At 60.8% G+C, this 51212-nt stretch carries 49 protein-coding genes (1 of these 49 cut by a window edge); 22 read left to right on the forward strand and 27 right to left on the reverse strand.

The annotated features are described in order from the left end of the window. Nucleotides 1-710 carry the 3' portion of a TIGR03862 family flavoprotein gene (locus AC1D2Q_RS19950; protein WP_477814315.1) on the forward strand. It extends 532 nt beyond the left edge of the window, so the window shows 710 of its 1242 coding nt (coding positions 533-1242); its start codon lies beyond the left edge, outside the window; it ends in the stop codon at nucleotides 708-710. A 36-nt stretch (nucleotides 711-746) separates the two neighbouring features. Here AC1D2Q_RS19950 and AC1D2Q_RS19955 read toward each other — a convergent pair whose 3' ends face one another. Both AC1D2Q_RS19955 and yedA read right to left on the reverse strand, forming a co-directional pair. After that, nucleotides 747-2081 (reverse strand): DEAD/DEAH box helicase, encoded by a 1335-nt coding sequence (locus AC1D2Q_RS19955; RefSeq protein ID WP_477814291.1) that lies wholly within the window; start codon nucleotides 2079-2081, stop codon nucleotides 747-749. Nucleotides 2082-2146: 65 nt separating this feature from the next. After that, on the reverse strand, nucleotides 2147-3079 hold the full coding sequence (yedA, locus tag AC1D2Q_RS19960; protein WP_477814292.1) for a drug/metabolite exporter YedA: 933 nt from the start codon (nucleotides 3077-3079) through the stop codon (nucleotides 2147-2149). A gap of 164 nt (nucleotides 3080-3243) precedes the next feature. On the opposite strand from yedA, the gene AC1D2Q_RS19965 reads away from it, so the two are divergent. After that, nucleotides 3244-3696 carry an Lrp/AsnC family transcriptional regulator gene (locus AC1D2Q_RS19965; protein WP_019650907.1) on the forward strand — a complete coding sequence of 151 codons (453 nt, stop codon included), beginning with the start codon at nucleotides 3244-3246 and terminating at the stop codon, nucleotides 3694-3696. A gap of 19 nt (nucleotides 3697-3715) precedes the next feature. On the opposite strand, the gene AC1D2Q_RS19970 is transcribed toward AC1D2Q_RS19965, so the two are convergent. The 3 genes from AC1D2Q_RS19970 to AC1D2Q_RS19980 all read right to left on the reverse strand — a co-directional run bounded on the left by AC1D2Q_RS19970 (nucleotide 3716) and on the right by AC1D2Q_RS19980 (nucleotide 5762). After that, entirely contained in the window at nucleotides 3716-4327 is a 612-nt protein-coding gene (locus tag AC1D2Q_RS19970) for a 3'-5' exonuclease (protein WP_205886581.1), read from the reverse strand. A gap of 22 nt (nucleotides 4328-4349) precedes the next feature. Continuing rightward, complete coding sequence (locus AC1D2Q_RS19975; protein WP_018925783.1) at nucleotides 4350-4829, reverse strand: LabA-like NYN domain-containing protein; 480 nt, start codon at nucleotides 4827-4829, stop codon at nucleotides 4350-4352. 159 nt (nucleotides 4830-4988) lie between these two features. Further along, entirely contained in the window at nucleotides 4989-5762 is a 774-nt protein-coding gene (locus AC1D2Q_RS19980) for a DUF2076 domain-containing protein (RefSeq protein ID WP_477814293.1), read from the reverse strand. A 177-nt stretch (nucleotides 5763-5939) separates the two neighbouring features. Here AC1D2Q_RS19980 and AC1D2Q_RS19985 point away from each other — a divergent pair, with 177 nt between their 5' ends. Then, nucleotides 5940-6614: a YciC family protein gene (locus tag AC1D2Q_RS19985; protein WP_477814294.1), complete on the forward strand. Its 675-nt coding sequence runs from the start codon at nucleotides 5940-5942 to the stop codon at nucleotides 6612-6614. A 74-nt stretch (nucleotides 6615-6688) separates the two neighbouring features. Continuing rightward, a complete protein-coding gene (locus AC1D2Q_RS19990; protein WP_477814295.1) occupies nucleotides 6689-7768 on the forward strand; it encodes an endonuclease/exonuclease/phosphatase family protein in 1080 nt (359 codons plus the stop codon). Nucleotides 7769-7882: 114 nt separating this feature from the next. Here AC1D2Q_RS19990 and hrpB read toward each other — a convergent pair whose 3' ends face one another. Continuing rightward, nucleotides 7883-10402 carry an ATP-dependent helicase HrpB gene (hrpB, locus tag AC1D2Q_RS19995; protein WP_477814296.1) on the reverse strand — a complete coding sequence of 840 codons (2520 nt, stop codon included), beginning with the start codon at nucleotides 10400-10402 and terminating at the stop codon, nucleotides 7883-7885. 109 nt (nucleotides 10403-10511) lie between these two features. Here hrpB and AC1D2Q_RS20000 point away from each other — a divergent pair, with 109 nt between their 5' ends. Continuing rightward, nucleotides 10512-10931 carry a polyribonucleotide nucleotidyltransferase gene (locus AC1D2Q_RS20000; RefSeq protein ID WP_253418394.1) on the forward strand — a complete coding sequence of 140 codons (420 nt, stop codon included), beginning with the start codon at nucleotides 10512-10514 and terminating at the stop codon, nucleotides 10929-10931. A 29-nt stretch (nucleotides 10932-10960) separates the two neighbouring features. Continuing rightward, on the forward strand, nucleotides 10961-11857 hold the full coding sequence (locus AC1D2Q_RS20005) for a cation diffusion facilitator family transporter (RefSeq protein ID WP_477814297.1): 897 nt from the start codon (nucleotides 10961-10963) through the stop codon (nucleotides 11855-11857). Here the strand turns inward: AC1D2Q_RS20005 and AC1D2Q_RS20010 are convergent. Beyond that, a complete protein-coding gene (locus AC1D2Q_RS20010) occupies nucleotides 11851-12933 on the reverse strand; it encodes a DUF6515 family protein (RefSeq protein WP_477814298.1) in 1083 nt (360 codons plus the stop codon). The genes AC1D2Q_RS20005 and AC1D2Q_RS20010 overlap by 7 nt on opposite strands. A gap of 435 nt (nucleotides 12934-13368) precedes the next feature. Here AC1D2Q_RS20010 and AC1D2Q_RS20015 point away from each other — a divergent pair, with 435 nt between their 5' ends. Together AC1D2Q_RS20015 and AC1D2Q_RS20020 are read left to right on the forward strand one after the other, a co-directional pair. Further along, a complete protein-coding gene (locus AC1D2Q_RS20015) occupies nucleotides 13369-13848 on the forward strand; it encodes an Lrp/AsnC family transcriptional regulator (RefSeq protein WP_007937367.1) in 480 nt (159 codons plus the stop codon). Nucleotides 13849-14090: 242 nt separating this feature from the next. Next, nucleotides 14091-14300 carry a DUF2788 domain-containing protein gene (locus tag AC1D2Q_RS20020; RefSeq protein WP_007937369.1) on the forward strand — a complete coding sequence of 70 codons (210 nt, stop codon included), beginning with the start codon at nucleotides 14091-14093 and terminating at the stop codon, nucleotides 14298-14300. Here the strand turns inward: AC1D2Q_RS20020 and AC1D2Q_RS20025 are convergent. The 4 genes from AC1D2Q_RS20025 to AC1D2Q_RS20040 all read right to left on the reverse strand — a co-directional run bounded on the left by AC1D2Q_RS20025 (nucleotide 14295) and on the right by AC1D2Q_RS20040 (nucleotide 20719). Next, nucleotides 14295-14936: a pseudouridine synthase gene (locus AC1D2Q_RS20025; RefSeq protein ID WP_477814299.1), complete on the reverse strand. Its 642-nt coding sequence runs from the start codon at nucleotides 14934-14936 to the stop codon at nucleotides 14295-14297. The genes AC1D2Q_RS20020 and AC1D2Q_RS20025 overlap by 6 nt on opposite strands. Before the next feature lie 75 nt (nucleotides 14937-15011). Continuing rightward, complete coding sequence (gene amn, locus AC1D2Q_RS20030; protein ID WP_019650901.1) at nucleotides 15012-16511, reverse strand: AMP nucleosidase; 1500 nt, start codon at nucleotides 16509-16511, stop codon at nucleotides 15012-15014. Nucleotides 16512-16615: 104 nt separating this feature from the next. Continuing rightward, a complete protein-coding gene (locus tag AC1D2Q_RS20035; protein ID WP_428635862.1) occupies nucleotides 16616-18265 on the reverse strand; it encodes an acyl-CoA dehydrogenase family protein in 1650 nt (549 codons plus the stop codon). A gap of 75 nt (nucleotides 18266-18340) precedes the next feature. Beyond that, complete coding sequence (locus AC1D2Q_RS20040; RefSeq protein WP_477814300.1) at nucleotides 18341-20719, reverse strand: hybrid sensor histidine kinase/response regulator; 2379 nt, start codon at nucleotides 20717-20719, stop codon at nucleotides 18341-18343. Between the two features lie 313 nt (nucleotides 20720-21032). Between AC1D2Q_RS20040 and AC1D2Q_RS20045 the strand changes: the two genes are divergently transcribed. From AC1D2Q_RS20045 to AC1D2Q_RS20060, 4 genes are all read left to right on the forward strand, one after another. After that, nucleotides 21033-21830 carry a hydroxymethylpyrimidine/phosphomethylpyrimidine kinase gene (locus AC1D2Q_RS20045; protein ID WP_019581334.1) on the forward strand — a complete coding sequence of 266 codons (798 nt, stop codon included), beginning with the start codon at nucleotides 21033-21035 and terminating at the stop codon, nucleotides 21828-21830. 32 nt (nucleotides 21831-21862) lie between these two features. Beyond that, entirely contained in the window at nucleotides 21863-22486 is a 624-nt protein-coding gene (gene thiE, locus AC1D2Q_RS20050) for a thiamine phosphate synthase (RefSeq protein ID WP_018925770.1), read from the forward strand. Nucleotides 22487-22502: 16 nt separating this feature from the next. Then, complete coding sequence (gene hemL, locus AC1D2Q_RS20055) at nucleotides 22503-23786, forward strand: glutamate-1-semialdehyde 2,1-aminomutase (protein WP_018925769.1); 1284 nt, start codon at nucleotides 22503-22505, stop codon at nucleotides 23784-23786. Nucleotides 23787-24010: 224 nt separating this feature from the next. Continuing rightward, nucleotides 24011-24565: a tetratricopeptide repeat protein gene (locus AC1D2Q_RS20060; protein ID WP_019650898.1), complete on the forward strand. Its 555-nt coding sequence runs from the start codon at nucleotides 24011-24013 to the stop codon at nucleotides 24563-24565. Nucleotides 24566-24705: 140 nt separating this feature from the next. Here AC1D2Q_RS20060 and AC1D2Q_RS20065 read toward each other — a convergent pair whose 3' ends face one another. Continuing rightward, nucleotides 24706-25035 (reverse strand): DUF1820 family protein, encoded by a 330-nt coding sequence (locus tag AC1D2Q_RS20065; RefSeq protein WP_003185742.1) that lies wholly within the window; start codon nucleotides 25033-25035, stop codon nucleotides 24706-24708. A gap of 134 nt (nucleotides 25036-25169) precedes the next feature. Here AC1D2Q_RS20065 and miaB point away from each other — a divergent pair, with 134 nt between their 5' ends. The 5 genes from miaB (at nucleotide 25170) to lnt (ending at nucleotide 30538) form a co-directional block, all read left to right on the forward strand. Further along, nucleotides 25170-26498: a tRNA (N6-isopentenyl adenosine(37)-C2)-methylthiotransferase MiaB gene (gene miaB / locus AC1D2Q_RS20070; RefSeq protein WP_018925767.1), complete on the forward strand. Its 1329-nt coding sequence runs from the start codon at nucleotides 25170-25172 to the stop codon at nucleotides 26496-26498. A gap of 164 nt (nucleotides 26499-26662) precedes the next feature. Then, the gene (locus AC1D2Q_RS20075) at nucleotides 26663-27667 is read left to right on the forward strand and encodes a PhoH family protein (protein ID WP_019020889.1); all 1005 of its coding nucleotides are present in this window, start codon (nucleotides 26663-26665) and stop codon (nucleotides 27665-27667) included. Next, nucleotides 27660-28154 (forward strand): rRNA maturation RNase YbeY, encoded by a 495-nt coding sequence (gene ybeY / locus AC1D2Q_RS20080; RefSeq protein ID WP_018925765.1) that lies wholly within the window; start codon nucleotides 27660-27662, stop codon nucleotides 28152-28154. The genes AC1D2Q_RS20075 and ybeY overlap by 8 nt, the downstream gene beginning before the upstream one ends. A 5-nt stretch (nucleotides 28155-28159) precedes the next feature. Then, nucleotides 28160-28999, forward strand: coding sequence for an HlyC/CorC family transporter (locus tag AC1D2Q_RS20085; protein WP_477814301.1), 840 nt, complete (start codon nucleotides 28160-28162; stop codon nucleotides 28997-28999). Nucleotides 29000-29014: 15 nt separating this feature from the next. Further along, nucleotides 29015-30538: an apolipoprotein N-acyltransferase gene (lnt, locus tag AC1D2Q_RS20090; RefSeq protein WP_477814302.1), complete on the forward strand. Its 1524-nt coding sequence runs from the start codon at nucleotides 29015-29017 to the stop codon at nucleotides 30536-30538. Nucleotides 30539-30576: 38 nt separating this feature from the next. On the opposite strand, the gene AC1D2Q_RS20095 is transcribed toward lnt, so the two are convergent. Beyond that, complete coding sequence (locus tag AC1D2Q_RS20095) at nucleotides 30577-31356, reverse strand: YdcF family protein (RefSeq protein WP_477814303.1); 780 nt, start codon at nucleotides 31354-31356, stop codon at nucleotides 30577-30579. A 106-nt stretch (nucleotides 31357-31462) separates the two neighbouring features. Next, complete coding sequence (locus AC1D2Q_RS20100) at nucleotides 31463-31783, reverse strand: hypothetical protein (protein ID WP_477814304.1); 321 nt, start codon at nucleotides 31781-31783, stop codon at nucleotides 31463-31465. 280 nt (nucleotides 31784-32063) lie between these two features. On the opposite strand from AC1D2Q_RS20100, the gene leuS reads away from it, so the two are divergent. The 5 genes from leuS to AC1D2Q_RS20125 all read left to right on the forward strand — a co-directional run bounded on the left by leuS (nucleotide 32064) and on the right by AC1D2Q_RS20125 (nucleotide 38181). Beyond that, complete coding sequence (gene leuS / locus AC1D2Q_RS20105; protein WP_477814305.1) at nucleotides 32064-34670, forward strand: leucine--tRNA ligase; 2607 nt, start codon at nucleotides 32064-32066, stop codon at nucleotides 34668-34670. 90 nt (nucleotides 34671-34760) lie between these two features. Continuing rightward, complete coding sequence (locus AC1D2Q_RS20110; protein ID WP_305410247.1) at nucleotides 34761-35366, forward strand: LPS-assembly lipoprotein LptE; 606 nt, start codon at nucleotides 34761-34763, stop codon at nucleotides 35364-35366. A gap of 39 nt (nucleotides 35367-35405) precedes the next feature. Then, nucleotides 35406-36443, forward strand: a complete 1038-nt coding sequence (holA, locus tag AC1D2Q_RS20115; protein WP_007937416.1) for a DNA polymerase III subunit delta — start codon at nucleotides 35406-35408, stop codon at nucleotides 36441-36443. Between the two features lie 188 nt (nucleotides 36444-36631). Then, nucleotides 36632-36796 (forward strand): alternative ribosome rescue factor ArfA, encoded by a 165-nt coding sequence (gene arfA, locus AC1D2Q_RS20120; protein WP_003176285.1) that lies wholly within the window; start codon nucleotides 36632-36634, stop codon nucleotides 36794-36796. A 62-nt stretch (nucleotides 36797-36858) separates the two neighbouring features. Then, the gene (locus AC1D2Q_RS20125; RefSeq protein ID WP_477814306.1) at nucleotides 36859-38181 is read left to right on the forward strand and encodes a lytic murein transglycosylase; all 1323 of its coding nucleotides are present in this window, start codon (nucleotides 36859-36861) and stop codon (nucleotides 38179-38181) included. A gap of 94 nt (nucleotides 38182-38275) precedes the next feature. Here the strand turns inward: AC1D2Q_RS20125 and AC1D2Q_RS20130 are convergent, their stop codons facing one another. The 13 genes from AC1D2Q_RS20130 to AC1D2Q_RS20190 form a co-directional block, all read right to left on the reverse strand. Further along, nucleotides 38276-39223 (reverse strand): S66 peptidase family protein, encoded by a 948-nt coding sequence (locus AC1D2Q_RS20130; protein ID WP_477814307.1) that lies wholly within the window; start codon nucleotides 39221-39223, stop codon nucleotides 38276-38278. Between the two features lie 174 nt (nucleotides 39224-39397). Next, a complete protein-coding gene (gene lipA / locus AC1D2Q_RS20135) occupies nucleotides 39398-40420 on the reverse strand; it encodes a lipoyl synthase (protein ID WP_007937422.1) in 1023 nt (340 codons plus the stop codon). 1 nt (nucleotide 40421) lies between these two features. Beyond that, entirely contained in the window at nucleotides 40422-41069 is a 648-nt protein-coding gene (gene lipB, locus AC1D2Q_RS20140) for a lipoyl(octanoyl) transferase LipB (RefSeq protein ID WP_007937425.1), read from the reverse strand. Next, nucleotides 41069-41344, reverse strand: a complete 276-nt coding sequence (locus tag AC1D2Q_RS20145) for a DUF493 domain-containing protein (RefSeq protein WP_477814308.1) — start codon at nucleotides 41342-41344, stop codon at nucleotides 41069-41071. Before AC1D2Q_RS20145 ends, lipB begins: the two co-directional genes overlap by 1 nt. A gap of 83 nt (nucleotides 41345-41427) precedes the next feature. Continuing rightward, nucleotides 41428-42585, reverse strand: coding sequence for a D-alanyl-D-alanine carboxypeptidase family protein (locus AC1D2Q_RS20150; RefSeq protein ID WP_018925757.1), 1158 nt, complete (start codon nucleotides 42583-42585; stop codon nucleotides 41428-41430). 182 nt (nucleotides 42586-42767) lie between these two features. Beyond that, nucleotides 42768-43778, reverse strand: a complete 1011-nt coding sequence (locus tag AC1D2Q_RS20155; RefSeq protein ID WP_026345997.1) for a septal ring lytic transglycosylase RlpA family protein — start codon at nucleotides 43776-43778, stop codon at nucleotides 42768-42770. Further along, on the reverse strand, nucleotides 43778-44788 hold the full coding sequence (gene mltB / locus AC1D2Q_RS20160; protein WP_305410249.1) for a lytic murein transglycosylase B: 1011 nt from the start codon (nucleotides 44786-44788) through the stop codon (nucleotides 43778-43780). Before mltB ends, AC1D2Q_RS20155 begins: the two co-directional genes overlap by 1 nt. Before the next feature lie 17 nt (nucleotides 44789-44805). Continuing rightward, entirely contained in the window at nucleotides 44806-45909 is a 1104-nt protein-coding gene (rodA, locus tag AC1D2Q_RS20165) for a rod shape-determining protein RodA (protein ID WP_019650887.1), read from the reverse strand. Between the two features lie 31 nt (nucleotides 45910-45940). Then, entirely contained in the window at nucleotides 45941-47836 is a 1896-nt protein-coding gene (gene mrdA / locus AC1D2Q_RS20170) for a penicillin-binding protein 2 (protein WP_477814309.1), read from the reverse strand. Between the two features lie 10 nt (nucleotides 47837-47846). Beyond that, nucleotides 47847-48314 (reverse strand): 23S rRNA (pseudouridine(1915)-N(3))-methyltransferase RlmH, encoded by a 468-nt coding sequence (gene rlmH / locus AC1D2Q_RS20175; RefSeq protein ID WP_007937439.1) that lies wholly within the window; start codon nucleotides 48312-48314, stop codon nucleotides 47847-47849. 9 nt (nucleotides 48315-48323) lie between these two features. Then, entirely contained in the window at nucleotides 48324-48818 is a 495-nt protein-coding gene (rsfS, locus tag AC1D2Q_RS20180) for a ribosome silencing factor (RefSeq protein ID WP_019581345.1), read from the reverse strand. A 72-nt stretch (nucleotides 48819-48890) separates the two neighbouring features. Then, nucleotides 48891-49580, reverse strand: coding sequence for a nicotinate-nucleotide adenylyltransferase (gene nadD, locus AC1D2Q_RS20185; RefSeq protein ID WP_018925751.1), 690 nt, complete (start codon nucleotides 49578-49580; stop codon nucleotides 48891-48893). Nucleotide 49581: 1 nt separating this feature from the next. Next, nucleotides 49582-50853 (reverse strand): glutamate-5-semialdehyde dehydrogenase, encoded by a 1272-nt coding sequence (locus tag AC1D2Q_RS20190; protein WP_477814310.1) that lies wholly within the window; start codon nucleotides 50851-50853, stop codon nucleotides 49582-49584. Nucleotides 50854-51212: the final 359 nt, after the last annotated feature.

Consider the following 51212-nt stretch of genomic DNA (forward strand, 5'->3'; position numbering starts at 1 on the left):
GGTCGGACGGTGCCTGGATGCTGCCGCTGGAACAGCGCGGTGTAGGGCTGGCGCCATTGCAACCGAGCAATTGCGGCTTCGAGGTGCAGGCCTGGAGCGAATTGATGGTCAGCAAGTTCGCCGGCAGCCCGCTGAAAAACATCGCCATCGGCCTCAATGACGACGTGCCGCGACTCGGCGAGTGTGTGATCACTGCCACGGGGATTGAAGGCAGTTTGATCTACGCCCTGTCGGCAGCGATCCGCGAAGCGATCAATCAACACGGCTCGGCAACCCTTCACCTAGATCTTTTACCAGGCAAGCCTGTGGATAAAGTTCAGGCGGCGCTGAGCAAACCGCGCGGCTCACGTTCCATGGCCAAGCACCTGCACAGTCAACTTGGGCTTGATGGCGTGAAAGCAGCATTGTTGCGGGAACTGACACCGGCCGACTGTTTTGCCGATCCGGCCCTGCTGGCCAAAGCAATCAAGGCATTGCCGCTGACGCTGGTGAAAACCCGGCCATTGGACGAAGCCATCAGCAGTGCCGGTGGCGTGATGTTCGAGGCGATGGATGAACGTTTGATGCTCAAGCAACTACCCGGCGTGTTCTGCGCCGGGGAAATGCTCGATTGGGAAGCGCCGACCGGCGGCTATCTACTGACCGCGTGTTTCGCCAGTGGGCGAGCGGCTGGGTTGGGGATGGTGGAGTGGTTGAAGCACCGACATTGATCGTTCCCACACTGCGTGGGAACGATCTTCAGAGGATCAAGGCTTACGCTTACGCGGCCCGGTGTTGAACACCGGCACTTTTCGCACCGGCTTGATCGAAGGCTCCGGCGCCGACGCCTCACCGCTCTCGACCCATTTACCCAAGTTGCGCTTGCCGCCACCGGAGGTTTTGGGCTTCTTCGGTTTTTTCGGCTTCTTGATCACCTGACCGCTGGCATCGGTATCCGGCACACGGTGTTCAGGTTCGAAGTCCGGCTCCATCTGCCGAGGCAACGTCTGACGGGTCAGCATCTCGATGGCCGACAGCTGATTCACTTCATCGGCGCAAACCAGCGAAATCGCCTGCCCGGTTGCACCCGCGCGACCGGTACGACCGATGCGGTGGATGTAGTCCTCGGCCACGATCGGCAGGTCGAAGTTGACCACCAATGGCAGATCTTCGATATCCAGACCTCGGGCAGCGACATCGGTGGCCACAAGGATCTGCACTTCGCTAGCCTTGAAGCGATCCAGTGCCCGCTGACGGGTCGCCTGGGGTTTGTCGCCGTGGATACCGTCGGCATTGACGCCCAGGCCCTGGAGTTTTTCCACCAACGCGTCTACGCCGTTACGGGTCTTGGCGAACACCAGCACCTGCTTCCACTTGCCCTTGCGCATCAAGTGAATGAACAGCTCCGGCTTGCGCTTCTTGTCCACCGTCACCACCCATTGCTTGACGGTATTGGCGGCCACGTTGCGCGGGCTGACTTCGATGCTCAGCGGGTCGTTGAGCATTTGCCCGGCCAGCATGCGGATGGCATCGGAGAAGGTCGCGGAGAACAGCAACGTCTGACGTTTCTTCGGCAGGGCTTTATAGATATTCCCCAGCTCCTCGGAAAAGCCCAGATCGAGCATGCGATCAGCTTCGTCCAGCACCAGGGTTTGCAGCTGGTTGAACTTGAGCGCGTTCTGGCGGAACAGGTCGAGCAAACGGCCCGGGGTCGCCACCAACAGGTCGACGCCTTTACGCAGTTTCATCATTTGCGGGTTGATGCTTACACCGCCGTACACCGCGTAGGTGCTCAACGGCAGGTTCTCGGCGTACTGGCGCACGGCTTCGTGAACCTGTTCGGCCAGTTCACGGGTCGGCACCAGAATCAGCGCACGCACGGAGTTGGCGCTGACTTTCGGCCCTTCCATGGCCAGCAATTGCAGCAGCGGCAAGGCGAAACCGGCGGTTTTGCCGGTGCCGGTCTGGGCCGCGGCCATCAGATCGCGACCGGCCAGCACCGCCGGAATCGCTTGCGCCTGAACCGGCGTCGGGGTCTGGTAGCCAAGCGTCTCGAGGGCGCGCAGCAAGGGTTCGATCAGGCCAAGGGTGGCGAAAGTCATGGGAGTACCGTAGGAAAATTCAGCGCGATTGTGCGAAACAAGTGTGCAATGGCGCGCAGTTTACCCTAATTCGCGCGGGATTCTGTCGGCACCGCTACGGCAGGGGCAGGCCGATCTGTGCCACGACGCCACTGTGGCAACCCGATCAACACCACCGCACTGATGATCACCGCCATCGCCAGCGTTTCTTCGATACCGATGGTCTCGCCGACAAACACAATCCCCAGCAACACCGCCACCGCCGGATTGACGTAGGCATAACTGGTGGYCGCGGCCGGACGCACGTGTTTCAACAGGTACATGTAGGCGTTGAAGGCGATGATCGAACCGAAGAGGGTCAGGTACGCCAGCGCCGCCCAGCCTTCGATCGGCGGCAGACTTTCCAGACGCTCACCACTCACCGCACTGCCGATCAGCAACACCACGCCACCCACCAGCATCTCCACAGCACTGGCCATCGCGCCCTGAGGCAACGGCAAATGTTTGCTCCACACCGAGCCGAAGGCCCAGGACGCCGCCGCGAACACCAGCAACGCCGCGCCCAACGGGCTCGACTGCAGGTTGGAACCGAGGTTGAGCATGGCAATGCCGATCAGCCCGAGCGCAATCCCGGCCCATTCGAGACGGGTATTACGCGCGCCCCAGAAATATCCGCACAACAAGGTAAACAGCGGCACCGTCGCCACCGCCAACGCGGCCACGCCAGAGGCCACGCCCGTGTGTTCGGCGACGCTCACCGCACCGTTACCGCACGTCAGCAGCAAAATCCCGATGATCCCCGCGGCTTTCCACTGTGCCCAGGTCGGCGCCGGCGCCCCGCGCCAGCGCAGGTACGCGTACATCAACGTCCCGGCGAGCACGAAGCGGATACCCGCGAGCAGCAACGGCGGCCAGTACTGCACGCCGATGCGAATCACCAGGTAGGTCGACCCCCAAATCACGTACAACGCGAAAAAAGCAGCGATCAGCGGTAAGGAAAAACGGCGTAGACCAGACATGGGCAGCTCGATGAACAAGACAAGGAGAGCCGCTATTCTAGAAAGGCCAACGACAGAAAATAAGTTACAAAACCTGTTTATAGCGCCGGTACACTTTTCAAAAAACGGAGTTCGGCGCTATAAACCGTGCTTTCGAAAGTCAGTCATTTTTCAGGAATACCGCGATGGACAAATACGACCGCATGCTCCTCAGCGCCCTGTTGGAAAACGGTCGTGCGTCCTACGCCGATCTGGCGCGCAAGGTGAACCTGTCCGCTCCGGCGGTGGCCGAACGCGTCGCCAAACTTGAGGCTTGCGGGGTGATCACCGGCTACCAGGCGAAAGTCGACATGTCCAAAATCGGCCTGCCAATCCAGTGCGTCATCGAACTGCGCCTGAACCAGCACGGCAAACAGAAAACCTACGACGAACTGATCAAAATCCCACAGCTCACCGAATGCCATCGCGTCACCGGCGACCCGTGCGTGATCATGCAAGCGGCGGTGGGCTCGATGCCGGAACTGGAAGAGTTGATCAACCGGATCGCCACGTTCGGGTTCAGCAAGACCTCGATCGTGTTGTCGAGCGCCATCGAAAAGCGCGTGCCGTTGGGTCAACTGGAGGGGAATGGCAAATAGTTCTCCAGGGGTGCTTCTGTCAGAACCCGCGATACCGCTTCAAATGCTCATTGATCTTCGCCGCCGGCACTTTCTGCAGGCTGCACAACAGATCATGGGACAACTCCCGCAACCCGTGCTTTTGCCGCAGCTCTTGCGCCAGATGCGCCGTCAGGTTGGCCGCCATTTCCGCGTCGGCCATGGCCCGGTGAGCCTTGCCGGTATCGGGCAGGCTGGCGAAGGTGGTGAGGGTGCCGAGTTTGTGGTTCGGCGCGGCGGGCATCAGGCGGCGGGCGAGTAGCAGCGAGCAGGCAAAGTTCTGCAGGCGTGTACGTTTGATTCGCCCGAGCTCGTAGTCCCAGAACTTCTGGTCGAACGCAGCGTTGTGCGCCAGCAGCGGCGTGATGCCGACGAATTCGTTGACCTCGTTCATCACCTGCTCGGCCGAAGGCGCAGTGCGCAGCATGGCGTTGCTGATGCCGGTCAGTTGTTCTATGAACGCCGGCACCCGCACGCCGGCATTCATCAGGCTTTGGTAACGCTCGACGATGCGCCCCTGTTCAAGAATCACCACGGCAATTTCCGTGGCCCGGCAGCTGCTGCTCGGGGAGATCCCGGTGGTTTCAAAGTCGATGACTGCTATGCGTTCCAAACCTGTTTCAACTCCGTAAAAATCAATTCTTGAGCAGCAACGCGCCTTCGATCGGTACGTAACGACTGGCGGCGCGGATCAGCGAATTGGCCGTCAGGCCCGGCACGCCATAGGCCACAGCCTGCACGCCGTGCTTGGCAATGATGCGCTCCAGCAGCATGTCGAAATCACCATCACCGGAAGCCAGCACCACTTCGTCGACATGGTCGGCGGCGTCCATGATGTCGAGGGTGATGCCCACGTCCCAGTCGCCTTTGGCCGAACCGTCGCTGCGCTGGATGTAGGGCTTGAGCTTCACGACGAAGCCGAGATTACGCAGGATCTGCTGGAACTGCTGCTGTTTGCTGTCGCCACGATCGATCGCATAGGCATAGGCCTCGACGATCTGCCCCTGCTTGCTGACGTCAGCCCACAAAGCGGCATAGTTGAAGTGGCAACCATAGGCCTGACGCACGGTGTAGTAGAGGTTCTGGACATCGGCGAACACTGCGATTTTTTTCACCGTACATCCTCTCAGCGCGTTGGCGCGCGGGGTCTTGGCGCACAGGCGCGCGGGCTGGATCAGGCTCCAGGCCCGAAAAGTCGCCCAGTATGCCAGCCCGAAGGATTGTTCCGCGAACAATCGGCCCGGAGCGCCATGGCGCTCCGGACGAATGGCAGGTCAGATGAAGGAGTCGTCGTCATCGCCGCCAAAGAACGATGAACTTCCATCGTCGTAATCCGTGTCGACGAAACCGCCCTGATCGCTGGAGTTGTCAGCCACGCGCTGATCATTGCCCCAACCGCTGCTGTCGCTCTGATCATTGACCTGGGCCGGTTCTTCCTTGATGACTTCAACCACTTCCGGCTGCTGATTGTGATGGAACAGGCTGCTGATGCCTTGCGCCAGCATCACGCCACCGGCCACGCCCGCTGCCGTTTTCAACGCACCGCCGAGGAAACCGCTGCCGACAGGCTGTTGCGGTGCGTAATTTTGCTGAGACGGCGCTCCGAAATTCTGCTGAGCAGGCGGTGCACCGAAGTTTTGCTGCGGCTGCGAGTTGAACGACGGCCGTCCTGGTTCACGCCAGCCGCCATTCGAGGGGGCTGCGCTTTGWGTCGGTGCAGGTTGCGGGTCACGGGAAGCGCCGCCGAAAATGCTCGACAAAAAGCCGCCACTTGGCGCCGGCGCCGCTGTCTGCGCCTTGGCCTGTTGCAGTTCGGCCTGCAATTGCTGCACTTGCTGGGTGAGTTGCTTGTTCTGTTCGTCGAGGCTCTTGATGGCTGCCTCTTGCACCAGAATCGCCTGGGTCATGAAATAGCCCGCCGCTGGCTGGCGAGTCAGGTGTTCCTTGATCCGCGCCTCGGCCTGGGCGTCGCGCGGGGCTGAGTCCGTTTCGGCCTGTTGCAGCCGGGAAAACAGTCCATCGATCAGGGTTTGTTCTTCGCTGTTCATGGCGACCTCGTAGATTGCCGGGAATATCAGTGCCCTCACCCACAGTGGATAAGGTGCTCACCAGTAATGGGGCTGATACAGGATGTTTCAATGACCTTTACCGAACGTTTACGTTTGCGCCCCGAAGGGGTTGATCGGTTAAAGTGAGGCACTGCTTTCAACCTGCGATACCGACTGATGAATTCGTTCGATGTACTGCGTGACTCTCTGTATTTCTTCAAGCGCAACCTGGGCCAGATCGTGCAGCTATGCCTGCCGCTGGTGATTGTCGAGGCGCTGCTGCAACAAGTGGTCGACCGCTCCACCGGGCCGGACAGTTTCGCCGGCATCAGTGTGATTGTCGGCTTGCTGGTGTATCCGCTGTACACCGCCGCGCTGATCCTGTTTCTCGATGCCCGCAGCCGAGGCGAATCGCCGCGTACCCGCGACCTGTTGGCAGCCGCTGCGACCCTGTGGCCGCGCTTCGCCGTACTGACCGCCCTTAATACCCTGCTGATCCTGATCGGCCTGTCGCTGTATTTCCTGCCGGGCATCTGGCTGATGGTGACGCTGGCGTTCGGCGAGTACCTGCTGGTGCTGCGCGGCCTGGCACCGCTGGCGGCGATGAAGGAAAGCCTGCGCCTGACCCGCGGGCATTTCATGCGCATTCTGGTGTGCATTCTGTGCGTGATGGGCCCGCTGTGGGTGCTCAAGGGAGCGACGCTGGCGGTTTACCCTGACCCGCAGAACCCGGTGATCTCCCTGCTGATCGACAGCGCCCACAGCTTCCTGCAGCTGTTCACCAGCGTGGTGCTGTTCCGTTTGTTCATGCTGATCGCCGATGCACCCGAGAAATCTGATGAGCGGCTCTGACCGCTCTACCCTTGGGCTTTGGCGCTGCTGTCGGTTATGCTCGGGGTCAATTTTGTAACGCGATAAGCCGAGCCATGCCCCGTCTACTGCGCTACACCCTGCTGGGCCTGCTGATCGCCATCAGCCTGATTGCATTGCTGATCTACAGCCTGACCTGGCGCCCCGACGCCAAGGAAGCGCTGCCGGTCAGTTGCAACGCCCAGGCGCCGACGCTGGTGCCCGGCCAGGCGCTGAAGGTGATGACCTGGAACGTCCAGTACCTGGCCGGCAAGCGCTACGTGTTCTGGAACGACCTGGCCGCAGGAGACGACGAATCCCCTACACCTGAAGACATGGCCTTCAGCCTCGACGAAGTGGCGCGGGTGATTCGCGACGAGCAACCAGACATCGTGCTGTTGCAGGAACTCGATGACGGCGCCAAGGCCAGCGACTACCAGAACCAGTTCAAATTACTTGAGGATCGGGTCACCGACCTGTATCCGTGCACCGCTCAGGCCTTCGACTGGAAAGCCGACTTCGTACCTGAACCCCACATCTTCGGCAGCGTTGGCCGGCAATTGGCGACCCTGAGCCGCTACCGGATCGAACACGCCGAACGCCTGCAATTGCCGGTCGCGCCGGCCAATCTCATCAGTCGTCAGTTCAAGCCGAAAAACGCCTTGCTGGTCACTTACCTGCCATTGAACGACGGTGGCCAGATGGCCGTGCTCAACACCCATCTGGACCGCGCCACCCAGCTCGACGATACCTTGCAAACCCAGGTGACCGCCGTGGCCAAGGTGCTCGACAAGTTCGAAAGCCGCGGCACCCCGTGGTTGATCGGTGGTGATTTCAATCTGTTGCCACTGGGCCAGTATCAACGCCTGCCCGCCGAGCAACGCACGCCCTACTCTGCCGACAGCGCGCTGCATGTGCTGTGGGACAAATACCCGATGATCCCCACCAACAACGAAGCCAGCGGTATCGACCGGGCACAGTGGCTGACCCATTACCCGAACGATCCCGGCTTGAACGGGCCGGACCGGACCGTCGACTACCTGTTTTACAGCCCGCGCATCAAACGGGTCGAAGCGCGGGTGCGGCAGGACGATACGTTGCGCATTTCCGATCACTTGCCGGTGATTGCGCGGTTTCTGTTGCCGGCAGCACCGTAGATTTGCGGCGTTAGGGGAAAAGATCGCAGGCTGCGCCAGCTCCTACATAGAGCGAGTGCACCCGCGCGATCCCTGTAGGAGCTGCCGAAGGCTGCGATCTTTTGATCTTGATCTTCAGCTTTTACGAGGTTTGATCCGCGCGGTTGCCTCGGCCACCAGCGGATCATCCGGCCAGTAGTGCTTCGGATAACGCCCCTTCAAATCCTTCTTCACCTCGGCATAGGTGCTGCGCCAGAAGTTCGCCAGGTCCTGCGTCACCTGCACTGGCCGCCGCGCCGGGGACAACAGATGCAGTTTCACCACTTGCCGACCACCCGCAATCCGCGGGGTCTCGGCCAGGCCGAACAACTCCTGCAACCGCACCGCCAGAATCGGCGGCTGCTCGCTGTAATCCAGACGAATCGATGAACCCGACGGCACGCTCAAATGATGCGGCGCCAGCTCATCCAGCCGTTGCGGCAACGGCCACGGCAGCAGGTTGTGAACGATGCTCGACAGGTCCAGATTGGCGAAGTGACTGAGCCGCGAGACTTTCCCCAGATAGGGCATCAGCCAGTGTTCGAGGCTTTTGAGCAATGTTGCGTCGCTGACATCCGGCCATTCGCTCTCGCCTTTACCCGCGAGATCCAACTGCCGCAACAACGCCACCCGCGCCTGCCACTGACGCAGCTCCGGGGTCCAGGGCAACAGCTCCAGACCTTTGCGCCGCACCAGATTCACCAACGCCTGACTGCGCGCACTTTCATCGAGCCCGGTCAGCGGTTCGCGGCTGAGGATCAACTCGCCGACCTTGCGCTGACGCTCGGCCCGCAGCACACCTTCGCGCTCATCCCAATCCAATTGATCGACACACCGCACCTGTTCGGCCAGCACCGAATCAAACAGCGCCGGATCAAAATCCGTCGCCAGATAAATCCGTTCTTCACGCTGGCCCTGACGACTGCCCAGATCGGCGATCACCAGCCACGGTTGCTTCATCAGGCTGTCCGCCTCGGCAAACAACGCCGCACGACCGTTGGCCAGGCGATATTCAGCGCCACCGGCCCGCCGCTGTTGGGCGACCCGGTCGGGATAAGCCAATGCCAGCAACGCACCGAGCCAACGCGGATGTTCGGGGTCGCTGACCGGCTCCGACGCTTTGCCGCGCAAATAGCCGCGATACTGCCGCGCCAGTTGTCGGGCCCGTTGAACACCGCCCTGCGCACCGCGAGCGGCCCGTTCTTCACCGGATAACAGCACCAGTCGGCTGTGCAGGTCCGCGCCAGCACCACGCAAGATATCGCGCTCACCAAGCAGCGCCGCGACATCGCAGGCCATGTCGGCCAGGCCGAGCGCCTGGCCACGCAACAGCAAATGGGCGATTCGTGGATGGGCCGGCAGTTCGGCCATGGCCTGACCGTGACGGGTCAGCGCTTCTCCCTCCAGCGCACCCAAACGCTCAAGCAGATCCTGGGCCTGTGCATAAGCCGCTGCCGGAGGCACATCGAGCCAGACCAACTGCCCGGGCGTCACGCCCCAACGACCGAGTTGCAAGGCCAGCCCGGCAAGGTCAGCCGAGAGGATTTCCGCACTGGCGTAAGCCGCCAGTTGCTCGTGCTGATCCTGCGACCACAAGCGATAACACACACCGGGCTCCAAACGCCCAGCCCGACCCGCGCGCTGGGTGGCACTGGCTTTGGAAATCCGTTGGGTGTCGAGACGGGTCATGCCGCTGCCGGGGTCGAAACGCGGCACCCGCGCCAGACCGGCATCGATCACCACGCGCACACCGTCGATGGTCAGGCTGGTTTCAGCGATGTTGGTGGCCAGCACCACTTTGCGCTTGCCCGCAGGCGCCGGATCAATCGCCGCGCGCTGCGCCGCCAGGTCCAGTTCGCCGTGCAACGGGCACAGCAACACCGGCGTGCCCTCACCCAGCGCATCGGCCAATTGTTGATACACCCGTCGAATTTCCGCCTGCCCCGGCAGGAACACCAGCAGGCTGCCGGTTTCGTCGTTCAGCGCGTCGAGGATGGTCTGCACCACCTTTGGCTCGATGAATTCACCGGGCTGAAACGGCCGCCCCCAGCGCATCGCCACCGGGTACATGCGACCTTCGCTGCGCAGGATTGGCGCGTCATCCAGCAACCCGGCCAGGCGTTCGCCTTCCAGGGTTGCCGACATCAAGAGGATTTTCAGCGGTTGATCGTCGCGGAACAGCTCCCGGCCATTCAGGCTCAGGGCCAGTGCCAGATCGGCATCGAGACTGCGTTCGTGGAACTCGTCAAAAATCAGCAAGCCTACGCCGTCCAGCGCCGGGTCATCCTGCAGGCGCCGGGTGAGGATGCCCTCAGTGACCACTTCGATGCGGGTATTGGGGCCGACCTTGCTGTCGAGACGAATGCGATAGCCCACGGTTTCGCCGACCTTCTCGCCCAATTCACTGGCCAAGCGCTCCGCCGCCGCCCGCGCTGCCAACCGGCGCGGTTCGAGCATTAGAATGGTCTGCCCGGCCAGCCACGGCTCATCGAGCAAGGCCAACGGCACCCGGGTGGTTTTACCGGCACCGGGCGGTGCTTCGAGCACGGCTTCGTGGCGTGTAGCGAGGGCTTCACGCAGGGCGGGTAAAACTTCATCAATCGGCAAAGAAATCATGCTGGCTCCAAAACAGAGCGACGAGTATAACGGCGAACTGCGTAGCGTTCGTCGCGGTCCTAATTCATACAGACGCCCCTTCGTTTCCAGATGACTCAGGAGATTCAATATGCGTGCTTCCTTTCGCTTGATCGGCGGTGTACTGGTCGCAACCTTGCTGACCCAAATGACCGCCTGCGGCTCGATTTTCTACCCGGATCGTCGCGGCCAGATCGACGGCAAGATCGACCCGGCCATTGCCGCGCTGGATGCCGTGGGCCTGCTGTTCTACATCATCCCCGGCCTGATTGCCTTTGCAGTGGACTTCGCCACGGGTGCCATTTACTTCGAGCCCGGTCGGACCGCCCAGGTGGCCCCGGAAAAACTCAAGGAAGCCATCGGCGCCGACGGCAAGGTCGATAACCACAAGTTGCAGACTATTCTGGAAAGTGAACTGGGCCGCAGCTTCCCGCTGGACGATCCGCGCCTGATCCAGCACAAGGGCAACGCCCAGCAACTGGCTATGTTTGGCCTGCAACCGGCTGCATAATTCGTGTACCTGAAGGAATCACAGCACTGATGACGACCCCTACCGACCACGCCCGCCTGCTGCGGTTGGCGACGCGCGCCTCGGTGGCGGTCGCGTGCATATTGATCATCGCCAAAGCCATCGCCTGGTGGCTGAGCGGTTCGGTGAGCATGCTCGCCGGGTTGACCGACTCGGCCCTCGACGGCATTAGCTCGCTGCTCAATCTGATGGCCGTGCATTACGCCTTGCGCCCGGCCGACGATGATCATCGATATGGGCACGGCAAAGCCGAATCACTGGCGGGCATGGCTCAGGCGCTATTCATTGGCGGCAGTGCGGTGCTGATTGCCTTGCAGGCGATCGAACGGTTGAAACATCCGGAACCGATAGGCGCAGCGTGGCTCAGCATCGGGGTGATTGTGTTCTCCCTCATCCTGACCGTGGCCCTGCTGATGCTGCAACACCGGGTAATCAAGGCAACCGGTTCCAGCGCAGTGAGCGCCGACTCCTTGCATTACCGCTCGGACCTGCTGCTCAACGGTGGCATTCTCGTAGCGCTGGTGCTGGCAGGGTTTGGCTGGCAGCAAGTCGACCCGTGGTTCGGCCTGGGGATCGCTGCTTACATCCTCTGGAGCGCGATTCAAATCGCCCGGGAGAGTTTTGCAGTGCTGATGGATGAAGAATTGCCGACCGATGTCAGCCAGCACATGCTCGAACTGGCCTGCAGCGTACCCGGCGTTCTGGGTGCCCACGACTTGCGCACGCGGATTTCCGGCAACCAGTGGTTCGTGCAATTGCATCTGGAATTGCCGGGGGACTTGACCCTGTCAGTCGCCCACGGCATCAGCGATCAAGCTGCCGATGCGATTCATGCCGTCTACCCGCGAGCCGAAGTGCTGGTGCACGCCGACCCGCAGGAAATGGTAAAGGCCGCCAGGGCTCAGTAACTCACCTGATAGCCGCGACTGCTCAGGCAGTTGCCTTGGGCCTGTCGATAAGCTTGCACCACCGACGGATCCGGTTGGTAGGTGACGGCACGCGGATCGAAACCACTCTGTTCCACGGCCCAGCGATAACATTCATAAGCGTCCCGGCTGACTTCCTCCGGCGACTGGCCGTTGGCCGGGTACGCCACCACGTCATAACCATTGCTCACCGGTTGCGGCTGCACGGGCGGCTCGACCACGACGTAATCCTGAGTGCTCTCCTGGTAGGCGTAATACGCGCCGGCCGCCAGGAACAACAGCGCACCGCCGATCCACACTTCGCGGGCGTAATCGGGCAAGTAGCTGACGCGAATTCCGCGAGGCGGCTGAACTACCACATAACGCGGGCCTTGCGGGCGATACCAGTAGCCACCGGAATAGAAATAATCCTGGCCACGATACGGTACACGGAAGTGACGGTCCTCCGGGAAGCGGTCGATCACGTACCCCGGACGATACTGCGGGCCGGGGCCCCAGCCATTACCGTGCCCATCCGGGCGACCGGGCCAGCGACGGTCATCGTGACGCGGCTCCCGCCCTCCAGTCTGCCATGGCTGGTTGTCATTGTTACGCCACCGCTCGTCCTGATAGTAGCCCCGCCGCGGTTCCTGGGTCTGGCGCACGGTATCGGGCCGACCCTGGATTGGCAGATTGTTACTCGGCTGTTGCGGCGCTCGCTCCTGAACATTGGGCAGTGTACGGTTCTGCCACTGACCACCCTGAACGTTTGGATCGTGTAGCGGACGGTTCTGCCACTGGCCGCCTTGAACGCTGGACTCGTGCGGCGCACGGTTCTGCCACTGGCCACCCTGATTCTGGTCGTGGAGCTCGAACTTGCGGCTGTTGTCGCCACGAATGATTTCGTTGTTCTGCGGGCGTGGCTGATTGCTGCCATGGCCCTGGTCATTGCCCCGATGATCGGGCCCATGTTGCCCGCCATCGGGGCCGCGGTTCTGCGGCTCATCGGCAAGCGATTGCGCAGTGACACTCACACACAGCAAACCAACACCGGCCATACGCCAGATGCGCGATTTCATGCTATTCCTCACTGCGGGTTAGGGCCTGTACGTAAGACTGGGAAAGCGCAGGCCGGTTCTGCGACAGGTTATCAGTCACGCAACTTATTTATTGAGTGCTGAAGGTAAATTGCGGGCAAGAAAAAAGGGAGACCCGTCGGCCTCCCTTTGAGAACTTCGTCCGTGCTCGACGCTTATGACGTCGGCTCACCTCACGCCGTCTTCTGGACAGTGTGTAGCTCGGGGGCCGACGCATCCCCGGTGGGGGTGGCGACCGCAGCTGACCTGATTGGGCGAGCCGCACTGGACTGTTTGTCCGAGCAGTGATTCTGGTGATAAGAATAGGCCCGGAGCACCGACAGAGGATTGCGAAGATTGCTCAAATAAACATCACTTGCGCAATTTTTAACTCAGGATAGATAATCTGCCGCAATAGTTATGACGAAGGCCTGATTGATGAGCAAACTCGACCGATACGACCTGAGTATTTTGGCGGAATTACAGCGCGACGCGCGTATCTCCAACCAGGAGCTGGCCGAACGCATCGGCCTGTCGCCTTCGCCTTGCTCGCGGCGGGTCAAGCAACTGGAAGACGATGGCTACATCTCCCGCCAGGTCGCCTTGCTGGACCGCAAGATGCTCGGCCTGAGCCTGACTGCCTACGTGCTGATCGGCATGGACCGCCATACTCCCGAGCGTTTCGAGAACTTCGAAGCCGCCATTCGCACGTTACCGCAAGTGCTGGAATGTAGCCTGGTGACGGGGATGGATGCGGATTATCAGCTCAAGGTGGTGGTGCCGGACATGGATCACTATCAGAAGCTGCTGCTGGGGCATCTCACCCGGATTGAAGGGGTGACGAGTGTACGGTCGAGTTTTGTGTTGAACCAGGTGCTCAACAGCACGGAGTTGCCTTTAACTCATTTGCGCAGCTGAGACGCCCCTTCTGACCTGATCGTTCCCACGCTCCGCGTGGGAATGCATCCTGTGACGCTCTGCGTCACGATCTACAGCGGACGCGGAGCGTCCATGGCGGCATTCCCACGCAGAGCGTGGGAACGATCACTGCCCAAGACGACGAATGACTGCGGCACACCGACGCAGGTCAATACCCCGCCAATCCCCCTTGGCGTATACTCCTCCCGCCTTTTTAGCCCCACCTGCGCTGGAGATGTTCGATGGATCCTGCAGTTTTCGAAGAGTGGATGATGACTGGCCTGGTCAGCATCCTGATCATTTTCATGGGCTTCATCGTCTGGGATCTGGCAAAAAAATCCAAGGCCGGACGCTTCGGCTCGTTCATTCTGTTCTTTGTGCTGGGGTTGGGCGTGGCCGCGTTCGTGATCAAAAGCGTGGTCATCGGCCTGATCGAATCCGGCACTCTATAAACGCGCCGGCACTTCCTTCCACTGGCCCTGATCGAGCCCTTCGATCGACCAGTCACCGATTTTGACCCGCACCAGGCGCAACGTCGGCAAGCCGACCGCCGCAGTCATGCGCCGCACCTGACGGTTGCGCCCCTCGCGAATCACCAATTCAAGCCAGCTGGTGGGCACGCTTTTGCGAAAACGCACTGGCGGGTTGCGTGGCCACAGCTCAGGTTCTTCAAGCTGCCGCGCCTCGGCGGGCAAGGTCATACCGTCGTTCAGCTCGACGCCTTCGCGCAAACGCTGCAACTGCTCGGCGGTTGGCTCGCCTTCCACTTGCACCCAGTAAGTCTTGGCCAGTTTGTGTTTCGGGTCGGCAATCCGCGCCTGAAGCTGGCCGTCGTTGGTCAGCAGCAACAAGCCTTCGCTGTCACGGTCCAGCCGTCCTGCCGGGTAAATCCCCGGAATCTCGATAAAGTCCTTGAGCGTCGCCCGCCCTTCGCCGTCGCTGAATTGCGTCAGCACATCGAAAGGCTTGTTGAACAGAATCAGCTTCGGTTCGGCCGGTGGCGCTTTGGCGACACGGCGCGGGGCGGAAGAAGATGACACAGGCTTCACGCCAGGGCGGCGGGAGACGGGACGTTGTGGACGGGACATGGCGAGAAGAACATCTAACGGTCAGGGCTGCTAATGCTAGTGCCCCAACCGTCAAATGACCATGACAACTCTCTATCAGCGAAACGGCGGCTCGTCGAAACTGCGCAGTTTGCGCGAGTGCAGCGAGTTGAGCTCGGTGCGCAACAGATCCACCGCCTCGATACCGATCTTCAAGTGCTGGCTGACCGCGCGCTCATAGAACGCGTTGGCCGACCCCGGCAGTTTGATTTCGCTGTGCAGCGGTTTATCCGACACACAGAGCAACGTGCCGTACGGCACCCGCAAGCGATAGCCTTGAGCGGCAATGGTGCCGCTTTCCATGTCCACCGCCACGGCGCGGGACAGGTTGATCAGCGGACGTTCCTGGGCCCAGCGCAGTTCCCAGTTACGGTCGTCATAGGTCAGCACGGTGCCGGTACGCAGGCGTTTCTTCAGTTCGTCGCCCTTCTCACCGGTGATGTTGGCCGCCGCTTGCTGCAACGCCAACTGCACTTCGGCCAAGGCCGGAATCGGAATGTTCGGCGGCACCACCCGATCGAGAATCCCGTCGCGACGCATATAAGCGTGGGCCAGTACGTAATCGCCAATGGTCTGCGACTGACGCAAGCCGCCGCAGTGGCCGATCATCAGCCAGCAATGCGGACGCAGCACTGCCAGGTGGTCGGTGATGTTCTTGGCGTTGGACGGGCCGACGCCGATGTTCACCAGGGTTACGCCATGGCCGTCGCTGGCGATCAGGTGATAGGCCGGCATCTGGTAACGATGCCAGACCACACCAGCAGCAATCGCCGAGGCTTCGCCATGGTCCATGCTCTTTTCGATGATCACGTTGCCCGGCAACACCATGCGCACAAAACGCGGGTCTTTGCGCAGTTGTTCCAGGCCATGAACGATGAACTGGTCGACGTAACGGTGGTAGTTGGTCAGCAGAATCCACGGCTGCACATGCCGCCAGTCGCTGCCGGTGTAGTGCACCAGCCGGCGCAGGGAGAAGTCCACCCGCGCGGCATCGAACAGGGCCAATGGCAGCGGGTCGGTGTTTTCCCAATCGTACAAGCCATCGGCGATGCCATCGGTGGCGGCCGACAGATCCGTACTTGGGAACACCCGCGCCAGTACCGCCGCCGTAACGCCAGAGCCGGCCAGTTCATCGCCCTGCTCGACCACATACGGATAAGGAATGTTCTGCTGGCTGACGCCGACTTCCACGGTCACGGTGAAGTCGTGCATCAACGGAACGAGTTGTTCCAGCAGGTATTTGCGAAAGGCTGCCGGATGAGTGACGGTGACGCTGTAGGTCCCCGGCAATTGAACCTTGGCATAAGCGCGAGTGGTCTGTGGGACTTCGCCCTGGCAGAGGTAGGTCAGACGCAACTCGGGATAACGAAACAGGGCACGCTGTTCAGCGTCCGGCTCGACGCGATCCTTGAGATAACGCTTGAGCGCCTGATTCAGCGCTGTGGTTGCACGCTCGTGCAAGACAGCAAGCCGGTCCACGGCTTGCTCGGCGGTTTGAACGACAATAAACGCTTCGGTCACGATCAGCTTCCTGTGTTCTGACTTGCAGACCTTCATCTTGCCTGCATCATCGCTTCACGGGAACAGTGAAAAAAGATCGTAGCCTTCGGCAGCGCCCACAGGCGCGTAGGAGCTGCCGAAGGCTGCGATCTTTTCAACCGTCAAAACCCTTGCGGAGTCGACCGGGCCACAATCGCTTCCACATCCAGCCCACGTGGCAACGTTCCATACACCCGACCGGCCGAACCGAGGCGGCTGGCGATAAACGCATCACTGACCGCCGCATTGCCCGCCTCCAGCAACAGCCTGGCCTGAAGGCCCAAGGCGATGTCTTCGGTGAGCTGGCGGGCGCGGTATTGAATATCGTCAGTGTCCTTGAACGCCTTCTGCAATTGGCCGATGTGTGTGGCCAGGCGTTTGTCGCCATGGCCATCGCCCAACTCGTTGAACAGCACATCGAGCACACCCGGCTCTTTCGACAGTGCTCGTAATACATCGAGGCATTGCACGTTGCCGGAACCTTCCCACGTCGAGTTGACCGGTGCCTCACGGTACAGTCGCGGCAGGATGCTTTCTTCGACGTAACCGGCGCCGCCCATGCATTCGGCCGCTTCGTTGATCATCGCGGGCGCGCGTTTGCAGATCCAGTACTTGCCCACTGCCGTCACCAGCCGAGCGAATTTCGCTTCGTGGTCGTCATCCAGATGATCCAGCGCCCGGCCCATGCGCAGGCTCAACGCCAGGGCGGCTTCGCTTTCCAGGGCCAGGTCGGCCAGCACGTTTTGCATCAAGGGTTGTTCACTGAGCAACTTGCCACCGACCTTGCGGTGGGCGCAGTGATGGCTGGCCTGGGTCAGGGCCTGGCGCATCAGCGCGCTGGACCCGACCATGCAATCGAAACGGGTCATGGCGACCATTTCGATAATGGTTGGAACGCCCCGGCCCTCTTCGCCGACCATCCAGGCCAGGGCGCCACGGAACTCCACCTCGCTGGAAGCGTTGGACCAGTTGCCGAGTTTATTTTTCAGCCGCTGTATGTAGAACTGATTGCGCGTGTCATCCGGGCGATGACGCGGCAGCAGGAAACAGGTCAGCCCTTTGTCGGTCTGGGCCAGGGTCAGGAAGGCGTCGCACATTGGCGCCGAGCAGAACCACTTGTGGCCCACCAGTTCATACGCCTGACCCGGCCCACCGGCCCCCACCGGATACGCCTTGGTGGTGTTGGCCCGCACGTCGGTGCCGCCCTGTTTCTCGGTCATCGCCATGCCGATGGTGACTCCGGCCTTGTGGGCCATGCCGACATTGCGCGGGTCGTATTCGGTGGCGAGGATTTTCGGCAGCCATTGCCGGGCCAGATCCGGTTGCAGGCGCATCGCCGGGACGCTGGCGAAAGTCATGGTCAACGGGCAACCGCTACCGGCCTCAGCCTGACTGTGCAAATACGTCATGGACGCGCGCGCCACATGGGCGCCCGGTTGCGGATCGGTCCAGGGCAACCCTGTCAGGCCATGCTCCACCGCCGTGCGCATCAACTGGTGATAAGCCGGGTGAAATTCCACCAGGTCGATGCGATGGCCGTAACGGTCATGGCTGACGAACACTGGTTTGTTTTGATTGGCCGCAAACCCGGCCTCCATCAGCGGCCCGCCGGCCAATGCGCCGTAAGCGTCGATCCGCGACTCGGCCCAACCGGCATCGAACCGCCTCGACCACTCCTGCAAAGGCAGGTCGATGCGATAGAGGTTGGTGCCGTCCAGCGACGGTGGCTGGTTGGTGACTTCGTGGGTTTCGGCGAACTGATGCAGGTTCATGACGGGGCTCCTTTGGTCAGCCAAGGGAGTTTCAGTTAAGCACCGCCCCGAGGCTGAACAAAGTGGCATATCTGCCTAACTGTCGGCGCTTTCGCCTTGTCCAGAACAGAGCACCCGTCGATAGAGCGCTGCCTGCAAGTCCTCGAATTTCACCGGTTTGTTCAGGTAGTCGATCGAGGTGTCGCTCGGGCAGTGCATTCGGTCCGCACTCAGGGCAATCATGAACACGGGTAATTCGGCGCAACCCGGCAACGCACGGATCCGGCGGCAGATGGAGGCGCTGTCCACTGGCGGCAACTGGCAATCGAGCACTACCGCGTCAACAGCTTCACACTGCAATTGATCGAGCGCAGCAAGGCCATTGTCAGCGGTGCGTACCCGGAACCCAAGCTTGAGCAACATGCCGCGCATCACCAATTGATTGATGCTGTTGTCATCGACCAGCAATACCGTGCACTCCTGGGGCAAGCGCAGGCCGGTGGTCTGCCGGGTGATCGAGGGAGCAGGCTCCACCACCGACAGCTCGAATTCGACGTCCAGCTGGAAGCGGCTTCCACGGCCCAGTTCCGAACGATGGCTCAGCCGGCCGCCGAGCAAGTCGACCAACTGCTGACAGATCGCCAGGCCAACGCCCAGACCGCCATATTCGCGGGTCATCGAACCGTCGAGCTGGAAGAAGCGCTGGTACAGCGTCGCCTCCCCCAAATCGGTAAAACCGATGCCGGTGTCGATCACCGCAAACGACAGCGCCAGCCGACCGGGCTCCGCCGGCTTACCCGTCACCCGCAGCGCCAGACCGCCGACCCGGGTGAATTTGATTGCGTTGTCCAGCAAGCATTCCAGGCATTGCGCCAGCTTGCCGCTGTCGCCGAACAAACGATCCGGCAACCCGGGCGTTACCTCGACCTTGAAGTCCAGCGACTTGCTCGACGCATTGCCATCGAACTGCCCGCGCAAAGACTCGACCATACTGCGCAAGCTGAACGTGTCCGGATAGACCTTGAGCTTGCCGGCCTGCAATTCGGTCAGGGTGAGGATGCCGTTGACCATGCGCATCATGTCCCGCGCCGAACCTGCCGCCGTTTGCTGATATTGCTCCAGCTCTGGGTTCATCTCGACAGTCTGCATCAGCTCCAGCGAACCGATCACACCGTTCATGGGCGTGCGCAGTTCGTGGGTCAACGTGGCGAGGAATTCGTCCTTGAGCCTGTTGCTGTGAGCCAGTTGCTGGTTCAGCACCTCAAGCTTCTGGCCGGCGTCGAACAACGTCTGTGCCTGATGCTCGCGCATGGCGTTGATACGATCGGCCAGGGCCAGGGACAGCAACGCCACTTCAATCGCCGAGCCGATCTGGCTGGCGTACATGGTGAGGAACACGTTGGGTAAATACCCCAACACCATCATCGTGTTGACGACGCCACCGAGCAAAAATGCCGACCAGGCAATGATGAAGTAGCGCGCCACCCTCAAGCCACGCCACCAGGCGAAAACCCCGGCAGCGAAAATCACCACGGTAAAGGCCAGTGCCAACGCCGTCGCCAGACGTAGGGCCAGGGCGTAACTGGTCATCAGAGATAACCCGACCACCAGCGTACTGAACGCGATCAGCGCCAATAGCACACGGTCCAGCCAGCGGCTGTGGGTAGCCGTGCGCAGGAAGCTGCGGGCAAACTGGCTGCCGAACAACCCCGAACAGCCGATGAAGAACGGCGTCGCGGCGTTGGCCCACCACGGATTGTTCGGCCAGAAATACTCCACGGCCGCGCCGTTCACCGACAGCTGATACAAGCCGAACGAGGCGATGTAGACGATGTAATAGAGGTAACTGGTATCGCGCACGCTGAGGAAGATGAACAGGTTGTAGACCAGCATCCCCAGCAATACACCGTAGATCAGCCCCAGCACATAGAGCCGCACCGGCTGTTCTTCAAGGTAAGCAGTGCTCGACCACAAGGTGACGGGCGCCTGAATCGAGCCTTCGCTTTGCAGACGCAGGTACACGGTTTGCGCCTGCCCGGGCGCAAAGCTCAGATCGAACAGATAGTTGTTCTGACGAATCTCGCGAGTGGCGAACGGCAGCGCATCGCCCGTCTGTCGGGCCAATCGATAGTCACCGCCAGCATCGGGCAAGTACAGATCAAGGTGATCGAGGGGCGGATAGGCCAGTTCCAGCAGCCAGGTCCGTTGCGCCGACGGATTGGTCGGACGGTATTGCAGGTCGATTTTCAGCCAGAACGCCGAACGCGAATAGCCGGCATTGAGGGTGGCTTTATCGTGGGGGTTGAAGTGCCCGGCCGCGGCTTGCGCACGGACATCGACAATGGTCGCTTGACCGCCCGCGTCTTCATAAACCTGCATCGTTCGGCCCAGGGGAAGGCTCTGGGTGAACTCGTCGAATTCGACGGCGCTCGCCAGGAGGGGCAAGCACAGCAGCAACATCAGCAAATAGCGCATTTAAGCCCCAGCGTGGCCTGTCCGGTTCTGTCAGGAAGCCCCCCATTCCTTTTGAGTAGACGTAAAACCGGTATTACCTGTTATTGGTTTGGATCCACTCTAGCATAGCCGTTAGTGGCCATTGAACACCATTGAAATTTTTCCTACAAAGGCTCTAGAACGGGCGTTCCAGCGCAATGTATTGAGCTAGAGCTGTTGGCTTGATCGCGCTCAATGTAGGAGCTGGCGAAGCCTGCGATCTTTTGATCTTTCCACCACTCGCTGCGATGTGCGCACACACCGAAAAACATGTTTGGTGGTAAGCTCGCGCACCATGAATATCTACAGCTCTCGCCCCGTTGTCCTCTGTCTCTCCGGCCACGACCCTAGTGGTGGCGCCGGCTTGCAGGCAGATATCGAAGCCCTGCTTGCCCAGGGTTGCCATGCAGCTCCGGCCGTCACCGCCCTGACCGTGCAAGACACGGTCAACGTCACTGACTTCCGCGTGCTCGATCGCGAGTGGGTACTGGCCCAGGCCAACGCCGTGCTCAACGACTCCGAAGTCGCCGCCGTCAAACTGGGCATGCTCGGTTCCCTGGAAATGGTCGACACCGTGGTCGAACTGCTTTCAGCGCACCCGCATTTGCCAGTGGTCTGCGACCCGGTGCTGCGCGCCGGCGGTGGCGGACGACTGGGCAAGGACGAAGTCGGCTACGCCATGCGCGAACGCTTGCTGCCATTGTCGATCATCGCCACCCCTAACCTTCCCGAAGCCCGCATCCTCGCCGAACTGCCCGAAGGCACCGCCGACGAGTGCGCGGAAAAACTCCTGCCATTCGTCAAACACCTGCTGATCACCGGCGGCCATGGCGACGAACACGAAATCCACAACCGCCTGTACAGCCGCGACGGTCGCCGCGAAACCTTTACCTGCCAGCGCCTGCCCGGCAGTTATCACGGTTCCGGTTGCACGCTGGCCAGCGCCCTCGCCGGTCGCCTGGCCCAGGGTGAACACCTCGCCAGTGCCGTACAGAGCGCGCTTGACTACACTTGGCGCACCCTGCGAGATGCGGAACAGCTGGGCAAAGGCCAGTTCGTGCCCCGCCGCCTGCCGCTGGATTTCTGTTCGTAACTTTCGATGCGTAAAGCGCAGAGGCTTGTCCGATGAAACTACGTGGCCTGTACGCCATTACCGACAGCCAGTTACTGGCCGGCAAATTTCTTTCGTACGTGGAGGCGGCGCTCGAAGGCGGCGTCACCCTGCTGCAATACCGCGACAAAAGCAGCGACGAGGCCCGCCGCCTGCGCGAGGCCGAAGCCCTGCGTGATCTGTGCGATCGCTACAAGACCCAGCTGATCATCAATGACGACGCCGAACTGGCCGCGCGACTGAATGTCGGCGTGCATCTGGGCCAGACTGATGGCCCGCTGATGCCAGTGCGAGCACTGCTCGGGCGTCAGGCGATCATCGGCTCGACCTGCCACGCGCAACTCGAACTCGCCGAGCAAGCCGCCAAGGAAGGCGCCAGTTACGTCGCCTTCGGCCGCTTCTTCAATTCCAACACCAAGCCTGGCGCACCGACATGCAGCCTCGACTTGCTTGACCAGGCCCGCAGCAAACTGCACCTGCCGATCTGTGCGATCGGCGGCATCACCCTGGACAACGCCGCCCCGCTGGTGGCCCACGGGGTCGATCTGCTGGCGGTGGTGCATGGTCTGTTCGGCGCCGAGAGCACGGCTGAAGTGACGCGTCGCGCCCGCGCCTTTAACGAATTGTTCAAATCCTGATTTTGAGAGCCAAATAATGTCTCGTTCCGAAACCCTGTTTGCCAATGCCCAGAAACACATCCCCGGAGGCGTGAACTCGCCTGTTCGTGCGTTCAAGAGCGTTGGCGGCACGCCGTTGTTCTTCAAACACGCCGAAGGCGCCTACGTCACCGACGAAGACGACAAGCGTTATGTGGATTACGTCGGTTCCTGGGGCCCGATGATTCTCGGCCACAGCCACCCGGACGTGCTGGACGCGGTGCGCAAACAGCTTGAGCACGGATTGTCCTACGGCGCCCCGACCGCGATGGAAACCGAGATGGCCGATCTGGTCTGCTCGATCGTGCCATCGATGGAAATGGTGCGCATGGTCAGCTCCGGCACCGAAGCGACCATGAGTGCGATCCGTCTGGCCCGTGGTTTCACCGGTCGCGACAGCATCATCAAATTCGAAGGCTGCTACCACGGCCACTCCGACAGCCTGCTGGTCAAGGCCGGTTCCGGCGCCCTGACCCAAGGCGTACCGAGCTCGGCCGGTGTACCGGCGGCGTTCGCCAAACACACCCTGACCCTGCCGTTCAACGACATCGACGCAGTAGAAGCCATGCTCGCCGAAGTCGGCCAGGACGTGGCCTGCATCATCGTCGAACCGGTGGCCGGCAACATGAACTGCGTACCGCCGGCACCGGGTTTCCTCGAAGGCCTGCGGACCCTGTGCGACAAGCACGGCGTGGTGCTGATTTTCGACGAAGTGATGACCGGTTTCCGTGTCGCCCTCGGCGGTGCCCAAGCCTATTACGGCGTAACACCGGACCTGAGCACCTTCGGCAAGATCATTGGCGGCGGCATGCCCGTGGGCTGCTTCGGCGGCAAACGCAAAATCATGGAACACATCGCGCCACTGGGCCCGGTCTACCAGGCCGGTACGTTGTCGGGTAACCCGCTGGCGATGGCGGCTGGCCTGACCACGCTGCGTCTGATCAGTCGTCCGGGTTTCCACGCCGAGCTGAGCGACTACACCAGCCGCCTGCTCGATGGCCTGCAACAGCGCGCCGACGCCGCTGGCATTCCGTTCGTGACCACTCAGGCCGGCGGCATGTTCGGTCTGTACTTCAGCGGTGCCGACGACATCGTCACCTTCGATGACGTGATGGCCAGCGATGCGAACCTGTTCGGGCGCTTCTTCCACCTGATGCTCGAAGGTGGCGTATACCTGGCGCCGAGCGCCTTCGAAGCCGGCTTCACCTCGATCGCCCACGGCGAAACCGAGTTGAAACTGACGCTGGACGCCGCCGAGCGTGCATTCGCCGCACTGAAATAAAATTGCAACGCTGACGTTGGCGATTGCCAGCGTCAGCTTTCACCTACATTCGCACCCTATTTCCTGATCACCTGCCAATAATCCCCCGCAAAGTGGGTGATATAGTCCCCGCGCAGCAGAAAAACGAGTAAAGACTTTGTAAGGTTGGCCCTGCTTATTTCATAATGCGCGCTTATTGGATCCCTCGACGGGTCCGCGCGCCCCTCAGAGGTAAGTCGATTCCCATGAACCGCACCGGCCGCACCCTTGCATTGGGCTGCCTGTTGCTCCTTCAGCCCCTGCTCGCGCTCGCACAAGCAGGCGGCAACTCGTTGTTGATCCCGGCGATGGGTCGCTGCACCCTCAATACTCAGCCGCAAGACCTGACGCAAGCGCTCGCCGCCTGCCAGAAAGCGTCGGATGAAGGGGATGCGCAAGCGCAATACGAGTTGGGTGAGTTCTACTACGAAGGCAAAAGCGTGCCGCGCGACCTCAATAAAGCCCTGAGCTACTTCGAAAAGGCCTCGCTGCAAGGTCATGCCCAGGCGCAATTCAAACTCGGCACCATGTTCTTCCATGGCGAAGGTGTACCGGCCAATAACATTCAGGCGTATATCGTGCTGAAAATGGCCGCGGTCAACGGCGCCGAAGACGCGCTGGACACCGCCGACGAAGTCGCCGAGAAAATGCCCCGCGAAGACCTGGAAGTTGCTACCCAGGTGCTGGGGCAAATTTTCCGTAAATACCTGATGGAATTGCAGAGCGCCGACGGGCGTACGCCGTTTTCGCCACTTCCCTGAATTGCCGGATCCGATAGTTCTCACGCTCTGCGTGGGAATTCATCCCGTGACGCTCCGCGTCACCGACGCAGAGCGTCGAAGGCGGCGTTCCCACTCAGAGCGTGGGAACGATCAATTCTCACCTTAGAAAAACCTGCTGCTTACTTCTCAGGCATCGGCATCGGAAACGGCATGACATTACCGACCGCGCCGCGGGCTTCGCTGATTTTCGGCGTGCCGAGGCGCTCGACCTCGTCGATGCGCACGATCGAATGCATCGGCACAAAACTGCGCACAACGCCTTCGAACTGAGCCTTGAGCTTTTCTTCGCTCGGATCGACGACCACTTGCGTGCGCTCGCCAAAGACGAACTCTTCCACTTCCAGAAAGCCCCACAGATCACTTTGATAGATCTGCTTGGCGTACATTTCGAACACCTGGCCCTGATTGAGGAAAATCACCTTGTAGATTGGAGCTTCACGTTTGGTCATGGTGGGCGGGTAACACATCGGGGATAAAAATGAGGGCGCGAACTATAGCATAGCCACCGGACGCGCAGCGGTAGGAACCTTGGAACATGTTCCCTATAATGCGCGGTTCTTTGAATCACGTGATGAATCTTTCCATGGCCAAGAAGCTTTACATCGAAACCCACGGTTGCCAGATGAACGAGTACGACAGCTCGCGCATGGTCGATCTGTTGGGTGAACATCAGGCCCTGGAAGTCACTGCCCGCGCTGAAGACGCCGACGTGATCCTGCTCAATACCTGCTCGATCCGTGAACGCGCCCAGGACCGGGTGTATTCCCAGCTCGGCCGCTGGCGCGAACTGAAACTGGCCAATCCGGAAATGGTCATCGCCGTCGGCGGTTGCGTGGCCAGCCAGGAAGGCGCGGCCATCCGTGATCGCGCTCCGTATGTCGACGTGGTGTTCGGCCCGCAGACCCTGCACCGTCTGCCGGAAATGATCGACGCCGCGCGCGCTACCAAACTGCCGCAAGTCGACGTCTCGTTCCCGGAAATCGAAAAATTCGACCACTTGCCCGAACCGCGCATCGATGGGCCGAGCGCTTACGTGTCGGTCATGGAAGGCTGCAGCAAGTACTGCACTTTCTGCGTGGTGCCTTATACCCGCGGTGAAGAAGTCAGCCGGCCGTTCGACGACGTGATTGCCGAGATCATCCACCTGGCCGAAAACGGCGTGCGCGAAGTGACCCTGCTGGGGCAAAACGTCAACGGCTATCGCGGGACCACTCACGATGGTCGTCTGGCCGACCTGGCGGAATTGATCCGGGTAGTCGCCGCAGTCGATGGCATCGACCGGATTCGCTACACCACTTCGCACCCGCTGGAGTTCTCCGACAGCCTGATCCAGGCCCACGCCGACGTGCCGGAACTGGTAAAACACCTGCACTTGCCGGTGCAATCAGGCTCCGACCGGATCCTCGCGGCGATGAAGCGCAACCACACCGCGCTGGAGTACAAGTCCAAACTGCGCAAACTGCGGGCCGCCGTGCCGGGGATCTGCATCAGTTCGGACTTTATCGTCGGCTTCCCGGGCGAGACCGAAAAAGACTTCGAACAGACCATGAAGCTGATCGAAGACGTCGGTTTCGACTTCTCCTACTCGTTCGTCTACAGCCAACGCCCGGGCACCCCGGCCGCCGACCTGGCCGACGAAACACCGGAAGAACTGAAAAAAGAACGCCTGAATGCCCTGCAACATCGCCTGAACCAGCAAGGGTTCGAGATCAGCCGACAAATGGTGGGCTCCATTCAGCGGATTCTGGTTACCGATTATTCGAAAAAAGACCCTGGCGAACTGCAGGGGCGCACCGAGAATAACCGTATCGTCAACTTCCGCTGCGACAATCCGACCCTGATCGGACAGTTCGCCGACGTGCACATCGACGCCGCGCAACCGCACTCGCTGCGGGGTTCGCTGATCCAATAACACCTCGCCTCCTGCGGGAGCCGGGCTTTTGTGGCGAGAGGGCTTGTCCCCTCGCCACAGTTCAAGTGTCAGATTCCGGCATCTTATTTAAGAGCTTTCGCACCCAGGCGACTGGCGTTATCCTTTATTTCATCAATATTGCCCCAGGGCGGCTAAATACGACCTTGAACGCACCCATAGAACCACATCGCTTCATCCTCGAGCCTTTTGAAGCTCGCCGCTTCGCCAATCTGTGCGGGCAATTCGACGAGCATCTGCGCTTGATCGAACAGCGCCTGACCATCGAGATCCGCAACCGCGGAAACCAGTTCGAACTGATCGGCGAGCCCAAGCACACCACCTCCGCGGAAAACCTCCTGCGTCGCTTGTACCGGGAAACCAAGGGTACCGAGCTGTCGCCGGACATGGTTCACCTGTTCCTGCAGGAATCGGCCGTCGAGGAACTGGACAACCACTCCCCCGCCGAACCGTCCGTCGCCTTGCGCACCAAAAAAGGCATGATTCGCCCTCGCGGCTTGAATCAACTGCGCTACGTGAAGGAAATCCTCGGTAACGACATTAATTTCGGCATCGGCCCCGCCGGTACCGGCAAGACCTATCTGGCTGTTGCCTGCGCGGTAGACGCACTGGAACGCGAGCAGATTCGTCGCATTCTGTTGGTGCGCCCGGCGGTTGAAGCGGGTGAAAAACTTGGCTTCCTGCCCGGCGACCTGTCGCAAAAAATCGACCCGTACCTGCGCCCGCTCTACGACGCGCTCTACGAAATGCTCGGCTTCGAATATGTCGCCAAGCTAATCGAGCGCCAGGTCATTGAAGTCGCGCCACTGGCCTACATGCGCGGCCGCACGCTGAACAACAGCTTCATCATCCTCGACGAAAGCCAGAACACCACCGTCGAACAAATGAAGATGTTCCTGACCCGGATCGGCTTTGGCTCCACGGCGGTCATCACCGGTGACATCACCCAGGTCGACCTGCCACGCGGCACCAAGTCCGGGCTGCATCATGTGATCGAAGTGCTCAAGGACGTTCCGGGCATCAGCTTCACCCACTTCCAGCCCAAGGACGTGGTGCGCCATCCGCTGGTACAACGCATCGTCGAGGCGTACGAGCGCTTCGAAAATCGCGCTGCCGATGCCGCGCCAAAGGACACCCCGCACGATGCTTGAGCTTGATCTGCAACTGGCCAGCGACGCACCTGCCCCGAGTGAAGCCGAGTTCCGGAAATGGTGCGAACTGGCCCTGCGCCAGCGCACCGCCGACTCCGAGCTGACCATTCGTCTGGTCGATGAAGAAGAAGGCCGCGAACTGAATCACACCTGGCGGCAGAAGGATTACGCCACCAACGTGCTGTCATTCCCTGCCGACGTGCCGGACGAGTTGCTGGATATCCCGTTACTGGGCGATCTGGTGATCTGCGTGGCCGTGGTCGAGCGCGAAGCCGCCGAACAAGGCAAGGCACTCAACGCCCATTGGGCACATCTGGTCATTCACGGCTGCTTGCATCTGCTTGGTTACGACCATATAGATGACGACGAAGCCGAAGAAATGGAAGCACTGGAACGAACGTTGCTTGCAGAACTGGGTCATCCGGACCCTTATGCGGACGACGAAACAGACACATCCCCTATCGTTACAACAAAGGATTCAGAGTAATCGCTATGAGCGAAGATCGATCGAGCAACGGGCAGAAGTCCTGGCTGGGTAAGCTCACCCAGGCTTTTGCCCACGAGCCGAAAAACCGCCAGGAGCTGCTGGAGCTGCTGCGCGATGCACACCAAAACAAGTTGCTGGACAGCGAAGCGCTGGCCATCGTCGAAGGCGCCATCCAGGTTGCAGACCTGCAAGTACGGGACATCATGGTCCCGCGCTCGCAGATGATCAGCATCAAGGCGACCCAGACACCTCGCGAGTTCCTGCCCGCCGTGGTCGACTCGGCCCACTCCCGCTACCCGGTGATCGGCGAAAGCCACGATGACGTGATGGGCGTGTTGCTGGCCAAGGACTTGCTGCCGTTGATCCTCAAGGAGAACGGCGACAGTTTCAACATCAAGGATCTGCTGCGTCCGGCCACCTTCGTGCCCGAGTCCAAGCGCCTGAATGTGCTGCTGCGCGAGTTCCGCGCCAACCATAACCACATGGCCATCGTCATTGACGAATACGGCGGCGTGGCCGGTCTGGTAACCATCGAAGACGTGCTCGAACAGATCGTCGGCGACATCGAAGACGAGCATGACGTCGAAGAAGACAGCTACATCAAGCCGCTGCCCAGCGGTGACTTCCTGATCAAGGCCCTGACGCCGATCGAGAACTTCAACGAGTTCTTCGGCAGCGAATTCTCCGACGACGAATTCGACACCGTCGGCGGTCTGGTGATGAGCGCGTTCGGGCACTTGCCAAAACGCAACGAAATCACTGAAATCGGCGCCTATCGCTTCCGCATCCTGAACGCCGACAGCCGTCGGATTCATTTGCTGCGTCTGACACCAATCGCCCGGTAAAAATTAAGGAAAGAAATGCGCTGGATGACCCGCCCCGGCTGGCCCGGTAACCTGCTGGCCGTGGCGGCCGGTGCACTCACCACCCTGGCCCTGGCGCCATTCGATATCTGGCCGCTGGCATTGCTGGCGGTCGGTTTCTTTTACGCCGGCTTGCGCGAACTGAGCCCCCGTCAGGCCCTGGGCCGTGGCTGGTGTTTCGGTTTCGGCCTGTTTGCCGGCGGAACCAGCTGGATCTACTACAGCATTCACAACTTCGGCGGCGCATCTGTACTGCTGGCCGGGTTCTTGATGCTGCTCTTCACCGCAGCGATTGCCTGGTTCTTCGCCCTGCCCGCCTGGATTTGGGCACGCTGGTTGCGCCGTAACGAAGCGCCGCTGGGCGATGCCCTGGCGTTTGCAGCGTTGTGGGTGGGTCAGGAAGCCTTTCGCGGCTGGTTCCTCACCGGTTTCCCGTGGCTGTATTCCGGTTACAGCCAGCTCGACGGCCCATTGGCCGGGCTCGCGCCGGTCGGCGGGATGTGGCTGATTTCCTTCGCGCTGGCCCTGACCGCCGCGCTGATCTACAACGCACCGCGCCTGATTCGCACCGCTCGCAAGGGCTTTATTGCCGTTGGCGTGTTGCTGCTGGCCGGCCCGTGGGCGATCGGCCTGGCGCTCAAGGAACACGCCTGGACCAGCCCTTCGGGTGCGCCGCTGAGCGTCGCGGCGATTCAGGGCAACATCGAACAAAGCATGAAATGGGACCCGTCGCAGATCAACGCGCAGCTGGCGCTGTACCGCGACATGAGTTTCAGCTCCAAACCCGTCGACCTGCTGATCTGGCCGGAAACAGCGGTTCCGGTACTCAAGGAGTCCGCCGAGGGCTATCTGGACATGATGGGCAGCTTCGCTGCAGAGCGTAAGTCCGCGCTGATTACCGGTGTACCGATTCGACAGGAAGTCCATCACGAAAAGCGCTACTTCAACGGCATTACCGTTGTCGGTGAAGGCGATGGCACTTACCTGAAGCAGAAACTGGTGCCATTCGGCGAATACGTTCCGTTGCAGGAAGTCTTGCGCGGCCTGATTGCATTCTTCGACCTGCCGATGTCCGACTTTGCCCGTGGACCGGCCGATCAAGCGCTGCTACAGGCCAAGGGCTATCAGATTGCGCCGTACATCTGCTACGAAGTGGTCTACCCGGAATTCGCTGCCGGCCTCGCCGCCCGCAGCGATTTGCTGCTGACCATCAGCAACGACACCTGGTTCGGCACCTCGATCGGCCCATTGCAACACTTGCAGATGGCGCAGATGCGCGCCCTTGAGGCCGGCCGCTGGATGATCCGCGCCACCAACAACGGCGTGACCGGGCTGATCAACCCGTTCGGCCAGATCACCGCCCGGATCCCGCAATTCGAACGCGGCATTCTGTACGGCGAAGTGGTGCCAATGCATAACCTGACGCCGTATCTGCAATGGCGTTCGTGGCCGTTGATCATCATTTGCGTGCTGTTGTTTGGCTGGGCGTTGATGGCCAACCGGATGGCGAAGACCGTTTAACCCGGCAGGATCATTCCCATGCACTGGCGTGGGAATGATCACTCCTCAACAGGCTCGCCTCGATAGAACATCCAATACCCGACCTGCCCCACGAGCTCATTCATCAACTGCCCCGATTGCCAGATCGATTTGAATTCCGGCATCCAGCCACCCAGTGGCCGCGCATTGTCCACGCCTAAAAACCCCACCGGCGCCGGCACCACCTCAAATCCGGCCTGCTCAAAGCTCCAGACCGCCCGCGGCATATGCCACGCCTGAGTCACGACCACCACCCGCTTGATCCCCTGCGGCAACAATACTTGGGCGCTGAACTGCGCGTTTTCCCAGGTTGTGCGGCTGCGCCCTTCCTGCCAGCGTACCGTCACGCCAAAATCATCGAGTAACGAATCCGCCATCAGCTGCGCTTCAGTCGGCGGTGTCCCGTAATGCAGGCCGCCGCTGGTCAGAATCGGCAAGCCGGAAGCTTTGGCTAGACGTGCAGCATAACGCTCGCGCCCAAGACCTACGCCGGTGGGCTGGTCGACGCCCCAGGCCAGGTCGCCACGCTCACGCCCGGAACCCAGCACCACGATCGCGTCGGCGCGCTGGCCGAGGGTGGCCCATTCCTCGCGTACGAGCGGCGGCTCGCGCTCCAGAGCCCTGGCAGCCCACTCCACCATGACTGGCAGGCTCATCAACCAGAAGCCGCCCACGCCCATGACAAAGCACGCTCCCGCCAGCCTCGGCCTTGAGCGGCGCCACCACCAGGCGAGCACCAGTAACAGCAAAAGAACGCCGGGCGGCAATAGAAGTTGTTTAATGAAATAACGAAAAGGCATCGGGCATCTCCATAGATGCCCGAAGCCTAAGTGGGTTAACGCAATGCGACAACAAATGCGGAAGGACTTTGTTTCAAAAAACCATATGGCATGGTTTCAAGTGTCCTTACTTGAACTGCAGAGACCGGACCTTTACCGCGCCTCCGCCGGGTGTCTTATCCTTGAGCCAGATGATCTTGGCCGTACGTGGTGCCTCGGGTTGCTTCACTGCTGCTGACAAGCATCCGTGCGTTTCACGTTCACTGCGGTCCAGATAGGCCTTGACCAGTTCAAACTCTGCGGGGGTCAAACCACGCAGTTCCAGCTCCAGGGGACGCTCATCGCGAAGCCGTCCCGCGGTTTTGGCCGCGTCCAGGGCCATTGCGAGACGGTCGATCAGTCTTTCGTACAGCTCCGGTTTCGTAGCTTTTTGCTGTGAATCAACCATCCATCACCTCATTGAAGATAAGACTCACTCCCCTTTTAGAGCTTAGCCTCGCTGAAAAAACCGGCTGAACGCCGCGACCAACGGCCCTCGGGGCGGGAATTGGCCGCGCCCTTGCGTGTAATCAGGGTTTCCCTCGGTAGAGTGCGGTCATGTATGCTACGGCGCTTCCTGTAACTCCACTTCCAGCTCGGCTGGGCAGCGAAACGCCGATTTGGCGTCATCACCGTCCAGCGTTGCATTGAAGAGGATTAGGCCACCCCTATTCAGTTCAAAAGTAGCCATGCACGAACAATATCAGCCCCGTGAAATCGAAGCCGCCGCCCAGTCGTTCTGGGACGAGCAAAAGTCCTTTGAAGTCAGTGAACAGCCAGGCAAGGAGACTTTCTACTGCCTGTCAATGTTCCCTTACCCCAGCGGCAAGCTACACATGGGGCACGTGCGCAACTACACCATCGGCGACGTGATCTCCCGCTACCAGCGCATGCAAGGCAAGAACGTCCTGCAACCCATGGGTTGGGACGCCTTCGGCATGCCGGCGGAAAACGCCGCGATGAAGAACAACGTAGCGCCCGCCAAGTGGACCTACGAAAACATCGCCTACATGAAAAGCCAGCTGCGCAGCCTGGGCCTGGCGGTGGACTGGTCGCGCGAAGTGACCACCTGCAAGCCCGATTACTACCGCTGGGAACAATGGCTGTTCACTCGCCTGTTCGAAAAAGGCGTGATTTACAAAAAAAGCGGCACCGTGAACTGGGACCCGGTCGACCAGACCGTTCTGGCCAACGAGCAAGTGATCGACGGTCGCGGCTGGCGTTCCGGCGCGCTGATTGAAAAGCGCGAAATCCCGATGTACTACTTCAAGATCACCGCTTACGCGGATGAGCTGCTGGAGAGCCTCGACGAACTGACCGGCTGGCCTGAACAGGTCAAGACCATGCAGCGCAACTGGATCGGCAAATCCCGCGGCATGGAAGTGCAGTTCCCGTACGACGTCGCTTCCATCGGTGAAGCCGGCGCGTTGAAAGTCTTCACCACCCGTCCGGATACCCTGATGGGCGCAACCTACGTTGCCGTGGCCGCCGAACACCCTCTGGCTGCCCTGGCGGCGCAGAACGACCCTGAACTGCAAGCGTTCATCGCTGAATGCAAGGGCGGCAGCGTTGCTGAAGCCGACGTCGCCACTCAAGAGAAAAAAGGCCTGCCGACCTCGCTGTTCGTCGAGCACCCGCTGACCGGTGAGAAACTCCCGGTATGGGTCGCCAACTACGTGCTGATGCACTATGGCGATGGCGCGGTCATGGCAGTTCCGGCGCACGACGAGCGTGATTTCGAGTTCGCCCACAAGTACAACCTGCCGATCAAATCGGTGGTGCGCACAAGTGCAGGTGACACCAATCCTGCCCCGTGGCAGGACGCTTACGGCGAGTACGGCACGCTGATCAACTCCGGCGAGTTCGACGGCCTCGACTTCGCAGGCGCTTTCGACGCCATCGAAGTCGCACTGATCAAGAAGAACCTTGGTGCCTCGCGCACCCAGTTCCGTCTGCGCGACTGGGGCATCAGCCGTCAACGCTACTGGGGCTGCCCGATCCCGATCATCCACTGCGGTACTTGCGGTGATGTGCCGGTCCCGGAAGATCAACTGCCCGTGGTGCTGCCGGAAGACGTGGTACCGGACGGCGCTGGTTCGCCGCTGGCGCGCATGCCTGAGTTCTACGAATGCAGCTGCCCGAAATGCGGCGCACCGGCCAAGCGTGAAACCGACACCATGGACACCTTCGTCGAGTCCTCGTGGTACTACGCCCGCTACGCCTCGCCGCACTTTGAAGGTGGCCTGGTAGAAAAATCGGCGGCCGACCACTGGTTGCCGGTGGATCAGTACATTGGCGGCATCGAACACGCGATTCTTCACCTGCTCTACGCGCGCTTCTTCCACAAGCTGATGCGCGATGAAGGCCTGGTGAGCTCCAACGAGCCGTTCAAGAACCTGCTGACCCAGGGCATGGTGATCGCCGAGACTTACTACCGTCGCGAAGCCAACGGTGCCTACACCTGGTTCAACCCGGCGGACGTCGAACTCGAACGCGACAGCAAGGCCAAGGTTATCAGTGCCAAGCTGATCGCAGACGGCCTGCCGGTGGAAATCGGCGGCACCGAGAAGATGGCCAAGTCGAAGAACAACGGCGTCGACCCACAGTCGATGATTGACCAGTTCGGCGCAGACACCTGCCGCCTGTTCATGATGTTCGCCTCGCCACCTGACATGAGCGCGGAATGGTCCGACTCCGGCGTTGAAGGTTCGCACCGCTTCCTCAAGCGTGTCTGGCGTCTGGCGCAAGCGCATGTCACTCAGGGCCTGCCGGGCAAACTGGATGTCGCCAGCCTGAACGACGAGCAGAAAGCCATTCGCCGTTCGATCCACCAGGCCATCAAGCAGGCCAGCCACGACGTCGGCCAGAACCACAAATTCAACACCGCCATCGCCCAGGTGATGACGCTGATGAACGTGCTGGAAAAAGCCCCGCAAGGCACCGAACAGGATCGCGCGCTGATTCACGAAGGCCTGGAAACCGTGACTCTGCTGCTGGCCCCGATCACCCCGCACATCAGCCACGAGCTGTGGCATCGCCTGGGCCACGCCGACCCGGTGATCGACGCCGGTTGGCCGGTGCTGGACGAAAGCGCCCTGGTACAGGACAGCCTGCAACTGGTGATTCAGGTCAACGGCAAGCTGCGCGGGCACATCGAAATGCCAGCCAGCGCCAGCCGCGAAGAAGTTGAAGCCGCCGCACGGGCTAACGAAAACGTCCTGCGCTTCGTCGATGGCCTGACTATTCGCAAAGTGATCGTAGTGCCCGGGAAACTGGTCAATATCGTCGCCAGCTAAAAATTGGATCGGGCGCCAGGTGAGCCTGGCGCCGAGTAAAACCTTTCGGGCCGTTTGACCGGCCCACATGGTTTCAAGGGGAGCAACAAGATGATCAAACGCAATTTGCTGGTGATGGGCCTTGCAGTCCTGCTGAGCGCCTGCGGTTTCCACCTGCGTGGCACCGGCACCACCGAACTGGCGATCAAGGAACTCGACCTGAGCGCCCGCAATGCCTACGGCGAAACCGTGACACAATTGCGTCAGGTACTGGAAAGCAGCGGCGTCCGGGTCTACACCGGCGCACCTTACAAACTGGTGCTGACCGATGAGCAGGAAAGCCAGCGCATCCTCAGCTATGCCGGTGCCGGCCGTACTGGCGAGTACCAGGTGAACACCGTGCTCAATTACGACATCCGTGGTCAGGGTGACCTGCCACTGCTGAGCGACAAGCTTGAAGTGCAGAAGGTGTTCATCCACGACGGCAACAACCTGGTGGGCTCCGACCAGGAAGCCAACGATGCCCGCAAGGACATTCGTCGTGAACTGGTTCAACGCATGATGCTGCGTCTGCAACAGCTCACCCCGACTCAGTTGGAACAGCTGCAACAGACCGCCGACGCCCGGGCCAAGGCTGAAGCCGCCGCGCTGGAAGCGGCGCAGAAGGCTGAAGCGGAGACTCCGCGTCAGTCGCCTGTCGAACTGCCGCAGCAGTAAGACTTACGGGGCGCTCAGGCGCCCCGTTCGCCTCCTCTTATGAAACTCGCCCCCGCCCAACTCGGTAAACACCTGCAAGGCGCTCTTGCGCCGGTCTACATCATCAGTGGCGATGACCCACTGCTGTGCCAGGAAGCCGCCGACGCCATTCGCGCCGCTGCTCGCCAACAAGGTTTCGATGAACGCCAGGTCTTCGCCGCCGACGCCAGTTTCGACTGGGGTACGCTGCTGCAGGCTGGTGCAAGCATGTCGCTGTTCGCCGAAAAGCGTCTTCTGGAACTGCGCCTGCCTTCCGGCAAACCCGGTGACAAAGGCGCCGCCGCGCTCATCGAGTACTGCTCGCGCCCGGCAGAAGACACGCTACTGCTGATCAGCCTGCCCAAGCTTGATGGCAGTGCGCAGAAAACCAAGTGGGGCAAGGCGCTGGTCGAAGGTCCGCAGACCCAGTTCGTGCAAATCTGGCCCGTGGACACCAACCAGTTGCCGAGCTGGATTCGTCAACGCCTGTCCCAGGCCGGGCTTTCCGCCAGCCAGGACGCCGTCGAGCTGATCGCCGCTCGGGTCGAAGGCAACTTGCTGGCTGCCGCCCAGGAAATCGAAAAGCTCAAGCTGATGGCCGAAGGTGGTCAGATCACCGTCGAAACCGTGCAAGCGGCGGTAGCCGACAGCGCGCGCTTCGACGTCTTCGGCTTGACCGACGCGATCCTCAACGGCGAAGCCGCTCATGCCCTGCGCATGCTCGAAGGGCTGCGGGGCGAAGGCGTCGAACCGCCGGTGATTCTCTGGGCGCTGGCCCGTGAACTGCGCCTGCTGGCCAACCTGTCGCTGCAATACAGCCAGGGCGTGCCGCTGGACAAAGCCTTCAGCCAGGCCCGACCGCCGGTCTGGGACAAGCGCAAACCGCTGATGAGCAAGGCACTGCAACGCTACTCGGCGCAACGCTGGGCGCAATTGCTGCTTGAAGCACAGCGCATCGACGCGCAGATCAAAGGCCAGGCGGCGGGTTCACCCTGGATGAGTTTGAGCCGGCTGACATTATTGATGGCAGGGCAGAGATTGTCGTTGCCTGCCGAATAAGATCAGAAGAAAAATCAAAAGATCGCAGCCTTCGGCAGCTCCTACAGGGGATCGCGTGCTCCTGTAGGAGCTGCCGAAGGCTGCGATCTTTTTTCCTACATAACACACATCCAAAAGCTCTATAGACAGAACCCCAACTTCGGCCGATGATTTGTCCCGCAAAATCCACTCACTTGCGAGAGATCATCATGAGCAAAAAGCCATCCAAGCATGGCCCCAACAAAGCCAAATCCATCATCGCCCAGCCACTGTTCCGCAGCCGTCAGGAACGAGCCGGCAAGGGCAAAGGCAGCTACCGCCGCGAAGCCTTCCAGTCTAATAGCTGGGAGGCTTCTTACTTTCTGGCAGCCTGAAAGGCAAGCCATCGCTCAACATGTTAAGGTCTGCACCTGATTCGTATCCTCTGGACCTGTGCATGCCCCTTTGTCTTTCCCGTCGTTGGCACCTTCGCCAATTGATAGCTGCCTCCAGCCTCGTTCTGCTTGTCGCCTGCGCGGAAAAACCCACCGCCGCCGACGCCCAGCCGCTTCAGACCCAAGCCGTCGCCACGGCCCCTGCGGTCATTCCGCCGGTGGTTCCGACCGGTGAGAATCTCGACATCCAGCCCACCCAGACCTTTGCCGAATGGCAGGCGGGCTTTCGCAAAGACGCCCTCGCCGCCGGCATTCGCGCCGACCTGTTCGACCGCGCCTTTGCCAATGTCAGCGTGGACGCCAGCGTGATCCGTGCCGACCGCAGCCAACCGGAATTTACTCGTCCGGTGTGGGAATACCTCGATGGCGCGCTGTCGCCGCTGCGGGTGCGCAAAGGTCAGGCACTGGTCAACCAGTACGCCGACATCCTGCAAAGCATCGAACAGCGCTATGGCGTCGACCGTCAGGCACTGGTCGCGGTGTGGGGCATGGAGAGTAACTTCGGTCAGTTTCAGGGCAACAAGTCTGTGATCAACTCCCTGGCAACCCTGGCTTACGAAGGTCGACGCCCAGGCTTTGCCCATGCGCAGCTGATCGCTGCCCTGCAAATCCTGCAACAGGGCGATATTGAACCCGAGAAAATGCTCGGCTCCTGGGCCGGCGCCATGGGCCAGACCCAGTTCATTCCGACCACCTACAACACCCACGCCGTGGACTTCGACGGCGATGGCCGCCGTGACATCTGGAACAGCGCCGCCGACGCGCTGGCCTCGACCGCGCACTACCTGCAAAGCTCTGGTTGGCAGAAAGGCCAGCCGTGGGGATTCGAAGTCCAACTGCCGAGCAGCTTCAATTACGTCCTGGCCGATGGCGCGATTCGCAAAAGCGTCGCCGAGTGGCAGCAACTGGGGGTCACCCTGCCCAATGGTGTCCAGGTTCCGGCCGGTTCCGAACACCTGTCGGCCGCCCTGCTCCTGCCGGCAGGCTATCGCGGCCCGGCATTCCTGATCTTCGATAACTTCCGCGCAATCCTCAAGTACAACAACTCTTCGTCCTACGCCTTGGGCGTGAGCCTGTTGTCTGAGCGTTTCAATGGCGGTGGCCTGATCAACGGTCTATGGCCAAAAGATGACTTGCCGCTGAGCCGTACCGAGCGAATCGAGCTGCAAACCCTGCTGAGCGCCCGGAACTATGACGCCGGCACCCCCGACGGCATCATCGGCGCCAATACCCGTAAAGCAATCCGCAGCGCGCAGCAGTCGTTTGGCTGGCCGGCGGATGGGTACCCTACGCACAAGTTGCTCGAAGGTTTGCGTAACCGCTAAAAGCAAAAGATCGCAGCCTTCGGCAGCTCCTACAGGTGAACACCAAACCCCATAGGAACTGCTGAAGGCTGCGATCTTTTTTTGCGATGTGTTGTTACTTGATCACCACATCCTGCTCCAACACCAACGTCTTGCTCCCCGCATCCAGCCTGACCAGTGCCCCCATCGGTAACGTCAGGTTCGGGTCGCAATGCCCGCTGCGCCACCCCGCCAGCACGGGTATGCGCAACGACGCGAAGGTCTGCTTGAGCAAGCCCTCCAGCGCGATTGGGTCCACACCCGCCACATCCCCCACCAGAACCCCGCGCAATTTGTGCAGCGTGCCGGCCAGACGCAAATGGGTCAGCAGCCGATCAATGCGATAAAGCGGCTCGTTGATGTCTTCGATGAACAGGATGGCGCCCTCGGCATCGATCTCGTAAGGCGTGCCCATGGTCGCGGCGATCATTGACAGATTGCCCCCCAGCAAACGCCCATGAGCGATGCCTGGCGAGACGGTCGTCAACGGATAGGCCACAGGGTGCGCCAGCACACTGTCCGCCGTCACCTGCCCGCGCAACATGTTGAAAAACGAGGACTCGGTGGGTTTCTGCTTGTCACCCAGCAGGTCAGCATTGAGCATCGGGCCGTGAAACGTCACGAAACCCGCATAACGGCTGATAGCCAGATGCAGCGCGGTGACGTCGCTGTAGCCGATGAACGGTTTGGCATTGTTGCGCAGTAACTCGAAATCGATACGATCGAGCAAACGCGGCGTACCGTAACCGCCACGCAAACAGATGATGGCGTCGACTTCGCTGTCGGCAAATGCCGCGTGCAAGTCATTGAGCCGCACATCGTCGCTGCCGGCCAGGTAGCCGTCTTTCTCGTAAACGCCGGGGAACACTCGCAGCGCATAGCCGCGAGCGCGCATCCAGGCAATCGCTTTATCGGTGTCCAGGGCAGCGGGGCCGGCAGGCGCAATGACGCCGATCAGCCCTGCAGGCGGCAAGGCCGGAACAGGGACATGAGGACAAAGGGTGTGGGTCGGTCGAGCAGTCATCCATGATTCTCCCTGTGTGAATGCTTCAGCACACAGTAGTCAGGAACGGGAATAAACAAAAGAGTGTCAGTCGCACCACGGCTTGCAGGAAAAGCCTGAAGAGGATGTGGGCACCGCCAATGAAAACGCCCGCAAGGACTAACCTTGCGGGCGTGCTCTTTTTTCAGCGCGGAATCAGGACGACATCAATTCGGCCTTGACCAGCTTCGCCTGCTCGTCGGCGTGGTACGAGGAGCGTACCAGCGGGCCGGAAGCGACGTTCTTGAAGCCCATCTTGTAACCTTCCTCGGCAAACCAGGCGAAGGTGTCCGGGTGCACGAAGCGCTGGACCGGCAAGTGGCTGCGGGACGGTTGCAGGTACTGGCCCAGGGTCAGCATGTCGATGTCGTGTTCGCGCATGCGTTTCATGACTTCGATGACTTCTTCGTCGGTTTCGCCCAGACCCAGCATCAGGCCGGACTTGGTCGGAATGTGCGGCATCATCTGCTTGAAGCGTTGCAGCAGGGTCAGCGACCACTGGTAATCCGACCCCGGACGCGCAGCCTTGTACAGGCGCGGCACGGTTTCCAGGTTGTGGTTGAACACATCCGGCGGCTCGGCAGCGGTGATTTCCAGCGCGATGTCCATGCGGCCACGGTAGTCCGGGACCAGGGTTTCGAGCTGTACGTTCGGCGACAGTTTGCGGATCTCGCGGATGCAGTCGGCAAAGTGCTGGGCACCACCGTCACGCAGGTCGTCACGGTCTACCGAGGTGATGACCACGTATTTCAGTTTCAGGTCGGCGATGGCAATGGCCAGGCTTTCCGGCTCGTTCACGTCCAGTGGCTTCGGACGGCCATGGCCAACGTCGCAGAACGGGCAACGACGGGTGCAGATGTCGCCCATGATCATGAAGGTCGCGGTGCCGCCGGAGAAGCACTCGCCCAGGTTCGGGCAGGATGCTTCTTCGCAAACACTGTGCAGCTTGTGTTTGCGCAGCAGGGCCTTGATGCGGTCGACTTCCGGGGAAACCGGGATGCGCACGCGAATCCAGTCGGGTTTCTTCGGCAGTTCGGTGGTCGGGATGATCTTCACCGGGATGCGTGCAACCTTCTCGGCGCCGCGCAGCTTGACGCCGGCTTCAACCTTGGCACGCGGGGCCGGACGCTCGGTGACATCGAGCGTCGGGATCATGGTTTGCACTGCATCAGTAGTCATATCAATCGATTCCGCCCGTTAGGGTCGTCTGCTCAGCATAGTCGAGGTGTTTGACGAGCTGCGCGCGCAGCCGGGCACTTACCTCGGCAAATTCAATCGGTCCTGCGTGATCGCGCAGCTGGGTCATCGCCAGCCCGGCATAGCCGCAGGGATTAATCCGTCGAAACGGTTCCAGGTTCATATCCACGTTCAGGGCCAGGCCATGAAAGGAACAACCGTGGCGGATCCGCAGACCCAAGGACGCGATTTTCGCGCCATCGACATAGACACCCGGTGCATCCGGCTTGGCGGATGCGGTCACGCCGTAACTGGCCAGCAACTCGATCAGGCACTGCTCCATGCGGCTGACCAGGTCACGCACGCCGAACCCCAGCTTGCGCACATCCAGCAACAGGTAGGCCACCAATTGGCCCGGACCGTGGTAGGTCACCTGACCACCGCGATCGACCTGCACCACCGGAATATCGCCTGGCAGCAACAGGTGTTCAGCCTTGCCGGCCTGGCCCTGGGTGAACACCGGAGGGTGCTCGACCAGCCAGATCTCGTCGGCGGCATCGCTGCCGCGTTCGTTGGTGAAGCGTTGCATGGCATGCCAGACCGGCTCGTAAGCCATCTGGCCGAGTTCGCGAAAGCCCAGCGTGCCAGGCATCACAGCACCATGTGCACGAAGCCGGTAGCCCGCAGTTCGCTGTTGATGTTGTACAGCTGCTCCTGGTCGGTGGCGACGATGTGCAACTGAATCGTGGTGTACTTGCCGTTGGTGCTTTGGCGCTCATCAACGCGGTCATGGTTGATCGTCGCGTGTTTCTTGACGATCTCGATGATCTTGTCTTTGTTGCCTACACCCGTATCGCTGATCACCTTAACCGGGTAATCAACGTTGGGGAACTCGATCTTAGGCGCCTTTACTTCGGTATCGGTCATGGCGTAACGGCCTCGTAAGCGTAAGCCGTGGCGACAGCAAGGCCCCACGCCGGATCAGCGCGGGGCCATGCAGGTGCACACTATCAGTTGAACAAGCCGTAGAAGAATAGACGGATGCTATCCCACATGCGGCGGAAGATACCACCCTCGTCGACTGCGTCCAGAGCGATCAGGTCGGCGCTGTGCACCACTTTGTCGTCCAGTTTCACTTCGACTTTACCGATCACGTCGCCCTTGGCGATGGGTGCAACCAGTTGCGGGTTCATGGTCATGCTGGCAGCAAGCTTCTTCAGCTGGCCTTTTGGCAAGGTCATGGTCAGGTCTTCAGCCAGGCCGGCCTTGACTTGATTGGTGGTGCCTTTCCAGACAGGTGCCTGAGCCAGCTCGGCGCCTTTCTGATAGAAGGTCTGGGTTTCGAAGAAGCGGAAACCGTAAGTCAGCAATTTCTGGGTTTCGGCAGCACGAGCCACTTCGCTGTTGGTGCCGAACACCACGGCGATCAGGCGCATGCCATCACGTACGGCCGAAGACACCATGCAGTAGCCGGCTTCGTCGGTGTGACCGGTTTTCAGACCGTCGACAGTCTTGTCGCGCCACAGCAGCAGGTTGCGGTTAGGTTGCTTGATGCCGTTCCAGAAGAACTCTTTCTGCGAGTAGATCGCGTAGTGAGCCGGGTCTTCGTGGATGATCGCGCGAGCCAGCACGGCCATGTCGTGAGCCGACGAGTAGTGCTCCGGGTTCGGCAGACCGGTCGGGTTCATGAAGTGGGTGTTGGTCATGCCCAGATCAGCAACGGTTTTGTTCATCAGGTCGGCGAATGCGTCTTCGCTGCCGGCGATGTGCTCGGAGAGCGCAACACTGGCGTCGTTGCCCGACTGAATGATGATGCCGTGCAGCAGGTCGCTGACGGTAACTTGCGAGCCGACCTTGATGAACATCCGCGAACCACCGGTACGCCAGGCGTTCTCGCTGACGGTCACCGGATCGTTTTCGCCGATCTGGCCACGACGGATTTCCAGGGTCGCAATGTACGCGGTCATCAGCTTGGTCAGGCTGGCCGGCGGCAGACGCTGGTCACCGTTGTTCTCTACCAGCACGTTGCCGCTGCTGGCGTCCATGAGTACGTAGGCCTTGGCGGCCAATTGCGGTGGCGACGGCATCATCTCGACCGCGAAAGCCGCGGGAGAGAGAAGCAGCGGGACTAGCAGGCACAGGCGTTTGGCAAAGGTGGTGATGTTCATCCGTCTCTCGAAATCGCTAATGGAAACTGCCCTAGGGCAAAACTAATCAGACAACTTTTCAAAAAGCTGTCACGTGTTCAGTTGCTCACTCTGTAACCCTTGCCGGGCTTTTGTTCTTCAACGAGCCAACAACCCGGTTCGCCCCCCAAACCGCAAGCGAACCGTCAATCAAGTACTACGTGTTACTCGGCGCTGACCAGGCTCGGTGAACCGAGATTGGCCAGCCGCACGCTGTTCTGCACCTGCTGGATTTCACCCGCAGAGCCGATCGGCCCCATGCGCACCCGATGCAGAGTCTGCTGATTACGCACGATCGAGCTGATGAACACCGGAGCGCTCACCATCCCGCTGAGCTTCGATCTCAGGAGTTCTGCAGCGTCCGGGTTGGCGAACGCGCCCACCTGMAGATACTGGCCAGAGGCTGGTACAGAAGCGTTTTTTTTTGCATCGATCTGCACAGGCACAACGGCCGCGGCGTGTTGCTGCGGCGGTGGCGTCCATTGCTCGACGGTGCCAGTGGAAGCCGTCACGGTCGGCGCGGCATTTTGCGCCACTTGCGGCTCGTTGAGCATCAACGGTGCCGGACGACCTCTCTGCGCCCACCATTCCTGCGGATCGATGCCTTCCACCTTGACCCGCGCCGTGCCGATTTCAGCGTAGCCAAGCTTCTTGGCGGCCGCGTAGGACAAGTCGATGATCCGGTCTGAATAGAACGGCCCACGGTCATTGACCCGCAGAATCACCGTCTTGTTGTTGTCCAGGTTGGTCACCCGAACGTAACTTGGCAGTGGCAAGGTCTTGTGGGCGGCGCTCATGCCATACAGGTCATACACCTCGCCGTTGGCGGTGTTCTGGCCGTGGAACTTGGTGCCATACCAGGACGCCGTGCCCGACGCGACGTAGGTCTTGGATTCCTGCAGCGGGAAGTAGGTCTTGCCCAGTACGGTGTACGGGTTGGCTTTATAAGGACCGCTGTGCAGGGTCGGCGTGGCATCCGGGATGCGCGATACGTCGACGTCCCACCAGGGTGCGCCATCCTTGTGCGCCCGGTTGATGTCCAGGCCGGGGGCCGAACGAACGGCGGTGGAAGACTTCTGAGTCGGTGAGCGGCTGGTCGAACAACTGGCGACCAGCACCGCCAACGCGGCGAATGCCATGAGCTTCAGGGGTTTATTCATAGGCAATGCCCGCATTACTTGACGCCCCGTGCTTGGACCAGCTGTTCAGACAGTTGATGTACGGCCATGGCGTACATCACGCTGCGGTTATAACGCGTGATCGCGTAAAAATTCGTCAGGCCCATCCAGTATTCAGGGCCATTGTCACCTTCCAGGCGGAAAGCCGTGACCGGCATATCATCGCGCAGCGCATCATGACTCGACCAGCCCAGCGCCCGCAACTCCCCGACGGTTTTCGTCGGTTCGATACCGTCGGTCAACCCATCGTCCACCTGATCGCCGCGCACATCGGCACGGCTGACCACAGGCTCGCCGGCGACCCAGCCGTGTTGCTTGAAATAACTGGCGACGCTGCCGATGGCATCATCGGGGTTGTTCCAGATATTAATGTGGCCGTCACCGTCGAAATCCACCGCATAGGCGCGAAAGCTGCTCGGCATGAATTGCGGCAAGCCCATGGCCCCGGCGTAGGAGCCTTTGAGGGTCAACGGGTCGACCTGCTCTTCACGGGCCAGCAGCAGGAATTCACGCAACTCCTTGCGGAAGAAATCAGCACGGGGAGGATAGTCGAAACCCAGGGTCGACAAGGCGTCGATCACCCGATAATTACCGGTATTGCGACCAAAAAAGGTCTCGACGCCGATGATCGAGACGATCACCTGCGCCGGCACACCGTATTCCTGCTCCGCACGAGCCAGCACCGCCTCGTGCTGACGCCAGAAGTCCACGCCACGGGCGATGCGCGCGTCGGTGATGAACATCGGACGATATTCTTTCCACTGCTTGACGCGTTCGGCGGGTTTGGAGATCGCGTCCAGAATTGACTGTTTGCGCTCGGCTTCGCGGAACACGCCCATCAGCTGTTCACCGGCAAAGCCATAGTCACGGGTCATTTCACCAACGAACTCGGCCACCTGGGGTGAGCCTTCGTAATCGCCGGCCAATGCTTCCTGCACGGAACCAAGGATGCTCACCAGGCCGACCCACGGTGCGTATCGAGTCGCCCAGCCACGCATTACTTGCATTGAAATCTTCACCTTATTCAAACCTGCGCGATCCACTTGCGATGGGTATGGATCGACATCAAAACCCCAAACGCTGACAGTAGCGTCACCAGCGAAGTTCCTCCGTAGCTAATGAACGGCAACGGCACCCCTACCACCGGCAACAGGCCACTGACCATACCGATGTTGACGAAAACGTAAACAAAAAACGTCATGGTCAGGCTGCCCGCAAGCAATTTGCCGAACAATGTCTGAGCCTGGGCGGTAATCACCAGCCCGCGACCGATCAACAACAGGTAAATCAGCAACAATGCGCAGATCCCCACCAGGCCGAACTCTTCACCCAGCACCGCAATAATGAAGTCGGTGTGGCTTTCTGGCAGGAAGTCCAGGTGCGACTGGGTACCGAGTAACCAGCCCTTGCCGAACACGCCACCGGAACCGATGGCCGCTTTCGACTGAATGATGTTCCAGCCCGTGCCCAGCGGATCGCTTTCGGGGTCGAGGAAGGTCAGGATTCGCTGCTTTTGATAGTCGTGCATGATGAAGAACCACATCGCCACGGCCACCGGCACGGCGGCGGCAATCACGCTGAGGATCCAGCGCCAGCGCAGGCCGCCCATGAACAGCACGAACGCGCCCCCGGCGAGGATCAGCAACGAAGTGCCAAGGTCGGGCTGACGCACGATCAGAATGAACGGGACACCGATCAGCACCAGACTGATCCCCACGTGCTTGAGCTGGGGTGGCAAGGAACGCTTGGCCAGGTACCAGGCGATGGTCGCCGGCATCAGGATCTTCATGAATTCCGAGGGCTGGAAGCGGATCACCCCGGGGATATTGATCCAGCGGGTGGCCCCCATGGCGTTATGGCCCATGACATCCACCACCACCAGCAAGATCACGCCGACCACATAGCCGAGCGGCACCCAGCGGGCCATGAAGCGCGGTTCGAACTGGGCGATGACGATCATCGATATCAGGCCAATGCCGAAGGAAGTGGCTTGCTTGGCCAGCAGATCCCAGCTCTTGCCGCTGGCCGAATACAGCACGAACAGGCTGCCGGCAGCGAGGGTCAGCAGCAGAATCAGCAACGGGCCGTCGATGTGCAGGCGTTGCAACAGCGTCGCACGGCGACGCATCACATCCTCGCTGGAGAGCATGCGATCGAAATTATTCTTCACGGGCCGTAGCCTCCGCACTGATAGGGCTGGCGTATTCGGCTTTCAGTCGGCCGTCCTGGTCGAGGAGCCAGGCGTCCATGACTTGACGCACCACCGGCGCGGCAACGCCGGAACCGGACTCGCCGTTCTCGACCATCACCGACACCACGATTTGCGGGTTGTCGGCCGGCGCGAAGCCGACGAACAAGGCGTGGTCGCGGTGGCGCTCCTGCACCTTGGAGCGGTCGTACTTCTCGCCCTGCTTGATCGCGACCACCTGGGCCGTACCACTTTTGCCCGCGATCCGGTATTGCGCGCCGATCGATGCCTTGCGCGCCGTACCCCGGGCACCGTGCATCACCTGCTGCATACCGTGATTGACCTTGGTCCAGTCCGACGGGTCGCGCAGGATGATGTCCGGCATCGGATTTTCATCCTTCGGCTTCTCGCCCTCGATGGTCTTGGCCAGGTGCGGACGATTCCAGACACCCTTGTTGGCCACCAGTGCCGTGGCCTGCGCCAGTTGCAACGGAGTGGACTGCATGTAGCCCTGCCCGATCCCCAGAATCAGCGTCTCGCCCGGGAACCAGGCCTGGCGACGGGTCACGCGCTTCCATTCCCGTGTCGGCATCAGCCCCGGCGACTCTTCGAACATGTCCAGGGAGACCTTCTGGCCAATGCCGAATTTGCTCAGGTAGGACGACAACCGATCAATCCCCAGCTTGTGCGCCAAGTCATAGAAGTAGGTGTCGTTGGAACGCATGATCGCCGTGTCGAGATCGACAAAGCCGTCACCGGTACGGTTCCAGTTGCGGTACTTGTGATCGTAGTTGGGCAGCATGTAGTAACCCGGGTCGAACACCCGGGTCGACGCCGTGACCACGCCCGCATCCAGGCCGGCAATCGCCACCGCCGGCTTGATGGTCGAACCCGGCGGGTACAGACCGCGCAGCACGCGGTTGAACAGTGGCCGGTCGATGGAGTCACGCAGCTCGGAGTAGGCCTTGAAACTGATGCCGGTGACGAACAGGTTCGGGTCGAAACTCGGCTGGCTGACCATCGCCAGCACCTCACCGGTTTTCGGGTCCAGCGCTACCACCGCGCCACGGCGACCGCCAAGCGCGGCTTCGGCGGCTTCCTGCAATTTGATGTCCAGGCTCAGGACGATGTCCTTGCCGGAAATCGGCTCGGTACGCTTGAGCACACGCAATACGCGGCCCCGAGCGTTGGTCTCGACTTCTTCGTAACCCACCTGGCCGTGCAGCTCGGGCTCGTAGAAGCGCTCAATGCCGGTTTTGCCAATTTGATGGGTGCCGCTGTAACTCACCGGGTCCAGAGACTTGAGCTCTTTCTCGTTGATCCGCCCCATATATCCCACCGAGTGCGCAAAGTGCGCGCCCTGCGGATAGTGACGAACCAGCTGCGCGACCACTTCCACACCGGGTAGACGGAACTGGTTCACTGCGATGCGGGCGATCTGCTCTTCGGTCAACTCGAACAGGATCGGCACCGGCTCGAACGGCCGACGCCCCTGACGCATGCGTTTCTCGAAGATCACCCGGTCCTCGGGCGTCAGCTCCAGCACTTCGACGATCACGTCGAGCACTTGCTGCCAGTCGCCGGAGCGTTCGCGGGTCATGCTCAGGCTGAAGCTGGGCCGGTTGTCGGCCACCACCACGCCATTGCGATCGTAGATCAGCCCGCGAGTCGGCGGAATCGGCTGCACATGGACGCGGTTGTTTTCCGACAGGGTCGAGTGGTACTCGTACTGGATCACCTGAAGGAAATACAGCCGCGCGATCAGCACGCCGATCAGCGTCACCACCGTAATAGCCCCGAACACGACGCGGCCACGCACCAGACGGGCGTCTTTTTCGTGGTCCTTGATGCGGATCGGCTGAGACATGAGGGCAGAACTACTTGTGGTAAGGGTGGCCGGACAGCACTGTCCAGGCACGATACAGCTGTTCGCCGATCAGAATCCGCACCAACGGGTGCGGCAACGTCAACGGCGACAACGACCAACGTTGATCCGCCCGGGCACAGACTTCCGGCGCCAGCCCCTCGGGGCCGCCGACCATGAAATTCACCGTGCGCGAGTCCAGCCGCCAGCGATCGAGTTCGACCGCCAGTTGCTCGGTGCTCCAGGGCTTGCCGTGGACTTCGAGGGTGACAACGCGCTCGTTCGGCCCGACCTTGGCCAGCATGGCTTCGCCTTCCTGACGGATAAAGCGCGCCACGTCAGCGTTCTTGCCGCGGGTGTTGAGCGGAATTTCCACCAGTTCCAGCGCCAGCTCGGAAGGAAGACGCTTGGCATATTCATGCCAGCCTTCTTCCACCCACTTGGGCATGCGTGAACCGACGGCGATCAGTCGCAGTCGCACAGCGTTCCCTTATTGCTGGTCTTTGTTGAGCTTGGTGAAATGCTCATGGGTGTTCTCAGGGCTGTGGTGTGCAGCGCTGGCAGAACGGCTTTGCTCGGCGCCGGCCCACAGGCGTTCCAGGTCATAGAACTGGCGAGCCGAGGCAGTCATCATGTGCACGATGACGTCATCCATATCCAGCAACACCCAGTCGCTGTCGCCCTTGCCTTCTTCACCCAGCGGCTTGACGCCTTGGGCTTTGACGGCTTCGCGGACCTTGTCCAGCATCGCGCCGATCTGGCGGTTGGACGTACCGGTGGCGATGATCATGTAGTCAGTGATGCTCTGCTTTTCACGAACGTCGATCACCTGGATGTCCTGGGCCTTGACGTCTTCCAGGGCCGCTACGGCAACCTTGACCAGCTCTTCGCCGGCCAGTGGCGCGCCAGTTGGTGCTTCTACTGGCAGCGGTGCGCTCTTGAATGTGCCCTTGCGCTTTACTTTGTTTACGTCTTTGTCAGTCATATAAAACTCGTTTTGCTCGTATGTTCGGGCGCTTCGATACACGCATTCACGTGCCTTGAAGCGCGCCCTTTTTCAGTTCGACGCACGGTAAAGTCCGTGCGCATCGATGTAGGCCAGGACCGCGTCGGGCACCAGGAAACGTACCGACTTACCGCTGGCCAGCAGTTGACGGATCTGGGTGGCGGATACCGCGAGCGGTGTCTGCCAGACGAATGCAATCTGTCCGCTCGGCCCTTTGAGGGCCAGCGGGTCGCTCACCGAACGTGCTGCCAGCAGGTTGCGCAAGGCATCCGGCGGTTCGCTGTCCGCATCCGGGCGTTGCAACACCAGGATGTGGCAATGCTGGAGCAACTCTTCCCAGCGGTGCCAAGTGGGCAGGCCGCAAAATGCGTCCCAGCCCAAAAGTAGAAAAACCTGGTCTGAAGCGGCAAGTTCGGCGCGCATCAGTTCCAGGGTGTCGATGGTGTAGGACGGCTTGTCCCGCTGCAATTCGCGGGCATCCACCACCAACGGTGCCACACCGGCCACCGCGCACTTGACCATCGCCAGACGGTCCTTCGCCGATACCTGCGGCTTGTCCCGATGGGGCGGCCTGGCACTGGGTGTCAGACGCAACTCATCGAGAGCCAGCGATTCGGCGACTTCCAGCGCACCGCGCAAATGGCCGATGTGCACCGGGTCGAAGGTCCCGCCCAGTACGCCAATGCGTCGAGGCCGGGGCTCGCTGGCGGTCACCGGGGCTGACGGGTCGAGGTCGCCCAAGTCAGAGCGACTCCTGGCCGCGCAGCTGACCGTCACCGACCACGATGTACTTCTCGCAGGTCAGACCTTCGAGGCCCACCGGGCCGCGGGCGTGCAGCTTATCAGTAGAAATGCCAATCTCGGCACCCAATCCGTATTCGAAGCCATCGGCGAAGCAGGTCGGGGTGTTGATCATCACCGAGGACGAATCGACTTCAGCCACGAAACGCCGGGTGTCGGCCAGGTTTTCGCTGACGATCGAGTCAGTGTGATGGGAGCCGTACTTATTAATGTGCTCGATGGCCTGGTCCAGCCCGTCGACCACGCGAATCGAGAGGATCGGCGCCAGGTATTCGGTGGTCCAGTCTTCTTCGGTGGCCGCGACGGCCTCGATGATCGCCCGGGTGCGCTCACAACCACGCAGTTCGACGCCTTTTTCGCGGAACTGGGCAGCCATCGCCGGCAGAAACTCTTTGGCGACGGCTTGATCGACCAACAGGGTTTCCATCGCGCCGCAGATGCCATAACGGTAAGTCTTGGCGTTGAATGCGATGCGCTGGGCTTTCGGCAGATCGGCGTGGGCACTGACATAGACGTGACAGATGCCGTCCAGGTGCTTGATGACGGGCACGCGGGCATCGCGGCTGACCCGCTCGATCAGGCCACGGCCGCCACGGGGCACGATGACGTCGACGTATTCGGGCATGGTGATCAGCGCGCCGACGGCGGCACGGTCGGTGGTTTCGACCACTTGCACCACCGCGGCCGGCAGATCGGCCTCGGCCAGGCCGCGCTGGATGCAGGCGGCAATGGCGCGGTTGGAGTGAATCGCTTCGGAGCCGCCACGCAGGATGGTCGCGTTACCGGACTTCAGGCACAGGCTGGCAGCATCAATGGTCACGTTAGGCCGGGACTCGTAGATGATCCCGATCACGCCCAACGGCACGCGCATCTTGCCGACCTGAATGCCCGACGGCCGGTAACTCATGTCGCGGATCGCGCCGACCGGGTCCGGCAAGGCCGCCACCTGACGCAAACCGACGATCATGCCGTCGATGCGCGCCGGAGTCAGCGCCAGGCGTTCCAACAGGGCCGGCTCAAGACCATTGGTGCGGCCAGCGGCCAAATCCAGTTCATTGGCTGCGGTCAGCTCGGCGCGCGCAGCATCCAGCGCATTGGCGGCCGCCTGCAAGGCGCGGTTTTTCTGCGCGGTGCTGGCACGGCCGATCACGCGGGAAGCTTCGCGGGCGGCGCGACCCAAACGGGTCATGTAGTCAAGAACGGACTCAGTCATGGTCTGTAATGGTCTTTGCTAGGCTTGGTAAAGAATAAAGCGACAGATTATAGCTGTCGCGCCCCCCGACTAACAGCGGTGACGGGCGGATGGTCGAAATGGAGGGCAATTTGCCGACGTTCAGCCGTGATCAGGGGGCGCTCTCAATGAGTTTCCCCGCCGCGTTGTCGCCTTAAAGCGGGCCAGGCAAGGCGCAGGCCGCTGGGAATGGTTGTTCCCTTTCCAAGGCCTGCAACGCAGGCTGGCCCGCTTTAAGGCACAACCCGAAGGGCCGGGCCTGCTGTTGTGCAGGGCTGCGTTGCTCGAAGCTTATTTGGAATGACCAAACCACGCTTCTCGCGCCTTGCCCTGCACAACAG

It is taken from the genome of Pseudomonas sp. P1_A1 (assembly GCF_056406935.1).

Excerpts from the sequence above, each read along its gene's own strand:
- AC1D2Q_RS19955 (WP_477814291.1), bottom strand. The coding sequence starts at position 2,081 with ATGACTTTCGCCACCCTTGGCCTGATCGAACCCTTGCTGCGCGCCCTC.
- AC1D2Q_RS19965 (WP_019650907.1), top strand. The coding sequence starts at position 3,244 with ATGGACAAATACGACCGCATGCTCCTCAGCGCCCTGTTGGAAAACGGT.
- AC1D2Q_RS19985 (WP_477814294.1), top strand. The coding sequence starts at position 5,940 with ATGAATTCGTTCGATGTACTGCGTGACTCTCTGTATTTCTTCAAGCGC.
- AC1D2Q_RS19990 (WP_477814295.1), top strand. The coding sequence starts at position 6,689 with ATGCCCCGTCTACTGCGCTACACCCTGCTGGGCCTGCTGATCGCCATC.
- hrpB (WP_477814296.1), bottom strand. The coding sequence starts at position 10,402 with ATGATTTCTTTGCCGATTGATGAAGTTTTACCCGCCCTGCGTGAAGCC.
- AC1D2Q_RS20000 (WP_253418394.1), top strand. The coding sequence starts at position 10,512 with ATGCGTGCTTCCTTTCGCTTGATCGGCGGTGTACTGGTCGCAACCTTG.
- AC1D2Q_RS20005 (WP_477814297.1), top strand. The coding sequence starts at position 10,961 with ATGACGACCCCTACCGACCACGCCCGCCTGCTGCGGTTGGCGACGCGC.
- AC1D2Q_RS20010 (WP_477814298.1), bottom strand. The coding sequence starts at position 12,933 with ATGAAATCGCGCATCTGGCGTATGGCCGGTGTTGGTTTGCTGTGTGTG.
- AC1D2Q_RS20015 (WP_007937367.1), top strand. The coding sequence starts at position 13,369 with ATGAGCAAACTCGACCGATACGACCTGAGTATTTTGGCGGAATTACAG.
- AC1D2Q_RS20020 (WP_007937369.1), top strand. The coding sequence starts at position 14,091 with ATGGATCCTGCAGTTTTCGAAGAGTGGATGATGACTGGCCTGGTCAGC.
- AC1D2Q_RS20025 (WP_477814299.1), bottom strand. The coding sequence starts at position 14,936 with ATGTCCCGTCCACAACGTCCCGTCTCCCGCCGCCCTGGCGTGAAGCCT.
- amn (WP_019650901.1), bottom strand. The coding sequence starts at position 16,511 with ATGAAGGTCTGCAAGTCAGAACACAGGAAGCTGATCGTGACCGAAGCG.
- AC1D2Q_RS20035 (WP_428635862.1), bottom strand. The coding sequence starts at position 18,265 with ATGAACCTGCATCAGTTCGCCGAAACCCACGAAGTCACCAACCAGCCA.
- AC1D2Q_RS20040 (WP_477814300.1), bottom strand. The coding sequence starts at position 20,719 with ATGCGCTATTTGCTGATGTTGCTGCTGTGCTTGCCCCTCCTGGCGAGC.
- AC1D2Q_RS20045 (WP_019581334.1), top strand. The coding sequence starts at position 21,033 with ATGAATATCTACAGCTCTCGCCCCGTTGTCCTCTGTCTCTCCGGCCAC.
- thiE (WP_018925770.1), top strand. The coding sequence starts at position 21,863 with ATGAAACTACGTGGCCTGTACGCCATTACCGACAGCCAGTTACTGGCC.
- hemL (WP_018925769.1), top strand. The coding sequence starts at position 22,503 with ATGTCTCGTTCCGAAACCCTGTTTGCCAATGCCCAGAAACACATCCCC.
- AC1D2Q_RS20060 (WP_019650898.1), top strand. The coding sequence starts at position 24,011 with ATGAACCGCACCGGCCGCACCCTTGCATTGGGCTGCCTGTTGCTCCTT.
- AC1D2Q_RS20065 (WP_003185742.1), bottom strand. The coding sequence starts at position 25,035 with ATGACCAAACGTGAAGCTCCAATCTACAAGGTGATTTTCCTCAATCAG.
- miaB (WP_018925767.1), top strand. The coding sequence starts at position 25,170 with ATGGCCAAGAAGCTTTACATCGAAACCCACGGTTGCCAGATGAACGAG.
- ybeY (WP_018925765.1), top strand. The coding sequence starts at position 27,660 with ATGCTTGAGCTTGATCTGCAACTGGCCAGCGACGCACCTGCCCCGAGT.
- AC1D2Q_RS20085 (WP_477814301.1), top strand. The coding sequence starts at position 28,160 with ATGAGCGAAGATCGATCGAGCAACGGGCAGAAGTCCTGGCTGGGTAAG.
- lnt (WP_477814302.1), top strand. The coding sequence starts at position 29,015 with ATGCGCTGGATGACCCGCCCCGGCTGGCCCGGTAACCTGCTGGCCGTG.
- AC1D2Q_RS20095 (WP_477814303.1), bottom strand. The coding sequence starts at position 31,356 with ATGCCTTTTCGTTATTTCATTAAACAACTTCTATTGCCGCCCGGCGTT.
- AC1D2Q_RS20100 (WP_477814304.1), bottom strand. The coding sequence starts at position 31,783 with ATGGTTGATTCACAGCAAAAAGCTACGAAACCGGAGCTGTACGAAAGA.
- leuS (WP_477814305.1), top strand. The coding sequence starts at position 32,064 with ATGCACGAACAATATCAGCCCCGTGAAATCGAAGCCGCCGCCCAGTCG.
- AC1D2Q_RS20110 (WP_305410247.1), top strand. The coding sequence starts at position 34,761 with ATGATCAAACGCAATTTGCTGGTGATGGGCCTTGCAGTCCTGCTGAGC.
- holA (WP_007937416.1), top strand. The coding sequence starts at position 35,406 with ATGAAACTCGCCCCCGCCCAACTCGGTAAACACCTGCAAGGCGCTCTT.
- arfA (WP_003176285.1), top strand. The coding sequence starts at position 36,632 with ATGAGCAAAAAGCCATCCAAGCATGGCCCCAACAAAGCCAAATCCATC.
- AC1D2Q_RS20125 (WP_477814306.1), top strand. The coding sequence starts at position 36,859 with ATGCCCCTTTGTCTTTCCCGTCGTTGGCACCTTCGCCAATTGATAGCT.
- AC1D2Q_RS20130 (WP_477814307.1), bottom strand. The coding sequence starts at position 39,223 with ATGACTGCTCGACCGACCCACACCCTTTGTCCTCATGTCCCTGTTCCG.
- lipA (WP_007937422.1), bottom strand. The coding sequence starts at position 40,420 with ATGACTACTGATGCAGTGCAAACCATGATCCCGACGCTCGATGTCACC.
- lipB (WP_007937425.1), bottom strand. The coding sequence starts at position 41,069 with ATGCCTGGCACGCTGGGCTTTCGCGAACTCGGCCAGATGGCTTACGAG.
- AC1D2Q_RS20145 (WP_477814308.1), bottom strand. The coding sequence starts at position 41,344 with ATGACCGATACCGAAGTAAAGGCGCCTAAGATCGAGTTCCCCAACGTT.
- AC1D2Q_RS20150 (WP_018925757.1), bottom strand. The coding sequence starts at position 42,585 with ATGAACATCACCACCTTTGCCAAACGCCTGTGCCTGCTAGTCCCGCTG.
- mltB (WP_305410249.1), bottom strand. The coding sequence starts at position 44,788 with ATGCAAGTAATGCGTGGCTGGGCGACTCGATACGCACCGTGGGTCGGC.
- rodA (WP_019650887.1), bottom strand. The coding sequence starts at position 45,909 with ATGCGTCGCCGTGCGACGCTGTTGCAACGCCTGCACATCGACGGCCCG.
- mrdA (WP_477814309.1), bottom strand. The coding sequence starts at position 47,836 with ATGTCTCAGCCGATCCGCATCAAGGACCACGAAAAAGACGCCCGTCTG.
- rsfS (WP_019581345.1), bottom strand. The coding sequence starts at position 48,818 with ATGACTGACAAAGACGTAAACAAAGTAAAGCGCAAGGGCACATTCAAG.
- AC1D2Q_RS20190 (WP_477814310.1), bottom strand. The coding sequence starts at position 50,853 with ATGACTGAGTCCGTTCTTGACTACATGACCCGTTTGGGTCGCGCCGCC.